This is a genomic window from Variovorax sp. PAMC26660, from assembly GCF_014302995.1.
Taxonomy (GTDB): Bacteria; Pseudomonadota; Gammaproteobacteria; order Burkholderiales; family Burkholderiaceae_C; genus Variovorax.
Genome location: NZ_CP060295.1, coordinates 3,511,405 through 3,567,887, shown reverse-complemented (window position 1 = coordinate 3,567,887; position 56,483 = coordinate 3,511,405). Strand labels below are relative to the sequence as shown.

The window sequence follows — 56,483 nt, the reverse complement described above, 5'->3', positions numbered from 1 at the left end:
GGGCAGCACGTTGATGTCCTTGATGCGTTCGTCGTCGGTCTTGCTGGTTTTTTCGACGCTCGCATACCAGCTGTCGCTGGCGGGGGCAGTGTTCGTGCTCATGGGTGCTTCCTTGTTGGAGTGGATATCGTCAGGGCATAAAAAAACCGCCGGGGCTGGATGCGCCGGCGGTTCTGGGAGGGTGTTCGTTTGCTTTACGCGCTCGCCTCTCGTCCGCCGGAAACCGGGAACCAAAAGTAGGCAAAGAAATAAGCGCGGAGGGCGGACATGTGGGCGGAATGTAGCACGGAAAACAAAAGCCCAGTCAAGCGACCAGGCTCTGCGTTGCTTATCGGTAGCCCGACTCGTTGGCGTTGTGGATGATCCAGATCAGGTTGCCGCTGGAGAAATCACCCATGCCGCCACCCGCGAAAATCAGCCGCCCCTGGCCCTTGTAGGTCATCTCGAAACGGTGGCGGTCGCTGCCGAAGTAGAACGGAATGAAGGCCTTGCCGGTGATGTAGGCCCCCTGGTCGGTCGGCTGGCCGGCAAGGTCGGTGACCTGCCTGGCGCTCATGCCGATCTGCAGGCGCGTGAACTTGCTGTTGCGCGCGGGGTTGCCGGTGATCTCGCCTTCGTAGCCGTTCAGGCCCTTGACGGTGCGGCCGCTGCCGGCTTCGACCTTGGAGGAATCGGTCACGTTGCCTCGGCCATCCATGCCGGCGCCGGAACCGCTGCGCGCGGGCGCCGCTGGAGCGGCCGCCGCGGGCGCAGGCGCGGCCTGGGGTTGGCTGCCCGAACCGCCGCGGGACGCACAACCGGCGGTGGCCAGCGCCACCACGGCGGTCACGGCCCACAGCACGGCGGGCGAATTGATCCTGTTCCCCATTGAAATGCTCCTTGAATTCGTCATTCGCAAAAGGAGCGCAGCTTAGCAACCGAAGGAAACAATCGGCAAGTGACGAAAGTCCTAAGCCGTTCCACCTACTGTCAAGCCGTCGATGCGCAGGGTCGGCTGGCCGACGCCCACAGGCACGCTCTGGCCTTCCTTGCCGCAGGTGCCGACGCCCGAATCGAGCGCCATGTCGTTGCCGATCATGGTCACGCGGGTCAGCGCATCGGGACCGTTGCCCACGATGGTCGCGCCCTTGACCGGGTACTGGATCTTGCCGTTCTCGACCCAATAGGCCTCGCTCGCCGAGAACACGAACTTGCCGCTCGTGATGTCGACCTGCCCGCCGCCGAAGTTGGTGGCGTACAGCCCCTTCTTGATGCTGGCCACGATTTCCTTCGGGTCCTTGTCGCCGCCCAGCATGTAGGTGTTGGTCATGCGCGGCATCGGCACGTGGGCGTAGCTCTCGCGGCGGCCATTGCCCGTGGGCTTGACCTTCATGAGGCGCGCATTGAGCGAATCCTGGATGTAGCCCTTAAGGATGCCGTCCTCGATCAGCACGTTGCGCTGGCTGGCGTTGCCCTCGTCGTCGACATTGAGCGAGCCCCGGCGGTCGGCGATCGTGCCGTCGTCGAGCACCGTCACGCCCTTGGCCGCCACGCGCTGGCCGATGCGGCCGGCGAAGGCGCTCGAGCCCTTGCGGTTGAAGTCGCCTTCGAGCCCGTGGCCGATGGCTTCGTGCAGCAGGATGCCGGGCCAGCCGGAACCGAGCACCACGGTCATCTCGCCGGCCGGCGCCGGGCGGGCGTCGAGGTTGGTGAGCGCCGCTTTCACGGCATGGTCGACATACTCGGCGATCTGCTCGTCAGTGAAATAGGCCAGGCCGAAGCGCCCGCCGCCACCGCCCGAACCGATCTCGCGGCGGCCGTTCTGCTCGGCAATGACAGTGACCGACAGGCGCACCAGCGGCCGCACGTCGGCGGCCAGCGTGCCGTCGGCGCGCGCCACGAGCACCACGTCGTACTCGCTCGCCAGGCCCGCCATGACCTGCGCCACGCGCGGATCGCGCGAGCGGGCCAGCTTCTCGACCTTTTCGAGCAGCTTCACCTTGGTGGTGCTGTCGAGCGTGGAAATGGGGTCGATGCCGTCGTACAGCGAGCGGCTCGATGCGATCTTGCGGGTCGGCGTCTTCACGCGGCCGGTGCGGCCTGCGGAGGAAATGGAGCGCACCGTGCGCGCCGCGTCGAGCAGCGAAGCCTCGGAAATATCGTCCGAATAGGCGAAAGCGGTTTTCTCGCCGCTGACCGCGCGCACCCCGACGCCCTGGTCGATGCTGAAGCTGCCGGTCTTGACGATGCCCTCTTCGAGGCTCCAGCCTTCGCTGCGCGTGTACTGGAAGTACAGATCGGCGTCGTCCACCCGGTGCGAGGTGATCTCGGCCAGGGCTTTGCTCAAGTGCGATTCGTCAAGGCCGAACGGCGTGAGCAGGAGCTGTTGCGCCGTGGCGAGGCGCTCGATGGTGGGTTCGCGAGAGATCATCTCGCCATTCTAGGCAGCCGCCCTCTCCCGTGCCGCCCCGAGGGCACTCGGCGCCAGTTCTAGTTCTGGGCCAGCTTCCTGGCCCGGGCGATCGACATCAGGATGCCCAGCCCCAGCCCCAGCGTCACCATGGCCGTTCCGCCATAGCTGATGAACGGCAACGGCACCCCCACCACCGGCAGGATGCCGCTCACCATGCCCATGTTGACGAAGGCATAGGTGAAGAAAATCATCGTGACCGCCCCCGCCAGCAGGCGCGAGAACAGGGTCGGCGCGTTGGTGGCGATGGCCAGCCCGCGGAAGATCAGCAGGATGAAGGCCGCGATCAGCGCCAGGTTGCCCATCAGCCCGAATTCCTCGGAATAGGCGGCAAAGATGAAGTCGGTGGTGCGCTCGGGAATGAATTCAAGGTGCGTCTGCGTGCCCTGCATGAAGCCCTTGCCGCCCACCCCGCCAGAGCCGATGGCGATCATCCCCTGGATGATGTGGAAGCCCTTGCCCAGCGGGTCCTTGCTCGGGTCCAGCAGCGTGCACACGCGCTGCTTCTGGTAGTCGTGCAGCACCTTCCAGTCGACGCCGTCGGCGCACAGCTTCGACTCGAAGCCCACGATCAGCGTCACGGCCACCGCGCCGATCAGCACCGGCGGCACGATCAGCTTCCAGGGCAGGCCAGCAAAGAAGATCACCGCCATGCCCGCCGCCAGCACCAGCAGCGACGTGCCCAGGTCGGGCTGCTTCATGATGAGCCCGACCGGCACCGCCAGCAGCACCGTGGCCACCACGAAGTCGAGCGGCCGCAACTGGCCTTCGCGCCGCTGGAACCACCAGGCCAGCATCAGCGGCATCGCGATCTTGAGAATTTCGCTGGGCTGGATCACAACGCCCACGTTGATCCAGCGCTGGGCACCCTTCTTGGTGATACCGAAGAGCGCCACTGCAACCAGCAGTGCCACGCCCGCCGCATAGAGCGGCACCGCGAACATCATCAGCCGCTGCGGCGGCACCTGCGCCACCACGAACATGATGAAGCCCGCCAGCAGCATGTTGCGGCCATGGTCGATGAAGCGCGAACCGTGGTCGTAGCCCGAGGAATACATGGTCGCCAGCCCCGCAAAGGCCAGCAGGAGCACGGCGAAGGCCAGAAAGCCGTCGAAGCCCTGGAAGATGGGCGCGACACGACGCGCCAGGGAGGGCTGATTGAACACGGCAGACATGGGGGCGAATTATCCGGCTTTCTGTATACGAATTCCGTGTGTTTGGCTCTCCGTGGAATTCCTCCTGCCGACCGTCGCGGATCCGTCGTCACCTCCTTTTACATTTGCCGGGTTCATAAATAAAAGGGAGGATTTGAATGAGGTCTCAACTTCTGCGCCTGTCGCTCGTGGCAGGTCTTTGCATTTCGGTCGCCGCATGCGGTGGTGGCGGCGGTGGCGGCGGCGGCCTCCCCCTCGGCTTGGGCGGCTCGCCCACCCCGACCTCTCCCGCTTCGACGTCGCTCAGCGGCACGGCCGCCACCGGCGCGGCTTTCGGCGGCGCCACCGTCACGGTCCAGGATCAAAGCGGAGCAACGGTCTGCACCACCCAGACCGACGGCCAGGGCACCTACAACTGCGTGCTGTCCCCGGCAACCAAGCCTCCCCTCGCCGTCACCGCAGTGCGCGATGACCAGTCGCTCTACAGCACCGTCGCCAGCAGTGGCGGCACGGCCAACATCACGCCGCTGACCACGGTCATCGTGTCCCGACTGTCGCCGGATGGCCGGCCAGCCAATCTGGCAGCGGCCATCCAGGCCGACGCGGGCACCGTGACCGACGCGCGCCTGCAGCAGCAGACGGCCGCCCTCGCCGCCGCGCTCAAGTCGGTGCTGGACGCTCTCGGGCAAGCCAGCTTCGACCCGATCTCCGGCAAGTTCAGCGCCGATGGCACCGGGCACGACAAGGTGCTCGACGCGCTGCTGGTCAGCGTGCGCCCCGACAGCAGCGCTGCCAACATCGAGATCACCGTGAAGGGCCTTCCGTCGGGCGACGGCGCCTCTCCGACCTCCGTCATCTTCCGCAGCAGCGATGCCTCCGTTCCCGCGCTGCCGACGAGCATCACCGCGGACCAACTGGCCAGCCTTCCCCCACCGACCTTGCTGGCCGATCTGTTCAACCGCCTGAACGCGTGCTACCGGCTGCCGCTGTCGCAACGCGTCACCGCGCCGAACGACGCCACAGCCGTGACCGGCGGCCCGGCCGACGTGACCGCGCCTGCCTGCCGCGAACTCTTCGTCGGCAACGATCCTGCCGGCTACATCAACAGCGGCTTCGGAGTGGGCCGCGATGCCAACAACCAGGGCGGCTTCAGCACCCTGTTTCGTCCCGAAAACACGGGCCGCACCTGGGACCGTGCGAACTTCGAATTCTTCAGGCCGAACGGCGACCTGACGCTGAGCTACCGCGCGACCGACGTGGGGGACAACGTCGTCTTCGGCACCCTCACCGCGCGCAAGGTCGGCGGCACGCTCAAGATCTCGGGGGACGGCCACGTCTACGCCTCCAACGTGCGCCCCGTGTTCGCCTACCGCGACATGATCAACTCGCCCGCATTCAACTCGTACACCACGGGCTACGGCATCCCGATCCGGAACCGGCAGGAAAACGGCGCGGCGCTCTTCAGCAAAGTCATCGTGACCTCGCCGCTGAACAAGGTCCTGACCTTCATACCGCAACCCGGTCTGTCGTTCCTCGTGGTGACCAGGCCCGACGGCACGCCGGAGCTCAACAACGGCATCAACCTGCGCGGCATCTACGAGAACCCGTCCACGCCCGGCAGCCTGGCGAGCCGTGAATCCGGCATCGGCCTGCTCGACCCCCAGTACACCGACCAACAGATCAGCCAGTTGCAGGACCAGAGTGTGTGGAAGTTCGAGTTCGTGCACGCGACATCGGGTGTTCCCAACGTGATCCAGTACGAACGCACGCTCTCGCGCGCTGCAACGATCGGGGAAATCCGCCAGCAGCCACTGTTCGACCTGACACCGGCGATGCGCACCCAGTTGGTCGCCCGCACCAGCGCCGACTCCGGTTTGGTCTACCCCGCGAACAGCGTGAACCAGCCAAACATCCTGGACATCAGCGCCACCGGCAACCAGGACGCATGGGTTGTGCCGCGCGGTGCGCTGGCGCCCTCGGTGCTGACGGCCTACGGCTTCGCCAAGTCGAGCACTCGTTTCAACGACAGCGTCGCTCTGTCGACCACGGCGCGCAAGGCAATGATCGACTGCTCGGCCGAGACGCTTGGCGACACGCATTGCGACAGCAATGCAGGCAAGCAGTACGCAGAAGGAACCCGGGTGCATTACCTGGCGTTCGAGGCCTACAACGCACGCAGCCTCGGCATCACGCGCTACGTGTTGTTCTACAAACAGTTCTGAGAAAGCGTCCGGGCCCCTCGGACTCAAGCAAATTCGAGCTGAACCACGGTGCGCCCCGGTCGGCTTTCCAGCCCCAGCCGGGCGCCGATGGCCCCGGCGCGCTCCGCCAGTGACCGGGGCGCATGCGCTGCATCGAAGCCCCGACCGTTGTCGATCACGCGCAACTGCACCGTCGTGCCCTGCATGCCTGCCTCGATCCGCAGCACGCTGGCGTGGGCGTGCTGCAGCACGTTCGAGATGGCCTCGAACAGCAAAAACTGCAGTTGTCGCATGGCCTGCGCGTCGAGCCGCGCCACCGGCGCGACCTCGTCCACCGCCCACTCGAACTCGATGCCCGCCGCCGCCAACCGGGGCTCCAGCCGGTAGCGCAGCGCCGCGAGCAAGGCGCCGATGTCGCCCGGCGGCAGGTGGATCGAGTCGATAGACAGCTTGAGCTGGTCGAGCGAGTCGCGCAGCGTGCGCAGCAGGTCGCCCGAGCTGGTCTGGCCCGACTGCAACTGCCGGATTGCCGAACTGATGTGCGAGCCCACGCCGTCGTGCATGTCGCGCAGGATGCGCTCGCGCTCGTGGGTGCGCGCCTGGTCGCGCGCCGCCGCTTCCAGCTCTGCATAGGTGGCCGCCAGTTCGCGCTCTCGCTGCGCCACCCGCTCGGCCAGCGCCGCCACCGATCCCCGTGCCTGGACGCTCGCGGCATGAAAGCGCCGCAGCACGATCAGCAGCAGCGCCACGCCGAAGAACACCGAGGAATAGCGAACCCAGGTGGTTTCACCGTAGGCATCGCTGAGCCGGATCACCAGCCAGTCGCGTGCGCCGAACGCCACCGTCACCAGCGCGGCGCCGGCCACCAGCAGTTGCTCGGCGTTCGGCTTGCGAACGGTGGCCACAGCGAAGGCGGCGACGAACAGGAAGATGAGCACGATCTCGACAGCAAGCCAGCCGGTGAGCCACAACGGCTCGTCGCGGTGCAGCGACAGCGCGCTGAACACCACGGTGCCGACCACGATCGCGCCCATCGGCCAGCGCACCCACTGGTAGCGAGGGTTTCGCCCCCATCCTGCGATGTGGAAACCGAACATCATGACGGAGACCGCCCAGCCCGCGTAGCAGGCAGCCATCAGCACGCCCCAAGGCCCCCACGACAACGGCGGCTCGGGAATCACCCCGTCGGCCACGCGGATCGCCCAGCAGAACTCGGCCAGCGCGGCCCAGAAATAGAGGCCCTCGCGCCGCGTCCGCCCTTTGGCATCGACCTCGACCTGCGTCAGCCAGAGCGCCAGCGCGATGCCGCCGACGATCAGGCTGAAGGCGGTCAGCAGTACGGAGCCGGTGAAGCGCCAGGCGTAGGCGCTCTCGAAGAACTCGGTGCGCACCGGCGTGGCCGGTCCGATGACCACGCGCGACAAGCCGGCACGCCTTGCGCTGTCGGCACGCAGGTGGATCTGCAGATGGTTGTCGCCCTTCTTCAGCAGGTGCCCCGGCACCGGTACGTAGATTGGTGCCTTGGCATAGTCGGCCTGGTTGCCGCTGCCCAGGTCACCGTAGACCTGCAGCAGCGCATCGTTGAGCTGCACCTCGAACACGCTGCCGGCGCGCGGAATGAAGATGCCCCAGGGCGCCTCGGGCGTGGCCTCGAGCGTGAACGGCAGGTCGAAGTTCGCGAAGCCGGGCCGGCCCTGGTGCATGCGGTCCCAGTGGTAGGAAAGCTCGACCGGCGCTGTGCGCGTGACACCGTCGATGGTGGTCGTCACGGTGCCCTGGCGCAGTTCGATCGGGCTGTCGGGCGCAGCCGCATTCGCAGCCCCGGCGATGCCCGCAAGGAGCAGCACCGGCCATAGCAAAAGCAGCAACAACCGCCTCGGCAGCATCCGCGCTCAGCCCGGATGAGACAGCAGGCCGAGACGCGTCGCTTCGAAAACCGCCTCGCTCTTGGAATGCACCGCGAGCTTTCCGTAAAGGTTCTTGATGTGGGTCTGCACCGTGTGCACGCTCAAGCCCTTGAGCCGCGCAATCTCCGCATACGAGAAGCCCCGGGCGATCAGCGTCAGCACCTCGTGCTCGCGTGCCGACAGCAGGCCGCGATCGGTCTCCCCTGCGGCCACCTCGGGCGCAACACCTGGCGCGGCGGCGCCCCCCGGCATCGCCGCCGACTGCAGGCTGCGGTACTTCGCCAGCACCCGCCGCGCGATCATGGGCGAGATCGGCGAGGCGCCGGCCTTCATCTCGACGATGGTCTGCGCGATGTCCTCGGGCGCGGCGTCCTTGTGGATGTAGCCCACGGCGCCGGCCTCGATGCTGGCGAGCACGTTCTCTTCGTCGCCGAAGACCGACACCACCAGCGGTTCGCAGCCGGGGAAACGGGCGACGGCATCGCGGATCACGTCCAGGCCGGTGCCGTCGGGCATGCCCAGGTCGACCAGCAGCACATCGGGAATCGTGACGGTGTGGGCCAGCCAGGCCAGCGCCTCCTGCACGGTGCCCGCGCTGCCGAGCCAGAAGAGGCGCGGACTGCGCTGCACGCTGGCCTCGAAAAAGGCGCGTGCGCGACTGTCGTCTTCGACGACCAGCACGCCCCATCGGCGTGGCATTGCGTCGTCGTGAGCCTCTGTATTCATGGTCACGAGCATAAGCCGCGGCGCACAGCGGAAACCCCCAAGCGCATCCCTAGTTCATGGGATGCGCCCATCGCGACCCGCCACGACACTTGCGCCGCCTTTTTGAACATGGATTCGCGCCGGGCGGAACACAACGCGTCGACCTTCACTTCGACCCGCGTCCCGCAAGGTGCCAGCGCCGACGTGGGCTTCAGTAACCCGAACGTAGGCTTTTTAAATCGCGAAGGTCATGCTTTGAATACTTTCGATCACTAGGCGCCCAGCCTGTGCCGGACGGAGGTAAACAAGGTGCCTGCGCCCCCTAAGTCTCGGTAAGCTTGCGGCTTCCCGAGAGACCCCGCAATGCGGGGTTTTCTACGTTGGAAACAGCCTCGCGCGCACAGACCTCATGCAAAATTACCCGGTCCCGGCAAGCGGGGTGCAACGTCGGCACCTCCAGTTTCCTTCCCGCATGGATCCGCAAACCACCCACCTGTTGTACCTGCACGGCTTTCGCTCCTCGCCCCGTTCGACCAAGGCACGGCTGGTCGCGGAACGCGTGGCGCAACGCCACCCCAACCTGCAGTGGTGGTGCCCGCAACTGCCGCCTTCGCCGCACGATGCCATCGACATGGTGATGAAGGGCATCGCGGACTGGCCGCGCAAATCGATGGCCGTGGTCGGTTCGTCGCTGGGCGGTTTCTACGCCACCTACGTGGCCGGCATGACACGCTGCCGCGCCGTGCTGCTCAACCCGGCCGTGCACCCGGCACGCGACCTCACGCGCTACATCGGCGACCAGACCGTGTGGCACGACCCGGCCGAGCATTTCTATTTCCGCCCCGAATACATCCATGAGCTGCGCGCCATGGAGGTCGGCCAGCTCACGCGGCCCGAGCGTGTCTTCGCCATCATCGCCAAGGGCGACGAAGCACTCGACTGGCACGAGATGTCGGCGCGCTATCCCGACAGCAACATCAAGCTGCTCGAAGGCAGCGACCACGCGCTGTCCGACTTCGAAAAAGCCCATCTCGATGACGTGATGGCCTTCATCAACCCCGTCTGAGCACCGCCGGGCCGGACAGCCCTGGCCTGCGTGGGACAATCCGCGCCATGTTTGTATTGTTTGAAGAAGCCGGCAAGTACCTCGGTGGCCGCGTGCTGTCGGAGGCCGAAGCATCGGCACAAGTCGAGCTCGAAACCGGCAAGCGCGTCAAGGTCAAGGGCGCCAACATTGTTCTGCGTTTCGAGAAACCGTCACCCACCGAGTTGATCGCGCAGGCGCGCACGCTCGCCGCCGCGATGGACCTGGACCTTGCCTGGGAATTTGCGGCCGAGGGCGAGTTCGGCTTTGCCGATCTCGCGGCCGACTATTACAGCGACAAGCCGTCGCTCGCCCAGCAGGCCGCCGCACTGTTCGCGCTGTTCGAGGCGCCGCACTACTTCCGCCGCGCGGGCAAGGGGCGCTTCAAGAAGGCGCCCGCCGAAATCGTGCAGCAGGCGCTGGCCGCCATCGAGAAGAAGAAAGCCGTTCAGGCGCAGATCGTCGAATGGGCCGGGCAACTGGCCGAGGGCGTGTGCCCGCCGCCGATCCGCGAGCAGCTCTACAAGATCCTGTTCAAGCCCGACAAGAACGCCCCCGAATACAAGGCTGTGGTCGACGCCTCGCGCGCCACACAGCGCCCGCCGCTCGATCTGCTGGAGCGCGCAGGCGCCATCGATTCGCCCTACCAGTTCCACTGGCGGCGCTTCCTGTTCGAGAACTTCCCCAAGGGCACCGGCTTCCCGGCGCTCGCGGCACCGGCCATCGTGGACGACCTGCCCGTGGCCGTTGGCGTGCAGGCCTTCTCGATCGACGATTCGCAGACCACTGAAATCGACGATGCGCTCTCGGTACAAGGCCTGGGCAGCGGCACCGTCACCGTCGGCATCCACATCGCCGCGCCGGCCCTGGCGCTGACACCCGGCAGCGCCATCGACAACGTGGCGCGTGCGCGCATGTCGACGGTCTACATGCCGGGCTACAAGATCACGATGCTGCCGGACGAGGTGGTCAACACCTACACGCTGCTCGAAGGCGGCGACCGCCCGGCCGTGTCGCTCTACGCGCGCTTCGACGAAGCCACGCTGGAGCTGCAAGGCACAGAGACCAAGCTCGAACGCGTGCCGATCGTCGCCAACCTGCGGCACGACCAGCTCGATGCCGTCGTCACGCAGCCCTGGCTCGAAGACGCCGCGTTCACGAACGACAACACGCCTGAAGCCGCAGCCAACCTGCGCGCCCCGCTCTCCTTCCTGTTCCGCCTCGCGAAGCAGTTGAAGGCGCAGCGCGAAGTGGTGCGCGGCAAGCCGGAGAACTTCAACCGGCCCGACTACAACTTCCGCCTCGTCGGCAACGACGGCAACGAACCCACCGGCAACGAGCAGGTGCAGATCAGCACCCGCCAGCGCGGCGCGCCGCTCGACCTGATCGTGTCCGAAGCGATGATCCTGGCCAACAGCACCTGGGGCAGTTGGCTCGGCGAACTCGGCGTGCCCGGGCTCTACCGCAGCCAGGCCAGCCTGGCGCCCGGCATCAAGGTGCGCATGGGCACGCGCGCGCTGCCGCATGCGGGCCTGGGCGTGAAAAGCTATGCGTGGAGCACCTCGCCGCTGCGCCGCTACACCGACCTCGTGAACCAGTGGCAGATCATCGCGGCCGCGCGCCACGGCAAGACCGCCGCGCTGGCCGCGCCCTTCAAGCCGAAGGACGCCGACCTGTTCTCGATCCTCTCGGGTTTCGACGCGGCCTATGCGACCTACAACGGCTACCAGGGCGGCATGGAACGCTTCTGGACGCTCAAGTACCTGCAGCAGCAGGGCATCACCGAGCTGGAAGCCACGGTCATCAAGGACATTCCCAACGGCGCGCTGGTGCGTGCCGATGCGCTGCCGCTGGTGTTCCCGGTGGCCGGCCAGCAGGAGCGCGGTGCGCGCCTGCGCGTGAAGCTCGGCGAGATCGACGAGATTGCGCTCGACGTGAACGGCACCGTGCTGGAACGCCTCGACACGCCGAAGACCGATGCGGACGGCGCCGCCGACGACGACAGCGGTGAAGACGAAGAAGTGGTGGCAGGCCCTATCGCCATTGCCGTCGACCTGAGCGACAACGAGGCCGCGCCGGAAAACACGCCGGCATGAGCCGCCGGGCCGTTCCCAAGGCGAATACCGAAGCGCGCAGCGCGGAGGTTTGTTCAATGCTCGCCGGCGGATCGTCCGCAGAAACGCGGCCCCTGGAGGACTTTCGAGAATGAATTTCAAGGACTTCAGCACGCTGCAGATTGCACTGGGCGTGTCGGTCATTGCGCACGCCGCGCTGCTCGCGGTGCGCTTCGTCGACCCCGAGTCGTTCAACCGGGTCTTCAGCGAAACGCCGCTCGAAGTGATCCTGGTCAACAGCAAGACCAAGGACAAGCCGGACCCGGGCGCCAAGGTGATGGCGCAGACCTCGCTCGCAGGCGGCGGCGACCTCGAAAAAGGCCGCGCAACCAGCCCGCTGCCGCCATCGAGCTTCACCTCCGTCGGCGATTCGTTCGAGGATTCGCGGCGCCAGGTCGAGGCCATGCAGGCCCAGCAGATGCAGATGCTCGCGCAGCTCAAGCGCGACCTGGCTGCAATGCCCGTGCCCGATCCGCGTGCCGCCGGCGACCCGACCGAAGCCGTCGCGCGCGAGGAAAAGCGCCGCCAGATGGTCGAGCTGCTCGCCGAGATCGAGCGCCGCGTGAACGAGGAAAACGCACGCCCCAAGAAGCGCTACCTGAGCCCTTCGACGCGCGAGGCCGCCTACGCCATTTACGTCGACACGCTGCGCCGCCGCATCGAAGTGCGCGGCACTGAAAACTTCCCCACGGCGGCCGGCAAGAAGCTCTATGGCGAGCTGAAGATGACCGTCACCATCAACAACGACGGCAAGGTGCTCGACACCGCGGTCGATGAAAGCTCGGGCGACCTGACGCTCGACCGCCGCGCGCAGGCCATCGTTCGCAGCATCGGCAATTTCGGCAAGTTCACCGACGCGATGCGCAAGCAGACCGACCAGATCGTGCTGCAGTCGCGCTTCAAGTTCACGCGCGACGAGACCATCGAACTCTCATCGCAGTAGCCCTCAAGAAAGCAAGGCGCCATGGACCTGTACTGTGTAATGGGCAACCCCGTCGAGCACAGCCGCTCGCCTCGCATCCATGCCCGTTTTGCCGAACTCTGCAGCCAGCAGATGGACTATGGCCGGCGCCTGATTCCACTCGGCGCCTTTGCCGAAGGCATTGCCGCTTTCCGGCGCGAAGCCGCTGAACGCGGCGACACCGCGCGCGGCTGCAACATCACCGTGCCCTTCAAGTTCGAAGCCGCCGCGCTGGCGCAGCACACCAGCGAGCGCGCATTGCTCGCGCAGGCCGTCAACACGCTGCGCTTCGACGCCGACGGCGGCATTCACGCGGACAACACAGACGGTATCGGCCTGGTCAACGACATCGTGCGCAACGCGGGTGTGCCGCTGGCCGGCAAGGAACTGCTGCTGATCGGTGCAGGCGGCGCTGCCGCAGGCGTGCTCGGCCCGTTGCTCGACGCGGGCGCCGCGCGCATCGTGGTGGCCAACCGCACCGTCGACAAGGCCGTGGCCGTGGTCCGCCGCCATGCCGCGATCGCACTGCGCCACGGTGCCACGCTCGAAGCCTGGGCCCTGGACGACGTGCCGGGCGCCTTCGACGTGGTGGTCAACGCCACGGCTTCCAGCCTCGCGGGCGATGCGGTGCCGGTGAGCGCATCCGTGCTGCGCGCCGGCGGGCTCGCGGTCGACATGATGTACGGCCCCGCCGCCGCCGGCTTCATGGCCTGGGCCGAGGCGCACGGCGCGGTGGCGCGCGACGGGCTCGGCATGCTGGTCGAGCAGGCAGCCGAGTCGTTCGAGATCTGGCGCGGCGTGCGTCCGCCCTCCGCTCAGGTGTTGGCCGAACTGCGCGCCGAACTGAAATGAAAGCCGTGCTGCGCCTGATCGCCTGCCTCGTGGTGGCGGGCGTGGCACTCCAATTGTTCTTCGTGGTCCGCATCGCGACGATGGCGGTGATCGATCCGACGAGCACGGCCTTCCAGCGCTCCGAGGCCTGGCAGATCGCCATTCACCAAGGCACGGGCGGTGGCTGGCGGCAGCAGTGGGTGCCGTACACGCAGATCAACGACACGCTCAAGCGCGCAGTCATCGCGAGCGAGGATGCCGGCTTCGTCGACCACAATGGCGTGGAGTGGGAAGCCATCGAACGCGCGCGCCAGCGCAACGCCAAGGCCGAGGAACTGGCGGCCAAGCGCACCGCGCGCGCGGTGGCGCGCGGCAAGCCGGTGCAGCCCGTGCGGCTGCGCGGCGGCTCGACCATCACGCAGCAACTGGCCAAGAACCTGCTGCTGTCCGGCGAGCGCACCATGCTGCGCAAAGGCCAGGAGCTGGTGCTCGCCACGTTGCTCGAAGTGCTGCTCGACAAGCGGCGCATCCTCGAGCTGTACCTGAACAATGTCGAATGGGGCGAAGGCGTGTTCGGCGCCGAGGCGGCGGCGCAGTACTACTTCAAGAAGCCGGCATCGCGCCTGAGCGCCAACGAGGCCGCGCGCCTCGCGGTGATGCTGCCGAGCCCCAAGTTCTTCGAGCGCCGGCCCGGCTCGCCCTACCTCAGCAACCGGGCGTCGACGGTCATGGCGCGGATGTCTGCGGCCGAGCTGCCCTGAAAGCGCAGAGCAGGCCTTCGATGGCCAGCACGCCGGCGAAGCCGATCACGTAGGCCAGCACGTCCCACCAGTCGGCCGTGCTGCCGAGCACGATGCGCAAGGCGCGGTTCGGAATGTGCAGGTGCCATGCCGACGCCAGGTACTGCCCCAGCTCGACCGCAACACCCACGCCCAGTGCGGCCAGCGCCAGCGGCAACACGCGCGTGCCGATGACCGTCTTGAAGACGAAGTACACCCACACCACGGCCAGCACGTCGCCGAAGAAGCTGCGCACCCAGCCCCAGCGTGCGCCGACGGTGGCCAGCAGCACGAGCACTAAAAACAGGGCCACCGCCCACACCAGTGAAAGAGGATCGAAACGCCATCGCATGGCCCGTATCATCGCGCCCATATGCTGGCAAAGCTCACAGGTTGGTTGTTGTTGGGAATCGTCCGGTTGCTGACAGGCGCCCAGGCGCGCTGGTACGGTTGTCCGCCGAAGGCCGAGCAGCGCATCTATTTCGCCAATCACCAGAGCCACGCCGACCTCGTGATGATCTGGGCGGCCTTGCCCGAGGAGCTGCGCAGCATCACGCGGCCGATTGCGGCGCGCGACTACTGGGCCAACACGCCTTTCAAGCGCTGGATCACGACCGAGGTGTTCAACGCGGTGTATGTGGAGCGTGCAGCGACGACGCCACCGGCACCTGCCGCATCGGTTATGGCCGAAGCCCCTCCATCTTCGGCTGTACCGCGCGCTGTCGTGGCGCCGCCCGCCGAGCGCATCGAGCCTTCGATGGAGCCGCTGCTGCCGATGTCGCTGCCCTTCGCCGATACGTCCGTCGAAGTCATGAACGAAGTGCAGAGGCAGCTCGACCTTCCTGCGCCGCCGCCTCCACCACCGCCCGCGCCTGAGCCACCGCCTGTGGCAGTGGAGCCTGAGCCGCCTGTGGCAGACGTACCGCCCGCCGTCGACCCATTGGCGCCGCTCATCGAAGCCCTGCGCAGCGGCGACTCGATCATCATCTTTCCCGAAGGCACGCGCGGCCACACCGGCGAGCCGCAAAAGTTCAAGTCGGGCCTGTACGCGCTGGCGACGATGTTCCCCGAGGTCGTGCTGGTGCCGGCGTGGATCGACAACGTGCAGCGTGTCATGCCCAAGGGCGAGATCGTGCCCGTGCCCATCCTCTGCTCCGTGACCTTCGGCGCGCCTGTTCGTGTCGAAGAAGGCGAAGAGCGCCGGCCTTTTCTTGATCGCGCACGCGCTGCGGTGATTGCCTTGCGTGACGTCTGAAATGAAATCCTGTTTTTCTGTTCTTCGCGTTGTGCGGTTTGAGCGCTGCTGCTGTTCAGGGCGACGCTCGCGCCGACACGGGGCTCTTTTTCGCGAATGTCCCCCGCTTCGCTCCTCCTTTATTTCGCGAAAAAGAGCCCCGTATCGGCGCGAGCGTTGGACAGAGCAGTCGTTGACCGGCTGCACACCAGCCGCGTGCCCCTGTGCGAATGACACCAGGTGCTCCCCGCAGCGAAATAAAGGAGGAGCGAAGCGGGGGACATTCGCGGAGGGGAGCACCTGGGGTCATTCGCACTCGCCCCGAATGTGCCCTCTACGAACACAAGCCGCCCACACAACGCGCGAAGAAAACTGACATGAACCAGTTCCTGCGCAGCCTCACCCCGACCCAGCAGGTCGCCGCCCTCTTCCTCATCGTCTTCGGCCTGCTCGTGATCGTGAGCACCACCGCTTTCTTCCTGAGCTTCAGGGAAAAGCGCAACCCCGTGCACGACGCCACCTGGCAGGCCGAGCTGGCGCACTTCCGCGCGCTGCTCGGCACCACGTGGTTCATGGTGATCATCTTCTGGATCGGCTGGGCACTCGGCGAGACAGTCGCCACCGTGCTGTTCGCGCTGATCTCCTTCTTCGCGCTGCGCGAGTTCATCACCCTCTCGCCCACGCGGCGCGGCGACCACCGCAGCCTGATCCTCGCCTTCTTCGTGGTGCTGCCGATCCAGTTCTGGCTGGTGGCCACGGCGCGCTTCGACCTGTTCACCGTGTTCATTCCGGTCTACGTGTTCCTTGCGATGCCGGTGGCGAGCGCGCTGGCCAATGATCCGAGCCAGTTTCTGGAGCGCAACGCCAAGCTGCAGTGGGGCATCATGGTCTGCGTCTACGGCATGAGCCACGTGCCGGCGCTGCTGCTGCTGAGCTTTCCGGGCTACGAAGGCAAGAGTGCGTTCCTCGTGTTCTTCCTGGTGTTCGTGGTGCAGACCTCGGTGCTCGTGCAGCACCTGATCTCGCGCCGCACGCAGCGCCCACCCTTTGCGCCCAACGTGAGCCGCAGCTTCAACTGGACCAGTTGGGGCATCGGCATCGTGGTGGCCAGCCTGGTGGGCGCGCTGTTCTCGTTCATCACGCCTTTCAAGTTCGGACAGGCGCTCGCGGTGTCGGTCATTGCCTGCATCGCCGGTTCGATGGGCCACCTGGTGATGAAGGCGCTCAAGCGCGACCGCGGCATTCCCAACTGGGGCAAGAAGGGCGTGGGCGTGACCGGCGCCAATGGCCTGCTCGATCGCGTCGATGCGCTGTGCTTTGCTGCGCCCATCTTCTTCCATTCGATCCGCTGGTACTTCAACGCCTGACATGCGAATTCTCGGCATCGACCCCGGCTTGACGACCACCGGCTTCGGCGTGGTCGATGCGGACGGCCACGCACTGCGCTACGTCGCCAGCGGCACCATCAGCACGCGGCACCTGGGCACTGGCAACCTGCCGGCGCGGCTGAAGGTGCTGTTCGACGGCATCGCGGAAGTCAATGCGCGCTACCAACCGGATGCGTCGGCGGTTGAAATCATCTTCGTCAACGTCAACCCGCAATCGACACTGCTGCTGGGCCAGGCGCGCGGCGCCTGCGTGACCTCGCTGGTCAACTGCAATCTCTCGGTGGCCGAATACACCGCGCTGCAGATGAAGAAGGCGGTGGCGGGCCACGGCCAGGCCGCCAAGGCGCAGGTGCAGGAGATGGTCAAGCGCCTGCTCGATCTGCCCGGCCTGCCGGGCGCCGACGCGGCGGACGCGCTGGGCATTGCCATCACGCACGCACAGGTCGGCCGCTCGATGGCCCGGCTGGCGGAAGCGGCCGAGTTGTCGAAGACCCACGCCGGCACCTACCGGCAAGGTCGTTCGCGCTGACAGTGGCCTATCGCCTGAAGTCCAGCCGCCCGTGGGTCCAGCGACCATCGATCCGGCGGTTGTCGACGATCAGGCCTACCCATGGCTGCGTGATGGCCGGGTTGCTCAGGTTGATGTAACGACCTACGAGCTGCTGGAGGCCGACCTGGCGAACGTCCAGCAACGCCCGGCGCGCACCGTCGCTCCAGTCGAACAGCATGTAGATGCGGCCGACTGCGATCTTCACGCTGGCCTCGCCTTGCTTCCAGGCTGCGGCGGTGTCGCCGGGGATTGTCGGGTCCGCGCCGCCGTTCCAGCGGCTGGACCAGGCACCACCGATCGACGAAACCTGTGCCGCGTTGAAGGACTGGCCCCAGGCCACGGCATTGACGTCGCTGGCCGCCCCATCGAGGCGAACGCCGGCGGCGAACCGGTTGATGTCTTCACCGTTCGGATCGGGTGCGTCCTGCACGCCGAACGGATTGCGGGGCACTTGAATGGAGGTGTTCATGGCGCCATCGTGCGCCGCTCGATTTTGTTCGGCATGCCGTTTCCGGACATGCGAACGAAAGCCGGAAAGCTGCTACGCCACGCGCTCGGCGATCAGCACCGCGAAGAAGCCGAAGGCGGCCAGCAGCGTCCACTTGAGCACGATCCAGCCGAAGCGCCGGAACTTGACCTGACCCGTGCCGGCGTAGAACGCGAAAGACACGCCGGCCACCAGCAAAAGCAACAGGATGGCCCAGCGAAAGAGAAGCATGAGGAAGTGATGTGGAAGAAGCAGCGGCCTACCAGGCCCGCGCCACTTCGCTGAAACCGCGCGGCGCGCGCTTTTCGTCCTCGAAGGTCACGACTTCGTAGGCATCGCTGTTCGCCAGCAGTTCGCGCAGCAGCTTGTTGTTGAGCGCATGGCCCGAGCGGAACGCCGTGTAGGCGGCCAGCAGCGGCTTGCCGATGATGTACAGGTCGCCCATGGCATCGAGGATCTTGTGCTTCACGAACTCGTCGTCGTAGCGCAGGCCGCCCGCATTGAGCACCTTGGTGTCGTCCATCACGATGGCGTTGTCCAGTCCGCCGCCGAGCGCCAGGCCCTTGCTGCGCATGTACTCGACTTCTTTGGTGAAGCCGAAGGTGCGGGCGCGTGCGATGTCGCGGCTGTACGAATCGGAGCCCAGGTCGAACTCCACGCGCTGGCCGGTGGAGTTGACGACGCGGTGATCGAAGTCGATCTCGAAGCTCAGCTTGAAGCCGTGGTACGGCTCCAGGCTCGCCCACTTCTCGTTGGCGCCCTGGCCTTCGCGCACCTCGACCTTGCGGAGCACACGGATGAAGCGACGCGGTGCCTTCTGCAGTTCGATGCCCGCGCTTTGCAGCAGGAACACGAAGGACGAGGCCGATCCGTCGAGGATCGGCACTTCGTCGGCCGTGATGTCGATGTAGAGGTTGTCGATGCCCAGGCCCGCGCAGGCGGACATGATGTGTTCGACGGTCTGCACCTTGGCGCCGCCGGTGGAGACCGTGGATGCCAGGCGCGTGTCGGTGACCGATTCAGCGGTCATGCGGATCTCGACCGGCTCGGGCAGGTCGACGCGGCGGAACACGATGCCCGTGTCGGCCGGGGCTGGTCGCAGGGTCAGCTCCACGCGTTGCCCGCTGTGAAGCCCCACGCCCACGGCGCGGCTGATCGACTTGAGGGTTCGTTGTTGCAGCACGCCGGGGATTTTAGGCGCGTGACGGGCGTGACGCCCCATTCCCCTCGCTATGGCACCGATAGACATACGTTCAATGGAAGCGCCCGACGATGGACGCAAGGGGCACGAAGCGTTCGCAGTGCGTAGAGCCGGCGCCAGTCCCTTTCAGGTCTTTGCCGTACCCCTTGCGAACCTTCGTGCCCTCTGCGTCCGGTCGAGTCCGCTGTCGGTGATTTCTGAAGAAACCACCGGCAGCGTCTCCTTGATCAGTCAGCCTGGCGGCGCAGGAAAGCGGGAATCTCGAAGTCGTCCATGCCACCCGACGACAGCGCATCGACCTTGGCCGCAGCCATCGTGCGGTTGGTACGCCACACGCTGGGAACCGCCATGCCGTCGTAGTTCGGCTGGCTGCCACCGCTGCTGTGCGCATGGCCGGTACCGCCGAGCGTGGGCACTGTGAAGCCGATGTTGTCGGTGCCGGTGCGGATCACTTCCAGCGTCGGAGCCTGGCGGCGGGCATCGGCACGCGACAGGCCCGTGGCCACCACGGTCACGCGCATTTCGTCGCCCAGGGCTTCGTCGTAGGCCGCGCCGTAGATCACGTGGGCATCGGGCGAGGCGTAGGCGCGGATGGTGTTCATCGCGAGCTTCGATTCGTTCAGCTTCAGCGAACCCTTCGATGCCGTCACCAGCACCAGCACGCCCTTGGCGCCCGACAGGTCGATGCCTTCGAGCAGCGGGCAGGCCACGGCTTGTTCGGCGGCGATGCGCGCGCGGTCCGGACCTGCGGCCGCGGCCGTGCCCATCATGGCCTTGCCGGGCTCACCCATCACGGTGCGCACGTCTTCGAAGTCGACGTTCACGCCACCGTACTCGTTGATGATTTCCGAGATGCCGCCCACGGCGTTCTTCAGCACGTCGTTGGCGTGCGCGAAGGCTTCGTCCTGGGTGATGTCGTCGCCCAGCACGTCGAGCAGCTTTTCGTTGAGCACCACGATCAGCGAATCGACATTGGCTTCGAGCTCGGCCAGGCCGTCGTCCGCATTCTTCATGCGGCGACCGCCTTCCCAGTCGAAGGGCTTGGTCACCACACCCACGGTGAGGATGCCCATTTCCTTGGCGATGCGCGCGATCACCGGTGCGGCACCGGTGCCCGTGCCGCCGCCCATGCCGGCGGTGATGAACAGCATGTGTGCGCCGTCGATGGCCGCGCGGATTTCATCCACCGCGAGTTCGGCCGCTTCACGGCCCTTGTCGGGCTTGCTGCCCGCGCCCAGTCCGCTGGTGCCGAGCTGGATGATCTTGTTCGCATTGCTCCGCGTGAGCGCTTGTGCGTCGGTGTTCGCGCAGACGAATTGAACGCCCTGCACACCGCGCTCCATCATGTGGGCGACCGCATTGCCGCCGCCACCGCCCACACCGATCACCTTGATCTGCGTGCCCTGATTGAACTCTTCGACTTCGATCATTTCGATGGTCATTTTTAACTCCTTGAATCTTGCAGTTGCCGTTATGTATCTATGAATATTTCTTGTGCTGTGACGAGATCAACGATGGGGTCGTCGTCGCGGTGGACCTGTGCGTCGCCATCGCTCGTTGAAATGCAAAGGGGGGCTGCTGCGCGCGAGCCAAAGTGGGGACTGGGTCATGGTCAGAAGTTCCCCACGATGAAGTCCTTGAAGCGTCCGAACGCGGTCTTCACCGACCCGTTCTTCTGCGCGACCTTGAAGCCGCGCATGCGTGCGAAGCGGGCCTCTTCGAGCAGGCCCATGACTGTAGCGGCGCGAGGCTGTGCAACCATGTCGGACAACGCGCTCGAATACTTCGGAATGCCACGGCGCACGGGCTTCAGGAAGATGTCTTCACCCAGCTCGACCATGCCCGGCATCACCGCGCTGCCACCCGTAAGCACCACGCCCGACGACAGCACTTCTTCGTAGCCCGACTCGCGCACCACCTGTTGCACCAGCGAGAAGATCTCTTCGATGCGCGGCTCGATCACGCCGGCCAGTGCCTGCTTGCTCAGCATGCGCGGGCCGCGATCGCCCAGGCCCGGCACCTCGACCTGCGATTCAGGGTCGGCCAGCAGTTGCTTGGCGTAGCCATGCTCGACCTTGATGTCTTCCGCGTCCTTGGTGGGCGTGCGCAGCGCCATCGCGATGTCGCTGGTGATCAGGTCGCCCGCGATCGGAATCACGGCCGTGTGGCGGATCGCGCCGTTGGTGAAGATCGCCACGTCGGTCGTGCCGGCGCCGATGTCGACCAGCACCACGCCCAGCTCACGTTCGTCTTCCGTCAGCACCGCCTGGCTCGATGCCAGCGGGTTCAGCATCAACTGGTCGACTTCGAGGCCGCAGCGGCGCACGCACTTGATGATGTTCTCGGCCGCGCTCTGCGCGCCGGTCACGATGTGCACCTTGGCTTCGAGCCGCATGCCGCTCATGCCGATCGGCTCCTTCACGTCCTGCCCGTCGATCACGAACTCCTGCGGCTCGACCAGCAGCAGGCGCTGGTCGCTGGAGATGTTGATGGCGCGCGCCGTCTCGACCACGCGGGCCACGTCGGCCGGAGTGACTTCCTTGTCCTTCACCGCCACCATGCCGCTCGAATTGATGCCGCGGATGTGGCTGCCGGTGATGCCGGTGTAGACGCGGCTGATCTTGCAGTCAGCCATCAGCTCGGCCTCCTTCAAGGCCTGCTGGATGCTCTGCACCGTGGCGTCGATGTTCACCACCACGCCACGCTTGAGCCCGTTGCTCGGCGCAATCCCGAGGCCGGCCAGCTTGAGTTCGCCGCCGGGCAGCACTTCGGCCACCACCACCATCACTTTGGCGGTGCCGATGTCGAGTCCTACGACCAGGTCTTTGTATTCTTTAGGCATTGAGATATGTCCTCGATTTCTCGATGAGCGCTACTTGATTCTTCTTGGGGCCTCGGGCGAGACCGTGGTGACGCCGCGCAGCCGCAGTGCATACGCGTCGTTGTGGCGCAGATCGGCGCCTTCGACGTCGGCCACCGTTCGGTGGTACTGGCCCGCAACCTGGGTCACGGTCTTCAGGAAGCGCTGCAGGCGGGCCGTCACCTCCTCGCTCTGGCCTCGGCCCAGCTCGATCTCTGCACCGCTGTCGAGCACCACCTTCCAGCTGCCCCGGCTCGACAGCGACAGCTCGTCGATGCTGAAGTCGTAAGGCTGGAACTGCGGCTGCAGCACGCGGTACATGCCGAGCACCTGCCCGGCCTGCTCGATCGGGCCATCGAGGCGCGGCAGGTTGTCGTCCACCTCGGCCACGTTGGCCTCGAACACGTCGCCGAAGCCGTTGATCAGCTTGGAGCCCGCTTCGTCGCCCCAGTTGGCCACCGGCACCTGCTCGGTCAGCGTCACACGCAGCTTGTTCGGGAACTCGCGCCGCACCACCGCGCTGCGCACCCACGGCACCGACTCGAAGGCGGTGCGCGCACGCGCCAGGTCGATGGTGAAGAAGTTGCCGTTGAGCTGCGGCGCCACGTTGGCACGCAGCGTGACCGCGTTGTTGTGCGTGACCTCGCCGTCCACCTTGATGCCGCCGATGGGAAAGAAAGGTTGGCGCAGCACCCACCATGCGCCCGCCGCCAGCAGCATGAGCGCCACCGCCGCGAATGCAAGATTCGCAACGATGTTCATGAGCTTGACGTCGAAGGGCGCGGGGATGCTGTCGGCCATGGCTATTGCGAACCTCCCGTGGCGTCGAGCGTGGCCGAGGCCAGCACTCGCAGGCAAAGTTCTTCGTAGGGAATGCCTGCCGCGCGCGCCGAAATCGGCACCAGCGAATGGCCGGTCATGCCCGGCGAGGTGTTCATCTCGAGCAGGAAGGGCTTGCGGTCGCTGGCGCGGATCATCACGTCGGCACGGCCCCAGCCCCGGCAGCCGAGCGTGCGGTAGGCGGCCAGCGTGATGCTCTGGATCTCGCGTTCCTCGGCTTCGGGCAAGCCGCTCGGGCAGTGGTACTTCACGTCGTCGGTGAAGTACTTGTTCTGGTAGTCGTAGGCGCCTTCGGGCGCGGCAATGCGCACCACCGGCAGCGCGCGCGCATCGAGCCCGTGGCCGAGCACGGCGCAGGTCACTTCCTCGCCTTCGATGAATTCCTCGCACAGCACGTCGGCGTCGTACTTCGCCGACAGCGTGACGGCGTCTTGCATCTGCGAGTAGCCCTCGACCTTGGTCACGCCGATGGACGAGCCCTCGCGCGGCGGCTTCACGATCACGGGCAGGCCGAGCACGTCGGGCACGGCCATGATCTGTTCGCGGCTTTGCTGGTCGAAGGCCAGGCGCACGTACTTGGGCGTCGGCAGGCCATCGGCTTGCCAGATGCGCTTGGTCATGACCTTGTCCATGGCCACGCTCGAAGCCATGACGCCCGAGCCGGTGTACGGAATGCCCAGCAGTTCGAGCGCGCCCTGCACGGTGCCGTCTTCGCCATGGCGGCCATGCAGCGCGACGAAGCAACGCGCGAAGCCGTCGCGCTTGAGCTCGAACAGCTCACGCTCGGACGGGTCGAACGCATGCGCATCGACGCCGCGCGAACGCAGGGCTTCGAGCACACCGTTGCCGGACATCAATGAAATCTCGCGCTCGGCGGAGCTTCCGCCGAACAGCACGGCCACCTTGCCGAAGAGTTTTGGATCCTGAAGGCTCATGCAGCCCTCCCCTTGCGCGCACTGCGCTCCGATGTTGATGAGGACGGCGCCACAGCGGCGGCCGCACCGAGTTCGACCACCCTGGCCGGCACCGCGCCGATGGACCCCGCGCCCATGCAGAGCACCACGTCGCCGGGCAGGGCGTTGTCGAGAATGGCTTGAGGCATGGCGCCGATGTCGTCGACGAACACCGGCTCCACCTTGCCCGCCACGCGCAATGCGCGCGCCAGCGTGCGGCCGTCGGCTGCCACGATGGGTGCTTCACCGGCGGCATAGACCTCGCCCAGCAGCACCGAATCGGCCGTGCCGATGACCTTGACGAAATCCTCGAAGCAGTCGCGCGTGCGGGTGTAGCGGTGCGGCTGGAAGGCCAGCACCAGCCGGCGACCCGGGAAGGCGCCGCGCGCCGCAGCAATGGTGGCCGCCATCTCGACCGGGTGATGGCCGTAGTCGTCGATCACGGTGAAGTGGCCCGCGGCGGCATCGCCCGGCACGCTCACTTCGCCATAGCTCTGGAAGCGGCGGCCCACGCCCTTGAATCCTTCGAGGCCGCGCTGCACGGCTTCGTCGGGAATGCCAAGCTCGACCGCCACGGCGATCACCGACAGCGCATTGCGCACGTTGTGCTCGCCCGGCAGGTTCAGCACGATGGGCAGGTCGGGCAGCGTCACGCCGTTGCGGCGCTGGGCGGTGAAATGCATCTGGGCGCCCACGGCGCGCACGTTGATGGCGCGCACCTGGGCGTCCTCGCCGAAGCCGTAGCTGGTGACCGGGCAGGTGACGTCGGCCACGATGTCGCGCACGGCCGGATCGTCGGTGCACAGGATGGCCACGCCATAGAACGGCATGCGGTGCAGGAAATCGACGAAGGCTTTCTTGAGCTTCGCGAAGTCGTGCCCATAGGTCTCCATGTGGTCGGCGTCTATGTTCGTGACCACCGCCATGATGGGCAGCAGGTTCAGGAACGAGGCGTCGGACTCGTCGGCCTCGACCACGATGTAGTCGCCGCTGCCCAGTTGCGCATTGGCGCCGGCGCTGTTCAGGCGGCCACCGATCACGAAGGTCGGATCGAGCCCCGCGGCGTCGAGCACGCTGGCCACCAGGCTGGTGGTGGTGGTCTTGCCGTGCGTGCCGGCAATCGCGATGCCCTGCTTCAGGCGCATCAGCTCGGCCAGCATCAGCGCGCGCGGCACGACCGGAATGCGCTTCTCGCGTGCGGCCAGCACCTCGGGGTTGTCCGACTGCACCGCGGTGGACGTGACGACTGCATCCGCGCCGTCGATGTGCGCTGCCGCGTGGCCGACGAAGGTGCCGATGCCCAGGCCCGCGAGCCGGCGCAGCGTGACGCTGTCGGACAGGTCGGAACCGGTGATCTTGTAGCCCAGGTTCAGCAGCACTTCGGCGATGCCGCTCATGCCCGAGCCGCCGACGCCGACGAAATGGATGTGACGAATCGCGTGCTTCATTTGGCAAGCTCCTCGCAGGCGCGGACAACGGCTTGCACAGCCTCTGTCTTCTGCATGGTTTTGGCCTTGGTGGCCTTCTCGATCAGCGTCGTGCGCTCGGTGTTCTGTAGCAAATCAGCCAGCAATTCAGGTGTGAGGTCGGCCTGCTGCACGAGCCAGCCGCCGCCCGCATCCACGAGGAAGCGCGCGTTGGTGGTCTGGTGGTCGTCGACCGCTGAAGGGAAAGGCACGAACAGCGCTGCTGCGCCGACGGCCGCGATTTCTGTGACGGTGCTGGCACCGGCGCGCGCGACGATGACGTCGGCGTCCGCATAGGCCTGCGCCGTGTCTTCGATGAAGGGCGTGAGTTCGCCCTCGACGCCGGCGGCCGTGTAGTTGGCGCGCAGCTCATCGATCTGCTTGGCGCCGCTCTGGTGCAGCACCTGCGGGCGCACGGCCGCATCGATGCGTGCCAGCGCCTGCGGCACCACGGTGTTGAGGCCGCGCGCGCCAAGGCTGCCGCCGACCACCAGCAATTTGAGCGGGCCCGTGCGACCCACGAAGCGCGTGGCCGGATCGGGCTGCGAGGTGAATGCCGCGCGCAACGGGTTGCCCACCCACTGCGCCTTCTTGATCACGTTCGGGAAGGCCGTGAACACACGGTCGGCCACGCCCGCCAGCACCTTGTTGGCGAGACCCGCGACCGAGTTCTGCTCATGCAGCACCAGCGGCTTGCCCAGCAGCACGCCCATCATTCCGCCCGGAAAGGTGATGTAGCCACCCAGGCCCACCAGCACGTCGGGCTTGACGCGGCGCACCACGCGAAAGCTCTGCCAGAAGGCGCGCAGCAGCTTCGGCGGCAGCAGCACCAGCGTGAGCGGGCCCTTGCCGCGCACGCCGCCGAACTGCACGGGCTCGAAGGCGAAGCCGCGCGGCGGCACGAGTTTTTCTTCCATGCTGCCGGGCGCGCCCAGCCAGTGCACGCGCCAGCCGCGTTCGCGCAGCGCTTCAGCCACGGCAAGTCCCGGAAAGATGTGGCCGCCGGTTCCGCCAGCCATGACGAGTGCGGTGCGCGTCATACGCGGCCTCCCCGCATGAGCGGCGCATTTGCGCCGCAGCGCTGCGCGCTGACGCGGTTGTGGCGAAACCGCGTTCTCATACGCGGCCTCCGCGCATGAGAACGCGGTTTTCATAGTCGATGCGCAGCACGATGGCCAATGCGACCATGTTCATCAGGATGGCCGAGCCCCCGAAGCTCATCAGCGGCAGGGTCAGCCCCTTGGTCGGCAATGCGCCCAGGTTCACGCCCATGTTGATGAAGGTCTGGAAGCCGATCCACACGCCGACGCCCTGGGCGACGAGGCCCGAGAACACGCGGTCCAGCGCGATCGCCTGGCGGCCGATGTGCATGATGCGGCGCGTGAGCCAGAGGAACAGGCCGATGATCAGCAGCACGCCGATCAGGCCGAACTCTTCACCGATCACGGCGAGCAGAAAGTCGGTGTGCGCCTCGGGCAGCCAGTGCAGCTTCTCGACGCTGCCGCCCAGGCCCACCCCGAAGATCTCGCCGCGCCCGATGGCGATCAGCGAGTGCGACAACTGGTAGCCCTTGCCAAGCGCGTGTTCTTCGCTCCAGGGATCGAGGTAGGCAAAGATGCGCTCGCGGCGCCACGGGCTGCTCGCGACGATGCTGCCGAAGGCCACCACCACCAGCGCGGCAATCACGAAGAACATGCGCGCGTTCACGCCGCCCAGGAACAGGATGCCCATGGCGATCACGGCGATCACCATGAATGCGCCCATGTCGGGCTCGGCCATCACCAGCATGCCGACCACCACCACCGCGATGCCCATCGGCAGCACGGCGCGGAAGAACCGCTCCTTGATCTCCATCTTGCGCACCATGTAGCTGGCGGCGTAGAGCACCATCGCGAGCTTGGCGAGTTCGGAGGGCTGGAAGCGCATGAAGCCCATCGGCAGCCAGCGGCGCGCGCCGTTGACGTTGATGCCGATGTGCGGAATGAGCACGGCCACCAGCAGCAGCAGCGAGGCCACGAAGAGCCAGGGCGCGGCACGCTCCCAGGTCTTCATCGGAATCTGGAAGGCCAGCAGCGCGGCGATGAACGCGATCACCACCGAGGCGGCATGCCGCGTGAGGAAGAACGAAGCACCGTAGCCGGCGCGCGCAAAGCGCGGGTTGTCGGGCAGTGCGATCGAGGCCGAATACACCATGATCAGGCCCCAGGTCAGCAGCGCGACCGTGACCCAGACCAGCGCCTGGTCGAAACCCAGCACACGCATCGGCGTGGCCTTGGTCTGCGAGAAGCCGGCGCCGCCCAGGCGCACCGGCAGGTGCATCGGCAAGGCGTCGATGCCGCTGCGGGCACGCGTGAACCAGCCACCGAAGCGGCTGGTGCGGGTCTCTGGCGTGGCGCCTGAGGCAGCGGAGTTCAAACCTGCTCCTCCATCGATCCCGAAGCGGAAGACGACGGGGCGTCTTGCGTCGGGGTGTGTTCCCCAAGAAGGCCGCGCGGGCTGTCCGCGTAGGCCTGCACGGCCTCGCGGAACACTTCGGCGCGGTGCTCGTAGTCCTTGAACATGTCGAAGCTCGCACAGGCGGGTGACAGCAGCACGGCATCGCCGGGGTTGGCACGGGCGGCGCAGAGCCTGACGGCCTCCTCCATCGAGCCGGCATGCATCAGCGAAACACCGGTCGTGGCCAGCGCGGCTTCGATGATCGGCGCGTCGCGTCCGATCAGCACCACGGCGCGCGCGTACTTGCGCACGGGTTCTGCGAGCGGCTCGAAGTCCTGCCCCTTGCCTTCGCCGCCGAGGATCACGACCACGCGGCGTTCTTCGCCAAGGCCGATCAGTGCGGCGACCGTCGCGCCGACATTGGTGCCCTTGCTGTCGTCGAAGTACTCGACCTCGTCCACGATCGCGATCGGCTCCACGCGGTGCGGCTCACCGCGGTACTCGCGCAGGCCATAGAGCATCGGGCCCAGCGCGCAATCGGCTGCGCTGGCGAGCGCGAGCGCGGCCAGGGCGTTCATGGCGTTGTGGCGACCGCGAATGCGCAGCGCATCGGCGGGCATCAGGCGCTGAAAGAAGATTTCTTCTTCCACCACCGCACCGCGCTTGCGCTTCTGTGTTTCGTCGGCTTCCAGCGCGCGCACCAGCCAGGCGACGCCGTTGATGCGCTCGATGCCGTAGTCGCCGGGGCGCAGCGGCATCGCCGCGCCGAAGGTGACATGGGCGCGAATCTGCGGACGCTGCAGCTTCGCGCGGATGGGCGGCGGCAGCATCGCCATCACGCCGGCGTCGTCGCGGTTCAGCACCAGCAGGCCGCGCGCGCCGAAGATGCGCGCCTTGGCCGCCGCGTAGGCCGGCATGTCGCCGTGCCAGTCGAGGTGGTCCTGCGTGAGGTTGAGCACGGTGGCGGCGGTCGGCTCGAAGTCCTGCACGCCGTCGAGCTGGAAGCTGGAGAGTTCAAGCACCCAGACGTCGGGCAACGTGCCGGCATCGATGTGCGCGGACAGGGTGTCGAGCAGCGTCGGGCCGATGTTGCCGGCCACGGCCACGGTCTTGCCCGCGCGCTCGACCAGTTGGCCGGTGAGCGCGGTCACGGTGGTCTTGCCGTTGGTGCCGGTGATGGCGAGCACCGCGGGCGTGTAGCCCTTTGGCGGTTCGGGTTCGGCCACGGGCGCCAGTTCGAGCTGGGGCGTTTCTTCCTCGGCGGCAGCAGAGGCCGGGTTGGTCGCGGCGAACTCGGCGATCTTGGCAACGAACTCGGCGGCTTCCTTGGCTGCCGTGGGAACGTAGGGCTTGCCGGTTGTCGGCAGGCGGGAGCCGGTGTTGGATGCCGGTGTGGCAGTGGGCGCGTCCGACGCAGCTTCCGGGACTTCCACCGCGGCGTCAGGGGCTTGCGATGCAGCTTCAGGCGCTTCGGCATCCGAGGCTTCTGTCGGCGTCGCGACGGAAACGCTCATCGACGGATCGCGTGGCATGGCTTCGGCCATGGCGGGGGTGACCGGCTCGGGACTGGTTTCAGTGGCTTCGGGCGTTTCGACGGCTTGCGCTGGTTCGGCCGGTTCGCTCGGTTCGGTCGACACAACCGGTTCCGTCACGAGTGCGACGGCATCGGCCGGCGCAGCCTCTTGAACAGCTTCCGGCGTTTCGACGACAGGCAGTGGCTCTTCCAACGGCAGTTGCGCCTGGGCTTCCGTTTCCACGGCCTCCTCGACTGGCACTTCTTCAGCCACCGGCTCGGCCAGCGCTTCAGGCTCGACCGCCACTTCAGGCACGGGCTCGGCTTCCACCACCGGCACTTCGACCGTCCGCAAATCCAGCAGCGCACGTGCGAACAGATCCAGTTCGCCACCGACCGGCAGGCCGACCGCGCGCGCCGCGTCGACCACCGATGCAATGGTCGCGGGCGAAAGGCCCGGCGAGCGGTACACCGCGCGAATCGGCGTGCCTTCGATCAGTGCGGCCGAGAACGGCCCGCCGACAAAGACGACATCGGGCCACTGCGCCTTCAGCGTCGCGAGCAGCGCGGGCGCCTCGCGCGTGTCGGCCACAGTCACGACCGCACCGTGGCGCGCGCACCAGCGCGCCATCGCCAGCCCGGACGCGCCGAGGCCGAGGATGAGAACGGGGAGGTCTTTCAGGTGCCGCATGTGCTTTTTCTTCTCAGCGCAGCTTCAGCGTTGAAAGGCCCACGAGGCACAGCAGCATCGTGATGATCCAGAAGCGCACCACGACCTGCGTCTCGCGCCAGCCGCTCTTCTCGAAGTGGTGGTGCAGCGGCGCCATCTTGAGCACGCGGCGGCCTTCGCCGTAGCGCTTCTTCGTGTACTTGAAGTACATGACCTGCGCCATCACCGAGAGCGCCTCGACCACGAAGATGCCGCCCATGATGAAGAACACGATCTCCTGGCGCACGATGACCGCGATGGTGCCCAGCGCGCCGCCCAGCGCGAGCGCGCCCACGTCGCCCATGAAGACCTGCGCCGGATGGGTGTTGAACCAGAGGAAGGCCAGGCCCGCGCCGGCCATGGCCGAGCAGAACACCAGCAGCTCGCCCGAGCCCGGGATATTGGGGAACAGCAGGTACTTGGAATACACCGCGCTGCCCGTGACGTACGCGAACACGCCCAGCGCCGAACCGACCATCACCACCGGCATGATCGCCAGGCCGTCGAGCCCGTCGGTCAGGTTGACCGCATTGCTCGCACCGACGATCACCAGGTAGGTGAGGATCACGAAGCCGATGCCGCCCAGCGGATAGCTCACTTCCTTGAAGAAAGGCACCAGCAGGTTGATCTTGGGCGGGAAGTCCAGATCGAAGCCCGACTGCACCCAGGCGAAGAACAACTGCAGCACGCGCCAGTTGGAGCTTTCGGAGATGCTGAAGAGCAAATAGAAACCGGCCATGAGGCCGACCACCGACTGCCAGAAATACTTCTCGCGCGAGCGCATGCCTTCAGGGTCCTTGCTCACCACCTTGCGCCAGTCGTCCACCCAGCCGATGGCGCCAAAGCCCATCGTGACCCACAGCACGATCCACACGAACCTGTTGGAGATGTCGAACCACAGCAGCGTGGCGAAGGCGATCGAGAACAGCACCAGCACACCGCCCATGGTGGGCGTGCCGCTCTTGGTCAGGTGCGTTTCCATGCCGTAGCCGCGGATCGGCTGGCCGATCTTCAGGGCGGTCAGGCGGCGGATCACGTACGGACCGGCCACGAGGCCGACCACCAGCGCCGTCAGCGCCGCCATCAGCGCGCGGAACGTGAGGTACTGGAAAACGCGCAAGAACCCGAACTCGGGCGACAGCGTTTGCAGCCATTGGGCCAGGCTCATCAGCATGTGGTGTTGCGCGGCTCATGCGTCATGACCGGCCTCCTTTTTGTTGTGGTTGTGCATGGGCAGCAATGGCCTGCACCAGCCGCTCCATCTTCATGGAGCGCGATCCCTTGACGAGCACACTGCCGACCTGCGGCAAGCGGGCGAGCACCGCCGCGCTGAGCGCGTCGAATGCCTCGAAATGGCGGCCGTTGGCGTCGCCCTTGAAAGCTGCAACGGTGTGGGCCGTCGCGGTGCCGATCGTGTAGACGGTCTCGATGCCGCGCTGGCGCGCCCGCTCGCCGACTTCGGCGTGGAACTCGGGCGAGCGGTTGCCCACCTCGGCCATTTCACCGAGCGCCAGCAGGCGCGGGCCCGGCAAGGCGGCGAGCACGTCGATGGCGGCGAGTACGGAATCGGGGTTGGCGTTGTAGCTGTCGTCGACCAGCGTGAGCGCGTGGCCGTTCGGCAGCACGATCTCGCTTGCCTTGGAGCGGCCCTTGACCGGCTCGAAGGCCGAGAGGCCGGCCGCGATGGTCTCGATGGCAACGCCGGCCGCGAGTGCGCAGGCGGTGGCGGCCAGCGCGTTGCCCACGTTGTGGCGGCCCGCGATGTGCAGGCGCGCGTCGAAAGCGCCCAGCGGCGTGCGTACGCGCACGGCCCAGGCGCCCTGCGTCCATTCGGCGCTGCCGAGCGAAATGTCGGCAGCCTCGTCTTCGCCGAAGGTCATGCAGCGACGGCTGCCGCCTTCGCGGGCCATGTCGGTCCACAGCGAGGTGAAGGTATCGCCGTACGGAAACACGGCCGTGCCGTCGTCGGGCAGCACCGCGAACACGGCGGCGTTCTCGACGGCCACCGCTTCGACGGAGGCCATGAATTCCTGGTGCTCGCGTTGGGCGTTGTTGACCAGTGCGATGGTCGGGCGCGAAATGGTGGCCAGCCGCGCAATCTCGCCCGGGTGGTTCATGCCGAGTTCGAGCACGGCGCGCTGGTGCGATGCGCGCAAGCGCAGCAGCGTGAGCGGCACGCCGATCTCGTTGTTGAAGTTGCCGGCCGTCGCCAGCGCGCGTTCGGCGTGGAAGGCAAACAGGATCGCCGCAATCATCTGCGTGACGGTGGTCTTGCCGTTGCTGCCGGTGACGGCGATCAGCGGCAGCTCGAACTGTGCGCGCCAGCCGGCGCCGAGCGCACCGAGCGCGGCCAGCGAGTCCGGCACTTCGAGGCCGGCAAGGCCTGCAGCTTCGAGGCCATGATGGGCAATGGCAGCAACGGCACCCTGCTTCCTGGCATCGGCCAGGAAATCGTTGGCATCGAAGCGTTCGCCCTTGAGCGCGACGAACAGGTCGCCCGCAGCCAGTGTGCGGGTGTCGGTGTGGACGCGGGCGATGACCGTCAAAGGGTCACCCACCAGGCGCGAACCTGGAATCCACTGCTGCGCCTGCGCCAGCGTCATGTTCAGCGGCGTCGTATCGCTCATGCGGCACCTCGCTGGGTCAACGCCTGCAGTGCATGCGCCTTGTCGGAAAACGCGATGCGCTGGCCGGCAATTTCCTGCCATGCCTCGTGGCCCTTGCCGGCGATCAGCACCACGTCTTGCGGTGCGGCTTGCGCGAGCACATCGGCAATGGCAGCGGCGCGGTCGGGCTGCACCTGTGCCACTTCGGGGCGCGAGAAGCCGCGCAGCACCTGGGCAATGATCGCGTCGGGTTTTTCGCTGCGCGGGTTGTCGCTGGTGACGACGACGCGATCGGCCTGGCGCTCGGCCACGGCGGCCATCATCGGGCGCTTGATCGGGTCGCGGTCGCCGCCACAGCCGAACAGGCACCACAACGCACCGCCGCGCTGTTTGGCGAGCGGACGCAAGCCGATCAGGGCCTTGTCGAGCGCATCGGGTGTGTGGGCGTAATCGACCACGGCGAGCGGCGCGCTGGCGCCGTCGCCCAAAGCCACGCGCTCCATGCGGCCCGGCACGCTGGTCAGGTTGGCGCAGGCAGCCACGGATTGCGCGAGCGTCAGGCCCAAGGCGCGCAGGGTGCCGAGCACGCCCAGCAGGTTGGCGACGTTGTACTGGCCGATCAGGCCGGTCGACAGCCGCTCGACCGTCGCGGTGCCGTGCTCGGCCACCGAGAACTGCAGGCCCTGCGCGTCGTAGCCGACGTCGCGCGCCATCAGCCGCGCCGGATGGCCTTCGGCCGACACGGTCCAGACGTCGAGCGCGCCAATGCCGGCATCGACCAGGTTCGCGCACAGGCTGGCGCCGTGCACGTCGTCGATGTTGATGACGGCCGCGCGCAGGCCGGTCCAGCGGAACAACTCCGCCTTGGCCTGCCAGTAGGCGTCCATGCTGCCGTGGTAGTCGAGGTGGTCCTGCGTGAAATTGGTGAACACGGCCACGGCGACGCGCGTGCCGTCGAGCCGGCGTTCGGCAATGCCGATCGACGAGGCCTCGATGGCGCAGGCGCCGAAGCCGCCCGTGACCAGCGCGCGCAGTTCGCGCTGCATCATCACGGGGTCGGGCGTGGTGAGGCCGGTGTAGGTCAGCGCGGGCGGCACGCCGATGCCCAGCGTGCCCATCACGGCACAGGGCGACGGCGCACCGCGCTCCAGCGTGCCGTCGGGCCGCATCGCGCGAACGCCACCGGCCGCGCGCAGCGTACCGAGCGATTCGGCCAGCCACCACGCGGTGGAGGTCTTGCCGTTGGTGCCGGTCACGGCCAGCACGTCGAGCAGGGCCGAGGGGTTGTCGTAGAAGGCCGAGGCGATCGGGCCGGTGGCCATCTTCAGGCCGGGGTAGCTCACGATGCGCTGATCGCCGTCGAAGCCGAAGGCCTCGACGCCCTCGTGCTCGACCAGGCAAGCCACGGCGCCCTGCGCCAGCGCGGCGGCCACATGCTTGCGCCCGTCGGTCGCGGCACCAGGCCAGGCGATGAAGGCATCGCCCGCGCCCACGGCGCGGCTGTCGGCATGCAGCGCACCCTGCACGCGTTCCTTGAGCCAGAACGCTGCCAATTGGGGAGAGGTGAATGTGAGCATGGTCAGAAGCTCTCGTCGACGCCCTGCGTCATCACAAGCGGTTTGACAGCCAGATCGGGCGCAACGTTCATCATGCGCAGGGTCTGCTGCACGACTTCGCTGAACACGGGCGCAGCCGCAAGCCCGCCGAAATACTGACCGTCGGTGGGCTCGTCGATCATCACCGCGACGATGATTCGCGTCTTCTCGATGGGCGCCATGCCGGTGAACCAGGCGCGGTACTTGTTGCTGGCGTAGCCCTTGCCGACCTGCTTGTGGGCCGTGCCCGACTTGCCGCCGACCGAGTAGCCGACCGTCTGGGCGCGCGTGCCGGTGCCGCCGGGGCCGGCGGCCATCTGCAGCATCTTGCGCACCGCCAGTGCGTTGGACGGGGAGAACACCCGCACGCCGACCGGCGTCTCGGTGCTCTTGAGGATGGTGACCGGAATGATCGAACCGTCGTGCGCGAACGAGGTGTACGAGTGCGCCATCTGGAACAGCGACGCCGACAGGCCGTAGCCGTAGGCCATGGTGGCCTGCTCGACCGGCTTCCAGGTCTTCCACGGGCGCAGCCGGCCGGTGACCGCGCCAGGAAACTGGATTTGCGGCTTCTGGCCGTAGCCAAGCGCCGTGTAGGTGTCCCACATCTCGTGCGGGGTCATCTTCTGGGCGATCTTGAGCGCGCCGACGTTGCTCGACTTCTGGATCACGCCTTCGACCGTCAGCGTGCCGTAGTTGTGGGTGTCGCTGATGGTGAAGCCGCCGATCTGGAAGCGGCCGGGGCCGGTTTCGATCAGCGTCGTCGGCTTCACGCGGCCAGCTTCGAGCGCCATGCCGACGGTGATGGGCTTCATGGTCGAGCCGGGCTCGAAGGTGTCTGTCATCGCGCGGTTGCGCAGCTGCTCGCCCGTCAGGTTCTGGCGCTTGTCGGGCACGTAGCTCGGGTAGTTGGCCAGCGCCAGCACTTCGCCGGTGATGGCGTCGAGCACCACCACGCTGCCGGCCTTGGCCTTGCGCGCAGTGACCGCGTCGCGCAGCTTCTGGTAGGCGAAGAACTGCACCTTGCTGTCGACGCTGAGCTGGATGTCCTTGCCGTCGAGCGGCGGCACGGTCTCGCCCACGCCTTCGACCACGCGGCCCAGGCGGTCCTTGATGACGCGGCGCGAGCCGGCCTTGCCGGCCAGGTCCTTGTTGAAGGCCAGCTCGATGCCTTCCTGCCCGTTGTCTTCCACGTTGGTGAAGCCCACCACGTGCGCTGCCGCCTCGCCCTCGGGGTACTGGCGCTTGTATTCCTTGCGCTGGTAGATGCCCTTGAGGTTGAGCGCGGCGATCTGCTTGGCGATGGGTTCGTCGACCTGGCGCTTGATCCAGACGAAGGTCTTGTCCTCGTCTTCGAGCTTCTTGTCGAAGTCCTTTTGCGACATCTCCAGCAGCTTGGCCACCTGCTTGAGCTTGGCGCGCACTTCGGGGTCGTCGCGTTCGATGTCTTCGGGAATGGCCCAGATGCTGGGCGCCACCACGCTGGACGCGAGGATGAGTCCGTTGCGATCGAGGATGCGACCGCGGTTGGCCGGCAGCTCCAGCGTGCGCGCAAAGCGCACTTCGCCCTGCCGCTGGAAGAAGCTGTTGTTGAAGACCTGCACGTACGCGGCCCGCGCCGCCAGCATGACGAAGCCCAGCGCGATGCCGGCCACGATGAACTTGCTGCGCCAGACCGGCGTCTTGCTCGCGAGCAAGGGGCTGGTGGTGTAGCGCACGCTGCGGTTGCCGCGGCTCATCGTGGCGCCCTCCCCGCGGCCGCGGGCTTCGGCGGCGTCACCGGCGGCAGGGGTGCCACGGCCGGAATCACCGAGCCGTCCGGGCGCACGTACTGCGTGATGGCCGGCGTGGTGGTGCGCATCTGCAGCTGCTCCTTGGCGAGCTTCTCGACGCGCAGCGGCGTGGCCTGGGCGCGCTTTTCAACCTGCAGCCGGTCGCGGTCGGTTTCGAGCCGGCGGGCTTCCTGCTGTACGCGGTCAAGCTCTGTGTAGAGCTGGCGCGACTGGTACTGCGTGTGCACAAGGTACAGCGCCGTCGCAATGACGGCCAGCAGCAGGAGCAGGTTGATGCGGGCCATGTCAGTTGGCCTCGGTGCGCTCGGCCACGCGCAGGATGGCGCTGCGCGAGCGCGGGTTGCCGCTCACCTCGGCTTGCGATGGCTTGATGCGCTCGAGCGCATTGAGCTTCATCACCTTCGGGGCGGCAAAGGGTGCACGGCGGTCGTAGACCTCCTTCGAGTGCTTGGCAATGAACTGCTTGACGATGCGGTCTTCCAGCGAGTGGAAGCTGATCACCGCGAGCCGTCCGCCGGGCTGCAGCACGGAAAGGCTTGCCTCTAGCGCCTGTTGCAGCTCTTCAAGCTCGGCGTTGATGAAAATCCGAAAAGCCTGAAATGTGCGCGTTGCAGGGTTCTGGCCCTGCTCGCGGGTTTTGACCGTGCCAGCCACGAGCTCGGCCAGTTCGGTGGTGGTTGAAATTGGGCCCCGTTCTTGTCGGCGAGCAACAATCGCCTTTGCAACCTGAACAGCAAACCGTTCTTCGCCATAGTCACGGATCACCTCTGCAATCTGCTGAAGTTCGGCCGTTGCCAGCCATTCGGCCACGCTCTCGCCGCGCGTGGTGTCCATGCGCATGTCGAGCGGGCCGTCGAATCGAAAACTGAAACCGCGCACCGGGTTGTCGATCTGCGGCGAGCTCACGCCCAGGTCCAGCAGCACGCCCGCCACGCTGGCATCGGGCAATTCGCCCAGCGAGCGGAATCCCTGGTGCCGGATAGAAAAACGCGCATCCGAGATGCGCGCTGCTTCGGCCACTGCTTCCGCATCCTTGTCGAATGCGATCAGCCTGCCTTCCGGTGCCAGCCGCGCGAGGATTGCGCGCGCATGACCTCCCCGGCCGAAAGTTGCATCGACATAGGTGCCGGTTGCCGCCGCGCTGCCGGAAAGAAGGGCTTCCACCGCTTCGTTCAGCAAGACGGTCGTATGGGTCCATGGGGTGTTCACGTGGATCCTCAGAACGCGAAGTCCTGAAACACATCGGGCATCTCGCCCTGGGTGGCCTCGGCCTCCTTGGCCTCGTACGTGGCCTTGTCCCAGAGTTCGAAGTGGTTGCCCATGCCCAGCAGCAGCGTGTCGCGCGCGATGCCGGTGGCGGCGCGCAGTTCGGGCGACACCAGGATGCGGCCGGTGCCGTCCATCTCCACGTCCATGGCGTTGCCAAGGAACACGCGCTTCCACCACTGCGCCGACATCGGCAGCGCAGCGATGCGCTCGCGGAATTTTTCCCATTCGGGACGGGGGAACACCATCAGGCATCCGTGCGGATGCTTGGTGATCGTGAGCTGGCCGCCCGCCGTGGCGCTCAGGACGTCGCGGTGCCGGGTCGGCACGGAGAGCCGCCCCTTGGCATCCAGACTGAGCGATGAAGCGCCTTGAAACACGACCACGAAACCCCTGTGTTGGGAGGTGCTGCAGCACCCGAAGGGGGCACCACCCGCACTATTTCCCACTTAACTGCACTTTTTTGCACTGTAGCAGGAAACACTTGGGACGCAACTGGCCGTTGGTGGTATTTTTTGTAATGGAATCAACGACTTAGCGCTGATTCCCAAACCCGGGAATCAGCGAATTTCGTTGAAAATGAAGTACTTAGCTCACGCAGTGAATGTGATGCGTGAAGGATTCCCCCGTTACAGGGGGAAGAAGAAGCGGCTTCAGAGAATGAAGCGCGAAAGGTCTTCGTCGTGACTTAGTGCCGCAAGGCGCTGGTCGACATAGGCGGCATCGATGCGGATCGATTGGCCTTCAAGGCGGGTCGCGTCGAAGCTTACCTCATCCAGCAAACGCTCCATCACGGTCGACAAACGGCGCGCGCCGATGTTCTCGGTGCGCTCGTTGACCTCGAAGGCAATGCTGGCCAGCCGGGTCACGCCATCCGGCATGAATTCGAGTGTCACGCCTTCGGTGGCAAGCAGCGCCTGGTATTGCTTCACGAGCGAAGCACGCGTCTGCGTGAGGATGCTTTCGAAGTCCGACACCGAGAGCGACTGCAGCTCCACGCGAATCGGAAAGCGCCCCTGCAGCTCGGGAATCAGGTCGCTCGGCTTGCTCAGGTGAAAGGCGCCACTCGCAATGAACAGCATGTGGTCGGTGCGCACCACGCCGTACTTGGTGGTCACGGCCGTGCCCTCGACCAACGGCAGCAGGTCGCGCTGAACGCCCTGGCGCGACACGTCGGAGCCTTGCGCTTCGCTGCGCGTGGCGACCTTGTCGATCTCGTCGATGAAGACGATGCCGTTCTGCTCGGCATTGGTGATGGCCTGCGCGCGAATCTCGTCCTCGTTGACCAGCTTGGCCGCTTCTTCGTCGATCAACAGGCGCAGCGCCTCGGCGATCTTGAGCTTGCGGGTCTTGCGCTTGCCCTGCCCCATCTGGCCGAACATGCCGCGCAATTGCTCGGTCATTTCTTCCATGCCGGCGGGTCCCATGATCTCCAGCGGGGTGCGGGTCTCGGCGAGGTCGAGTTCGATTTCCTTGTCGTCGAGCTGGTGCTCGCGCAGCTTCTTGCGGAAGGCCTGGCGCGTGGGGTTCGGGCCTTCCAGCGCGGCGGCACTGCCATCGGCGCCGCGCGCGGGTGGCAGCAGCACATCGAGGATGCGGTCTTCGGCCGCATCTTCGGCACGCGCGCGCACCTTGATGCTCTCGGCTTCGCGGGTCTGCTTGACGGCGATTTCCGCGAGGTCGCGAATGATCGAATCGACGTCCTTGCCGACGTAGCCCACCTCGGTGAACTTGGTCGCTTCGACCTTGATGAACGGCGCATCCGCCAGGCGCGCAAGGCGGCGGGCGATCTCGGTCTTGCCCACGCCCGTGGGGCCGATCATGAGGATGTTCTTGGGCGTGATCTCGCCGCGCAGCTTTTCTTCGACCTGCTGGCGGCGCCAGCGATTGCGCAGGGCGATGGCCACGGCGCGCTTGGCAGCCGGCTGGCCGACGATGTGGTTGTCGAGCTCGGAGACGATTTCCTGGGGGGTCATGGACATGGTCAGAGCGCTTCCACCGTGTGGTTCATGTTCGTGTAAATGCAGATTTCGCCCGCGATCGCCAGCGATTTCCTGACAATCTGCTCGGCCGAAAGGTCGGTGTTGTCGATCAGCGCCTTGGCCGCCGACTGCGCATAGGCACCACCCGAACCGATGGCAATGACGCCGTCTTCCGGCTCCAGCACGTCGCCGTTGCCGGTGATGATGAGCGAGGTGGTGGCGTCGGCCACGGCCAGCATGGCTTCGAGCTTGCGCAGCACGCGGTCGGTGCGCCAGTCCTTGGTGAGTTCGACGGCTGCGCGGGTCAGATGCCCTTGGTGCTTTTCGAGCTTGGCCTCGAAGCGCTCGAAGAGCGTGAAGGCGTCGGCCGTGGCGCCGGCAAAGCCAGCGAGCACCTTGCCGTGATAGAGCCGTCGCACCTTGCGCGCCGTGCCCTTGATGATGATGGTGCCGAGAGTGACCTGCCCGTCCCCGCCAATGGCGACCTGATCGCCTTGGGGGGTCTTGCGGCGCACGCTCACGATGGTGGTGCCGTGAAACTGTTCCATCGAAGCCATCTGGGGATGCGCCGCGGCAATGCAACCCCCGGGCAAAGCCGGGTTCCAGGCGGTTTCAGTTCTTGCGAATGGCTACGGTTGCGTGGTCCGCAATGCCGATCAGGTTGAACAGCGCGGCCATCAGGCGGTGTGCATCGACGAACTGCACCCGCTCGCCGTTGGCGTCGCGCGCGCGCACCCAGCTCAACAACGTTCCGGCGGCAACGAGATCCATGCGCACCAGCGCCGCACAGGAAATGACGGGCGCCGTGGTGTGGCGCAGATCGTTGTCCAGCCGCTGCCAGCACGAGAGCGAATCGCCCCGCAGGTCGCCCGCCAGCGCCGCAAAAGCGCTGTCGGTGGACGGAAAGCTGTCGGAGTCACCGCCAACGGACAGCAGCGACCACACCGAACTGTGCCGGCTTGCCGGCGGCGCGGCCAGCGAGGTGTATTCGCCCTTGGGGTCTTGCCAGGACGGCGGCGACACCTCGTAGGTGATGCAGTAGTTGAGCGCCACCAGCTCGAAATCGTCGGGCAGATGCATCATGCGCAGCGCGGCAAGGTGCAGTTGCCACCAGATGTCGTTGGTGCCACGGTCGTTGTTGGGCGCCGCCTCGGACAGCACTGCCAGCAACTGGGCGGTGCCCATGAAGCGCAGTTGCACCGGCGAGTCGGCCCAGTGGGCGAACAAGGCGCGCAGCGGCGCGGCCGCATCGGGCTCGATGGCGCTCAGGCCACGCCAGTCGAGCGTCCAGACCGAACCCGCCTGCGAGAGTGCGCGCGTGAGGCCCATGAGACCTTCGCGCGCCAGGCGTGCGGGGCTGGTCCAGTCGGCGCTGCCGCCTTCGGCTGTTGTTACGGCTTCTTCGCTGGCAGTGACCGCCTTCACACTGCGGGCCAGCTCTTCGAGCGACACCCAGTCGGGCCCCATGCGCTTCATGCGCTGCGCATAGCGCATGCGGGCGGCCGCAAACTTGGCGGCATCGCCCGTTGCGCGGTACAGATCGAACAGGGCACGCCAGCGGCTGTCGTCACGCTCGGCTGTGGGGTGATCGCTCTCGCCATCGGAAGCCGTGGGGCTCTCGGAGGCCAGGGCCTGCAGCAGGATGGCTTCGGCGCCGGCATCGTCGCCATGCGCAAAGCGGATCACCGCCTCTTCGAGCGCGCCATCGTGGGCGAGCCGGGACGACATCAGCGGCGCGCTGCTGGCGACGGGCGGACTGCCAGCCGTCACTGGTGCAACGGCAGCGGTGGCTGCCGGGGCAGGCACGCGCTCGGCCTGCTCTTCGAGCGGGTCGCCGGCATGCACGGGCGGCAGCGTCTCGGCGCCGGCATCGGGCGGCGGGTTGACCAGCGTCTCGCCGTTCGGCCCCCGCCCCTTCCACCACTGCTGCGACATCTGCTGCTCGATCTCGTCGATCTTCTTGAGCGTGAGCGCGCGGCCCTCCGGCTTTTCGGAAGAGCTGTTCAGGTTGAACGAAGACGGCGTGACCGTCGCCTCGAAGGCATGGGCGGCGGCTTCGCGCTGGCGCAGCTTGCGAAGCATGTCGAACTCGCGCCGGCGCACGAAATCGTTGCGCTGGCGCCGCTCGATCATCTCCTTGAGCATTTCCCGGCTGTAGGCCTGGTCGGGCAGCGAGGAGTCCGACGAAGAAGGCGCATCCAGCTCCGACCAATCCTTCAGGGGATTGCGGACAAACTTGGCCACCTTGGAAAAAAGGCGGCCCGACTCTTCCTTTGCCATGCGGTGAAAGACTGTCGAACGAGCAGGTTTCTCTCTACCTTCTCGCCGATCAATCCCCGAACATCTTTTGCTTGAGTTCGCGGCGCTGTTGCGCTTCGAGCGACAGCGTGGCGGTCGGGCGGGCCAGCAGGCGGCCGACACCGATGGGTTCGCCGGTTTCGTCGCAGTAGCCGTAGTCGCCGGCGTCGATGCGCTGGATCGATTGCTCGATCTTCTTGAGCAGCTTGCGCTCGCGGTCGCGCGTGCGCAGCTCGAGGGCGTGTTCTTCCTCGATGGTCGCGCGGTCGGCCGGATCGGGCACGACCACGGTGTCTTCACGCAGGTGCTCGGTGGTTTCGCCGGCGTTTTCCAGAATGCCGCGCTTGAGTTCGACCAGCTTCAGGCGGAAGAACGCCATCTGCTTTTCGTTCATGTACTCGTCGTCGGGCATGGCGATGACTTCGGCATCGCTCAGCTCGGCGGCGGTCTTGGCCTTCCAGTTGTTGACCAGCTTCGGGTCTTTCTTGACGGCCAGCGGCGGCGGCGGCACCAGCGCGGTGGAAGGTGCTTGCGAGAAGCTGGATTTGGCAGCGGTCGATGCCACCGACTGCGGCATCGAGGGGACGGTCAGTTGCGACAGCCGGGACACACGGCCACCACGTGCAGCGGGTGCGGGCGTGATGGTTTGAACGGGCATCGAGGGTGTCGCCGGGGCGGAAGAGGAGGCGGCAGCCGTTTTTTTCATGGGGATCGGGGGGACAGAAGGAACGGCAGCAGGGCGGCCGACAGGTTTGGATGACGATGGACCCGCGCCTGCCGCGGTCTTGGTCGCAGGCTTGACGGGCTTCTTCGCAGCGGTCGCGGCTTTGACCGGTGGTGCTGCGGGCTTTTTGGACGGCGCGCTTTTCTCCTTCGCGGCAGGACCATGTGCGGTGGCGGAAACCTTTTTCGCCGCGGGTACAGCCTTCGCAGCCGGCGCCTTCTTTGTGGCGGGCTTGGTTGCTGGCGTGGCCTTTGCGGCGGGTTTCTTCACGGTGACTGGCTCCTTGAACGAACTGGAACGCGCTTTCACTGGGTGTCTCCTCCCATGGGAACCACTGCGGCTTTCAGACCGCGCGGGCTCCACGTTGTCGGGGTGCTCGCGGTTGGCGAACCCCGGGGTTATACCCCCGAAAGCCCACCAAAAACGTGCGGCGCCCCGTGCCGGAAGTCACATCTTGTCCATCGGGACGGACATGGCTGCCGGAACAGGCGCGCGATTGTATAGAGAACTCGAACGCGCGGGCGCGCTGTGGCCGTGCCGATCAACTCCGTTAGCATCGCGCGGCGTTGTCGGAGGAGGCAACGCAGGCCCGCCGATGCCCCTGTGCGGCGCGGGCCCATCCGATCATTCGACAAAAGAAAGCAAGTCTTGAGCAAGAAAGCAGTATTGGGAGTTCTGGCCGCGGCCATCGCCGTCGCCTATGGCGGCAGCACCTGGTGGGCCGCCTCGCAGATCAAATCGCGGTACGACATCGCCTTCGACGAGCTGCCCAAGCAGACGGCGATGGTGCGCGTGGTCGAGCGCAGCTACGACCGCAGCTTCCTGGGTGCCGTCAGCACCGTGACACTGGAAATCGGCTGCGCGCCCGAAGCCGTCGCCGCTGCGCCGGCGCCTGCCGCCAAGCCCGCGGAAGGCGAAGAAGCCGAGGCCGACGAGGACAAGGACGCCGATGCCACGCCGTCCAAGCCCTTGCGCATCACCCTGCGCGACACCATCCACCACGGCCCGCTGGCCGGTGGATCGCTGGCCGCCGCCACCATCGACAGCGAAGTGGTGCTCGACGCCAAGACGCAGGCCGAAGTCGAAAAGCTGTTCGGCAAGGCCAAGCCCCTGACGGTGCACACCAAGGTCGGCTTCAGTGGCGCCTTCACGACCGACATGACGGTCGCGCCCGTCAAGTTGACCGAAGACGGCAAGGGCCAGTTCAACTGGCAAGGCGCGCAGGCCCGCGCGGAAGTGAACGCAGCGCGCACCCAGGTGCGCTACGAGCTGACGATGCCGGGCATGGACTTCAACTCCATCCGCAGTGGCGTGACCATGAAGATGGGCAAGCTCGCCGTCAAGGCCGACATGGACAGCAGCGCCGGCTGGATCCTGGCCACCGGCAAGACCGAAGGCCACCTCGACTCGCTCGAATTCGCGGCGCCCAAGGGCCTGGGCAACGCCCCGGGCGGCGAGCACAAGGCCCTGCCCACCGTGCTGCTGCAAGGCCTCGACCTGCTCGGCGACGCCACCATCAAGGATGGCCTGTACGCATCGGGCGGCACCCTCAAGGGCAGCGGCAAGATCGGCGAAACCAAGATCGACAAGTTCGAGGTGAGCAGCAGCGCCCGCAACATCCACGCCGCCGGCTACAAGAAGCTGGCCGACGCCTGGATGCAGTCCAGCGCCGCCAACGGTTGCGGCAAGGGCGGCAGCAAGGCCTCGCAGGACGCCATCAAGGCGCTGACCGACCAACTGGCACCTGATCTGAAGGCCATGGCCAAGTACAGCCCCGAATTCAGCCTCGACAAGGCGCTGGTCGAAATCGACGGCAAGCGCGGCGAAATCAGCTACACCGTGGGCCTGACCGGTGTGACCGACGAAGACCTGCAAGTCCCCGGCACCGGCCTGCTGATGAAGCGCGGCGTGCTCAAGGCCAACGCGCGGTTGCCGATGAAGTGGCTCGAAAAGCTCGCTGAAACCGGCGCCGGAAGCGGCCAGACGCCGCCGCCTGAAATGGTGGCGGGCCTGGTCGAGCAAGGCGAGCAAAAAGGCTTCGTCAAGCGCGACGGCGATGACGTCACCGCCAAGGTCGAATTCAGCGAAGGCAGCCTGAAGGTCAACGGCAAGCCGCTGGGCGCAGCGGGCAACTGAGCAAGCCCGGTGCTTCTCCCTCCCCCTCTGGGGGAGGGCCGGGGTGGGGGCACATCGGCCTGCGAAAAAGGCAGGGCGTCTGATCGACGGCCTGCCCCCATCCCAACCGCCCCCCAGAGGGGGAAGGAGCAAATCAGAGACTCAGACCAGGCACTGCTCCAGCCCCTGCTCCAGGATCTCGCGCGGCAGCTCGATGCCGATGAACACCATGCGACTCTGGCGCACTTCGTCCTTGCCCCATTCCGGGCCCAGGTCGCTGCCCATCAGCTGGTGCACGCCCTGGAAGATCACCTTGCGCTCGGTGCCCTTCATGTTCAGCACGCCCTTGTAGCGCAGCATGCGCGGGCCGTAGATGTTGACGATCGCACCCAGAAAATCTTCCAGCTTGGCCGGATCGAACGCACGATCGGCCTTGTAGACGAAGCTCTTCACGTCGTCGTCATGGTGATGATGGTGGCCGTGGCCTTCATCCTTGTGCGAGGGATGGTCGCAATGCTCGCCATGCGCGTGGTCATGGTCGTGGTGGTCATGCGCCTCTTCTTCCTTCAGGAAGTCGGGGTCGATGTCCAGCTTGGCGTTCAGGTTGAAGCCGCGCAGGTCGAAGATGTCCTTGAGCGGCACGTCGCCGAAATGCGCCTTCTGCTGCGGCGCGCGCGGGTTCATGTGCTTCAGGCGGTGAATCAGCGCCTCGGTTTCCTCGGCCGACACCAGCTCGCTCTTGCTGATGAAGATCTGGTCGGCAAAGCCCACCTGGCGGCGCGCTTCCTGGCGGTCGTTGAGCTGCTGCGGCGCGTGCTTGGCATCGACCAGCGTGAGGATCGAGTCGAGCAGGTAGCTCTCGGCGATCTCGTCGTCCATGAAGAACGTCTGCGCCACCGGGCCGGGGTCGGCCAGGCCGGTGGTCTCGATCACCACGCGGTCGAAGTCCAGCAGGCCCTGGCGCTTCTTGGCGGCCAGCACCTGCAGCGCTTCGCGCAGGTCTTCGCGGATGGTGCAGCAGACGCAGCCGTTGCTCATCTGGATGATCTGCTCTTTCGACTCGGTGACCAAGATGTCGCTGTCGATGTTCTCCTCGCCGAACTCGTTCTCGATGACCGCGATCTTCTGGCCGTGGGCCTCGGTCAGGATGCGCTTGAGCAAGGTGGTTTTGCCCGAGCCTAGAAAGCCGGTGAGGATGGTCGCGGGAATGAGGGCCATGAAGAAGTGCTCCGGAAGCGGAAAACGGGGGAAAGAGGCAAAAAAGGCGTGGCCGGGCAGTTTAGCCAATGCCACTGAGTTGCGTTGGTGATGGGGTTAAGCGGGGTCAGGCGGGCTTTCTGACCACCACCAGCCCCTTCAGGTACTCCCCTTCGGGGAATTCGATGGTCATGGGATGGTCGGGCGCGGCGCCCAGGCGCTCGGCGATGTAGCCGTCCACGCCGGCATCGAGCCCCGCCGAAGCCACGATCTTGTGGAACAGGTCGGCGCTGATGCCGCCCGAGCACGAAAAGGTCAGCAGCACGCCGCCCGGCTCCAGCAGCTTGAGCGCCAGGCGGTTGATGTCCTTGTAGGCCCGCGCGGCCCGCTCCGCATGCGCCGCCGTGGGCGCGAACTTGGGCGGGTCGAGCACGATGGCGTCGAAGGTACGGCCCTGCTCGATGAACTCGCGCAGCACGGTGTTGACGTTGGCATCGAGAAACTCCGTCTTGATGCCCGAACCCTCGCCGCCGTAGCCATTGAGCGCAAGGTGCCCGCGTGCGCGGTCGAGCGCCGGCTGCGACGAATCGACCGACACCAGCTCCGCCCCTTCGAGCGCGCCCGCAGCCTTGAGGCCCGACAGCGCCGCCACCGTGAAGCCGCCCGTGTAACAGAAGCAATTGAGCACGCGCCGAAAGCGCCGGTGCTTCGCCAGTTCGGCAAAGCGCTGGCGGCTGTCGCGCTGGTCGAGATAAAAGCCGGTCTTGTGGCCGGTCGCGATGTCCAGCGACAGCTTCCAGTCGTGTTCGCGGATCGTGATTTCGGTGGGCCCCTCCCCGCGCAGCCAGCCCGTGACGGGCTTCAGGCCTTCGCGCTCGCGGCCACTGGCGTCGGAGCGCTCGTAGAGCTTGGTCAGGCCCGTGGCCTTGAGCAGCGCGTCGGCCAGCACGTCTTTCCAGCGCTCGACGCCGGCCGACAGGAACTGCGCCACCAGCGTGTCGCCATAGCGGTCGACGATCAAGCCCGGCAGCCCATCGGCCTCGCCGTGCACCACGCGCACGCCATCGCTTTGCAGGTCGAACAGGCCTCGGGCCGCAACGGCGCGGGCGCACACCGCCGCAAAAAACGCCGCATCGATGCGCTGCGTTTCCACGAAGCTCCAGGCCCGCGCGCGGATCTTGGAGATCGGGCTGAAAGCAGCCCATGCCAGGAAAGCGCCGTCGTGGGATTCCACGCGCACCGTCTCGCCGGAATCGGCGGCGCCGCGCGCGATGGCGGATTCGAAGACCCAGGAGTGGCGGCGCTGCATCGAGCGTTCTTTGCCCGGTTTGAGTCGAAGGGTTTTCATTCTTTGCTTGTGGTGTTCTTGCTTGTCGTTTTCGGGCCTGGCCTTGGCGCGCGTGCGGTTTCGGGGCGCGCTTGCGCACGCGGATGTGCCGCGTCGTAGGCCTTGGCCAGATGCTGGAAGTCCAGCCGCGTGTAGACCTGCGTGGTCGCGATGTTGGCGTGGCCCAGCAATTCCTGCACCGCACGCAGGTCGCTGCTCGACTGCAGCACATGGCTGGCGAAGGAATGGCGCAGCATGTGCGGATGCACCGGCGCGGTCAGGCCGGCCTTGAGGCTGCGCTCGCGCAGCAGCTTCCACACCGCCTGCGAGGACATGCGCAGGCCCTTGGCACTGATGAAGAGCGCAGCCGCCGCGTTCGCATCGTGCAGCCGGGCAGTGGTGAGCGCAGCGCAATCGCCGCGCACCGCGAGCCAGTCGCGCACCGCTTCGGCCGCCTTGCCGCCCATCGGCACGATGCGGCGCTTGCTGCCCTTGCCCAGCACATTGGCTTCGAGCGCGTCCAGATCGACCCAGCCGCGCGCGGTGTTGCTCGCCTGCGCATCGAGGCCGGTCAGTTCGCTCACGCGCAGGCCGCAGCCGTACAGCACTTCGACGATGGCGCTGTCGCGCGCCTCGGTCCAGGGGTCGGCTTCAGGGTCGTACAGCTCGGCCAGGCGCACCGCGTCGTCCACGCCCAGCGCCTTCGGCAACGGCCGGCCGGCCTTGGGCGCGTGCACGTCCTGCACCGGGTTGAAGCCGATCAGCCCTTCGTTGCCGAGCCAGCGGTAGAAGCTGCGCCAGCAAGACAGCACCAGCGCAATGCCGCGCGGCTCGCGGCCGGCACCGTGCAATTGCGCCATCCAGCGGCGGATGTGGGCTGTCTGCACGCGGTCGAGCGGCAGGTTGGCATCGGCCGCATGGGCGGTCAGCGACTGCAGATGAAAGGCATACAACTCGACCGTGCGCGCCGCGAGACGGCGCTCGACGCGCACGTGCTCGAGGTACTTGTCGATCCAGCCCGATGAAGCCGGCGCGGCAGGCTCAGAAGAGATAGCCATGGCCGGCATTGTTCACGATGGCGGCCGGCTCGCGCAATGCGCCCTTGAACAGCATGCCCCAGGTGCGCCAGCACGACGTGGGCGCGGCGGCGTATTGCACGTCGAAGGTCTTGTCGAAACCGCTCATGCGCACCAGCCGCTCGATGCGCCACAGGTGATAGGGCTCCGACACCACGATTACGCTGTGCACGCCCGCTGCCTGCAGGATCGGCGTCGACAGCGCCAGGTTCAGCCGCGTGGACGAGGACACCGGCTCCAGCAACGCCGGCCCGGTGTAGCCCACGGCATTCGCATGCTGCTGCATCACCTCGGCCTCGATGCGCCCGTCTTCGGTATCGACGCCGCCCGAGAAAGCGAGCTGCTTGACCAGCCCCGCCTTCACCAGCGCGATGCCCGTGTCCACACGCCCGGTCAGGCAGGGATTCGGCCTGCCGTCGAGGTACGCACGGTTGCCCAGGATCAGCGCCGCGTCGGCCGGCCGCTGCGGCGGGTTGCCCAGCACCGCTTCGGCCCGTTGCCAGACAACCGCCGCAATGGCCGCGTACGCCAACACCCCGGCCAGCAGCCCGCCGAACAGCACGCGCTGCCAGGGCCGGCGCAACCAGCGCGGGCGGCTCAAGGACGCAGCCGCGAGAGTCCGCCCGAGGCCAGCTCGGCGATGCGCTCGAGAAAGTCGGTGCCCATCTCGGCGTTGAAGCGCTGCGCATCGGGCGATGCCAGCACCAGCATGCCGAAGGCCGGCGATTCGGCGTCCGCGCGCAGCGGAATCAGCGCGATCGACATCGCGGCGGTCGGCTCGGGCAGCCATTTGGCCGCCTCGAAGCCCGAATTGAGACCGCAATAAGGCGAAGTCAGCGAAGTGGCCAGCGCTTTCACGTCGTCGCTCACCCACTGGGCGTAAGCCTCGTTGAGGTACTCGCTGCTGCAGTCCCACACCTTGATGGCCGTCTGCGGCACCAGGAACAGCGACTGCAGGTCGACCGCGATGCGGTACGGCAGGCTGCGCGGGTCGCGCGTGGTCAGCAGGCCACTGGTCCAGCGCTGCAGCCGGTCGGCAATGACGACGTTTTCGGTGCCGTGGCGCACCATGTCCATCAGGCGGTGCTCCAGCGCCTTGATCTTCTCGCGCAGCATCTCGGCCTGGCGCTCCTGCAGGCTCACGGCACGGTTGCCGTGCGGGCTGGTGAGCTGCACCTGTGCCAGCAGTTGCGCATGGCGCTCGAAGAAGTCGGGCGTGTTCGCCAGGTAATCGGCGATGTCGTCTTCGGTGATCGGGTTCATGGCGTTGTTGGCGTCGTTGTTGTTCGTGAAGGAAGTCATGGCAGTTCTGGCACCTCGATGTCGCCTTCAAAGACCGTGGTGGCCGGGCCCGTCATCAGCACAGGCTGGCCTTCGCCCTGCCATTCGATCGTGAGAATGCCGCCGTGCGTCTGCACATCGACCCGGCGCTCCAGCAGGCCGAGCCGGATGCCCGCCACCACCGCCGCGCAGGCGCCCGTGCCGCAGGCCAGCGTTTCGCCAGCGCCGCGCTCGAACACCCGCAGCTTGACGTGCGAGCGGTCGACCACCTGCATGAAGCCGGCGTTCACCCGTTGCGGAAAGCGCGGGTGATGCTCGATCTGCGGGCCCTGCTCGGCCACCGGTGCGGTGTCGACGTTGTCGACCACCTGCACCGCGTGCGGATTGCCCATCGACAACACCGCTACCGAAACAATAGCGGTGCCCGCACGTGTACCCAGGGCAAGGTGCCACTTTTGCCACGCGCCATCGGGCTGCGGATCGAGTCCGGCGGTGTCGAAGGGCACGCGCTCTGGTTCAAAGATCGGTGCGCCCATGTCGACCGTCACGCGGCCGTCGGCGCCCATGCGCGGCGCGATCACGCCGGCCAGCGTCTGCACGCGCACTTCGGTCTTGTCGGTCAGCTTGTGTTCGCTGACGAAGCGCATGAAGCAGCGCGCACCGTTGCCGCACTGCTCCACCTCGCCGCCGTCGGCGTTGTGGATCACGTATTGAAAGTCGATGCCTTCGGCCGGCGAGGGCCGCACGGTGAGGATCTGGTCGGCGCCGACGCCGAAATGGCGGTCGGCCAGAAAGCGGTATTGCGCGGCGGTCAGGCCCAGCGTGCCGCGTGTTTCGTCCAGCACGACGAAATCGTTGCCGGCTCCCTGCATCTTGGTAAAGCGGATTCGCATCGGGGGATTATCGCCACCGGCGCCGCCCTTCGCGCCGAAAGGGCCGCAGGGCGCGGCCCTTTCAGCGTGCCTTGCCTCAGCCCTGGATGAACGCCAGCAGGTCGGCATTCACCTGCGCCGCATGCGTGGTGCAGGTGGCATGCGGCGCGCCGGCATACACCTTGAGCTGGCTGCCCTTGATCATCTCGGCCGCCAGCTTGCCCGTGGCCTCGAAGGGCACGACCTGGTCGTCGTCGCCGTGGATCACGAGCGTGGGCACGTCGATCTTCGCCATGTCGGGGCGGAAGTCGGTCTCGGAGAACGCCGTCACGCAGTCGATGGTGGCCTTGATCGAGGCCTGCAGCGCAATCTGCAGCGTCTGCTTGAAGACGCCCTGCGACACCTTGGCGCCCGGGCGGTTGGTGCCGTAGAAAAGCGTGCTGAAGTCGTCGAGGAACTGCGGACGATCCGCGGCCAGCCCGGCGCGGATGCCTGCGAACAGCGAGGCATCGGGGCCCACCGGGTGGTCGGCCGTTTTCATGAACAGCGGCGTCACCGCGCTGATGAGCGCGAGCCTGGCCACCTGCGCGCTGCCCTTGCGCGCGATGTAGCGCGTCACGTCGCCGCCGCCCATCGAGAAGCCCGCAAGGATCACGTCCTTCAGGTCGAGCTTCTCGATCAGCTCGGCGATGTCGTCGGCGAAGGTGTCGTAGTCATAGCCTGTCCACGGCTGGCTCGAGCGGCCGAAGCCGCGGCGGTCGAACGCGATCGTGCGGTAGCCGCGTTCCGCGAAGAACAGCATCTGGGCGTCCCACATGTCGGCGCTCAGCGGCCAACCGTGGCTGAAGAGAATCGGCTGGCCCGAGCCCCAGTCCTTGTAGTAGAGCTCGGTGCCGTCGCGCAGTGTGAGTGTGGTCATGGGTTTCCAGTGAGGTGGAGCAAGAAGAAGAAAGGAAGGGAAGAAAAATCAGATCGCAAGAAAGTGATGCACCTGCGGCTTGTCCGGCCCGATGTGAAAGCGCAGCGCCTCGCCCTGCAGGTCGGCATCGGCCTGCGACACGCGGTGGTGCTGGCGCAGATGCTCCGCCCACGATTCGACGAGAAACCACTCCATCACGCGCTCCGCATCGGTCGTGTGTTCGTGCACGCCCCAGGCGTAGGCGCCATCGCGGCGCCGCTCCAGCGACAGGCGCTTCATCGCCTGCAGGAAGGCCGGGCGGTCATCTTTGCGGATGCGGTATTCGATCTGGACCATCACCGGCCCGCGGTCGTGCGCCACTGGCTCGGCGAGCAAGGGTTCGGGCCAGTGGTTCGACGCCTGCAGGTCGGCTTCGCCGGCCGGCAGCCGCACGCGATGGAAGACCAGCCCGGCCACCACAAGCCCCACGGCGCCCGCCACCAGCGTGGCCGGCACGCCGATCTGCTGCGCCACCAGGCCCCAGCCCAGGCTGCCGGCCGCCATCGCGCCGTTGAACACGGTGAGGTACACGGCCAGCCCGCGCCCGCGCACCCAGTTCGGCAGGATCGACTGGGCCACGCCGTTGAGCGTGGTCAGCGCCACGATCCAGCCCAGGCCCAGCAGCAACAGCAGCAGCACCGCCAGCCACTTCGGCGGCGCGAAGACCAGGCTGCCCATCACAGCCGCCGTGAGCAACGCGGCCAGCAGCAGCATGCCGTCCGCGCCGAGCCGGGCGCGCAGGCGCGGCATCACCAGCGCGCCGCCGATGGCGCCCGCGCCCACGGCGCCGAGCAGCACGCCATAGAAGCCCGCGCTGCCGCCGAGCATCTGGCGCGCCACCAGCGGCAGCAGCGCCCACACCGAGCTGGCGAACAGGAAGAACACCGCCGAGCGCAGCAGCACCACGTGCAGCTCCTTGCTGGCCCGCGTGTAGCGCAGGCCGGCGCGGAAGGCGCCGAAGAAGTTCTCCGACAGCCCGCTGTCCACCGCCGCCGGGCGCTTCCACCACAGCAGCGCCGCGATCACGAACACATAGCTCAGCACGTCGACGCCGTAGGTGGCCGCCGCGCCGAAGCTCGCCAGGATCAGCCCGCCCGCAGCCGGCCCGATGGAGCGCGCGATGTTGATGCCCAGCGAGTTCAGCGCCACCGCGCTCTTGAGGTCCGTGCGCGGCACCAGCTCGGGCACGATCGACTGCCAGGTCGGCCCCATCAGCGCCGCGCCGATGCCGCCCACGAAGGTCAGCGCGATCAAATATTCGACCGTGAGCGCGCCGGTGTGCGAGAGCAGCAGCAACGCGCCGCTCACGGCCGCGAGCACCAGTTGCACGAAGATCAAAAAGCGCCGTCGGTCGAGGATGTCCGAGAGCACCCCCGCAGGAATCGCCAGCAGGAACACCGGCAGCGTGGCCGCCGTCTGGATCAGCGCCACTGCGGTCGGGTTGGCGGACAGGTCCGTCACCAGCCACGAGCTGGCCACGTCGCGCATGAAGCTGCCGACATTGCCGAGCACGGTGGCGGCCCAGAGCACCGCGAAGACCGGCTGGCGCAGCGGCGCGAAGGCGCCGGGTTGCGGTGCCGGCGCAGTTGCGCTGTGTGAGGTGTCAGACATGGGCACGCTCCTTCAGGTCGTGCCAGGCGACCAGCAGGAAGCCGCCGACCAGCCCGAGGTGCTCGAAGAAGGAGTTGGCCGCCATGAAGCGCTCAGGCCCGGTCGGCATCTGCCAGAAGCGCAGCGCCACGAAGGTCGCCATCAGCGTGAAGCCGGCCAGCGCCAGCGCGCCGAGCCAGCGCAGCCGCCCGATGAGGACCAGCGCCGAAGCGCCCAGCTCCAACACGATGACTGCCACGGCCAGCGGGCCGGCGGGCGACATGCCGAAGTGGTTCATTTCGGCCAGGGCCGCGTCGAAGTCCATCGCCTTGTTCAGCCCGCCCTGCAGGTAGGCGGCGCACAGCAGCAGCAGCGCGATCCAGCGCAGCGCGGGTGATGTCATCCAGCGCACGTCACACCGCCCAGCAGGCGCAGCCGAGCGCGCCCCAGAAGCTTTTCAGGTCGGCAATCGGCAACTTGCTGCTCCAGGCCGTCGCATGCTGGTGGCCGTGCACGTTGCAGTTGTTCGCGCACGCGCAGGCTGCGGCAGCATTGCGCAACACCTTCTGCATCGGCGCGCCTTCGGCGGTGTCGGCCCAGCCGGCATAGCCGCCGAAGGTGCGCGCGGGCGACCAGTCGGGCATGGCCGGCGGCGGCGCGCCTTCGTCGTGCGCGGCGAACGCGCCGGCGCCGTAGACCACCTTGCCGCCCACCATCGTGAGCAGTGCCGTCGTGTCGGCAATCTCCGATTCGGCGCAGGCGAAGAAGTCGCGGTCGGGCACCACGAGGTCGGCAAGCTGGCCCACCTCGATGCGCCCCTTCTTGCCCTCTTCGTTCGAGAACCAGGTGACGTTCTCGGTCCACATGCGCAGCGCCTGTTCGCGGTCGATCAGGTTGCGCTGCGGGGTGAGCTGCATGCCGCCCACCGTCTTGCCAGTGATCAGCCACGACAGCGACACCCACGGGTTGTACGAAGCCACGCGCGTCGCGTCGGTGCCGGCCGAGACCTTCACGCCTTTTTCGAGCATGCGCTTCACGGGCGGCGTCGCCTCGGCCGCGCCGTAGCCGTAGCGCTCGACGAAGTACTCGCCCTGGTAGGCCATGCGGTGCTGCACCGCGATGCCGCCGCCCAGCGCCGCGATGCGGTCGATCGACTGGTCGGAGATGGTCTCGGCATGGTCGAAGAACCAGTTCAGGCCCGCCAGCGGCGTGTCCTGGTTGACGCGCTCGAACACGTCGAGCGAGCGGCTGATGGTCTCGTCGTAGGTGGCGTGCATGCGCCAGGGCCAGCGGTTCTGCACCAGCACGCGCACCACCTCTTCCAGCTCGCCTTCCATCTCGGGCGCCATGTCCGGGCGCGGCTGGCGGAAGTCCTCGAAGTCGGCTGCGGAGAACACCAGCATCTCGCCCGCGCCGTTGTGGCGGAAATAGTCGTCGCCCTGCTTGTATTTCGAGGTCGCGGTCCAGTTCAGGAAGTCCTGCTTCTCTTGCTTGGGCTTCTGCGTGAACAGGTTGTAGGCCAGGCGGATCGTCAGTTGTCCGTCGTCGGCCAGCTTCTGGATCACCTGGTAGTCGTCGGGGTAGTTCTGGTTGCCACCGCCCGCGTCGATGGCGCCGGTCACGCCCAGGCGATTGAGTTCGCGCATGAAGTGGCGCGTGGAGTTGAGCTGATAGTCGAAGGGCAGCTTCGGTCCCTTGGCCAGCGTGGCGTAGAGGATGGCCGCGTTCGGCTTGGCCAGCAGCAGGCCGGTCGGGTTGCCGGCGCTGTCGCGCACGATCTCGCCACCGGGCGGCGCGGGCGTGTCCTTGGTGTAGCCCACGGCGCGCATGGCGGCACCGTTGAGCAATGCGCGGTCGTACAGATGCAGGATGAAGACCGGCGTGTCGGGCGCCACAGCGTTCAGCTCCTCGATGGTCGGCAGGCGCTTTTCCGCGAACTGGTGCTCGGTGAAGCCGCCCACCACGCGCACCCATTGCGGCGCCGGCGTGTCGGCCACCTGCCGCTTGAGCATGCCCATGGCATCGGCCAGGCTGCGCACACCGTCCCAGCGCAGCTCCAGGTTGAAGTTGAGCCCGCCGCGAATGATGTGCAGGTGGTTGTCGATCAGCCCCGGCAGCACGCGCTTGCCGTGCAGGTCGATCACGCGGGTGCCGCTGCCCGCCAGCGGCAGGATGTCGTGCGAGCGGCCGACGTGGGTGAAGCGGCCGTCCTTGATGGCCACGGCATCGGCCGTGGGGTTGGAACGGTCGAGGGTGGTGAACAGCCCGCGGTGCAGGATCAGGTCGGGGGTCGTGCTTGTCTCAGCCATTGCGGGGCTCCTTGGACGATGAGGTGGCGTCTGCAGTGGTGGTGCCCGGCAGGCACTTCGGCAGCTCGCCGAACACATGCGGCTTGACCTGGTGCTGCAGCCACGAGGTGGCCGCGGCCTGCGGCCCGACCAGGCTCTTCACCAGCGGCGGAATCTGCTCGCCGAGCAGGATGCCCAGCAACCCCACCAGGGCGATGACCGGCGGCGCCGGCGAGCGCACCTGGAACAGTGCGTAGATCACGCCGACCAGAAGGCCGAGCGCAAGGGAAACGACATAGGACTTCATGGTCGACCTTTCTGCATGCGTGGGCGGGCGGCTCGCATCAGCCTTCGTGCGCGCCGAACATGGTCTGGGCGTAGGTCACGCCCAGGCCGTAGGCGCCGCCGACCTTCTTCGCGATGCCCGTGGTCAGCGCGTAGGTGTCGCCGCGGGCCCAGTCGCGCTGCAACTCCAGCAGGTATTGCAACGAGGTCATCGGCTGCGCGCCGGCCTGCACCATGCGCTCCATCGCTCGGTTGTGCGCCTCGGCCGAGACGTCGCCGCAGGCATCGGCGATCACATACACCTCGAAGCCCTGGTCCAACGCCGACAGGGCTGGCCCGACGATGCACACGCTGGTCCACAGGCCCGCCAGCACGATGCGCGGCTTGCCGATCTGGTTCACGCGCTCGATCACGGCGGCGTCTTCCCAGGTGTTCATCGACGTGCGGTCGAGCATCTTCTGGCCCGGAAAGGCGTCGGTGATCTCGCTGAACATCGGGCCCGAGAAACTCTTCTCGGCCACCGTCGTGAGGATGGTCGACACGCCGAAACCGGCCGCCGCCTGCGCCACCAGCGCGGCGTTGTTGCGCAGGTTCACGGCATCGATGGAGTGCGTGGCAAAGGCCATCTGCGACTGGAAGTCGATCATGACCAGCGTGTGGTCGGAGGGCGTGAGCAGCTTGGCGCCGGCGGTGGGGGTGGCTTTGATGGACATGAAAGGGCTCCTTGGGTTGAATGGAGATTCGATTGGATTCACAATTGCTTTCGGAGGGAATTTCCTAGGCACGGACTGAATCATCGGACCCGGACTCACCGTCATCGACGAAATTTTTCACCACCAATAATCGAAGTTTTCGATCATTCCCTTCCCGCCCTTTTCTTCAAGGACCGCCACGTGCTCAAACTCAGCCTGGAAGCCATCGAGGTCGTCGACGCCATCGCGCGCCACGGCTCCTTCGCCGCCGCCGCCGCGCGCCTGAACAAGGTGCCCTCAACCATCTCGTACGCGGTGGGCAAGCTGGAGGAACAACTGGGCATGCTGCTGTTCGAGCGCAACGGCCCGCGCGTCACCCTCACCGCCGCCGGCGAAGAAATGCTCAAGGAAGGGCGCTGGCTGCTCAGCGCCGCGAGCGACCTCGAATCGCGCATGCGGCAGATTGCCACCGGCTTCGAGTCGGAGCTGCGCCTCGTGCACGACTCGCTGATTCCCACGCAGGCGCTCATCGACGACATCCGTGCCTTCGAAGACCTGCGCTGCGGCACGCGACTGCGCATCGGCTGCGAAGCGCTCACCGGCAGTTGGGAGGCGCTGCGCGAGGGCCGCGCCGACATCGTCATCGCCGCGGGCGAAGGGCCGGCCGGCGGCGGCTACCAGGCCGTGACCGTGGGCAACCTGGAGTTCGCCTTCTG

The 56,483-nt window shown here is 66.7% G+C and carries 52 protein-coding genes (2 of these 52 only partly in view); 11 read left to right on the top strand and 41 right to left on the bottom strand.

Annotation, left to right across the window (positions count from 1 at the left end; genetic code table 11):
- The 4 genes from H7F35_RS16955 to rodA form a co-directional block, all read right to left on the bottom strand.
- Positions 1 to 102: the 5' portion of a 3-deoxy-7-phosphoheptulonate synthase gene (locus H7F35_RS16955; RefSeq protein ID WP_187113968.1), read on the bottom strand. 1,017 nt of this gene lie to the left of the window's left edge; the window shows 102 of its 1,119 coding nt (coding positions 1-102); the start codon lies at positions 100 to 102; the stop codon falls past the left edge of the window.
- A 226-nt stretch (positions 103 to 328) separates the two neighbouring features.
- Positions 329 to 868 (bottom strand): hypothetical protein, encoded by a 540-nt coding sequence (locus H7F35_RS16950; RefSeq protein WP_187113967.1) that lies wholly within the window; start codon positions 866 to 868, stop codon positions 329 to 331.
- A gap of 81 nt (positions 869 to 949) precedes the next feature.
- Positions 950 to 2,410 carry a metalloprotease TldD gene (gene tldD, locus H7F35_RS16945; protein ID WP_187113966.1) on the bottom strand — a complete coding sequence of 487 codons (1,461 nt, stop codon included), beginning with the start codon at positions 2,408 to 2,410 and terminating at the stop codon, positions 950 to 952.
- A 59-nt stretch (positions 2,411 to 2,469) separates the two neighbouring features.
- The gene (rodA, locus tag H7F35_RS16940; protein WP_187113965.1) at positions 2,470 to 3,624 is read right to left on the bottom strand and encodes a rod shape-determining protein RodA; all 1,155 of its coding nucleotides are present in this window, start codon (positions 3,622 to 3,624) and stop codon (positions 2,470 to 2,472) included.
- Between the two features lie 137 nt (positions 3,625 to 3,761).
- On the opposite strand from rodA, the gene H7F35_RS16935 reads away from it, so the two are divergent.
- On the top strand, positions 3,762 to 5,825 hold the full coding sequence (locus H7F35_RS16935) for a carboxypeptidase regulatory-like domain-containing protein (protein ID WP_187113964.1): 2,064 nt from the start codon (positions 3,762 to 3,764) through the stop codon (positions 5,823 to 5,825).
- A 23-nt stretch (positions 5,826 to 5,848) separates the two neighbouring features.
- Here H7F35_RS16935 and H7F35_RS16930 read toward each other — a convergent pair whose 3' ends face one another.
- Together H7F35_RS16930 and H7F35_RS16925 are read right to left on the bottom strand one after the other, a co-directional pair.
- Entirely contained in the window at positions 5,849 to 7,672 is a 1,824-nt protein-coding gene (locus tag H7F35_RS16930) for a histidine kinase (RefSeq protein WP_261803657.1), read from the bottom strand.
- Positions 7,673 to 7,696: 24 nt separating this feature from the next.
- Positions 7,697 to 8,449, bottom strand: coding sequence for a response regulator (locus H7F35_RS16925; RefSeq protein WP_187113962.1), 753 nt, complete (start codon positions 8,447 to 8,449; stop codon positions 7,697 to 7,699).
- Between the two features lie 439 nt (positions 8,450 to 8,888).
- On the opposite strand from H7F35_RS16925, the gene H7F35_RS16920 reads away from it, so the two are divergent.
- From H7F35_RS16920 to mtgA, 5 genes are all read left to right on the top strand, one after another.
- Positions 8,889 to 9,482, top strand: coding sequence for a YqiA/YcfP family alpha/beta fold hydrolase (locus H7F35_RS16920; protein ID WP_187113961.1), 594 nt, complete (start codon positions 8,889 to 8,891; stop codon positions 9,480 to 9,482).
- Between the two features lie 47 nt (positions 9,483 to 9,529).
- Entirely contained in the window at positions 9,530 to 11,596 is a 2,067-nt protein-coding gene (locus H7F35_RS16915; RefSeq protein WP_187113960.1) for a ribonuclease catalytic domain-containing protein, read from the top strand.
- Between the two features lie 109 nt (positions 11,597 to 11,705).
- Entirely contained in the window at positions 11,706 to 12,557 is an 852-nt protein-coding gene (locus H7F35_RS16910; protein WP_187113959.1) for an energy transducer TonB, read from the top strand.
- Between the two features lie 21 nt (positions 12,558 to 12,578).
- Positions 12,579 to 13,427, top strand: coding sequence for a shikimate dehydrogenase (aroE, locus tag H7F35_RS16905; RefSeq protein ID WP_187113958.1), 849 nt, complete (start codon positions 12,579 to 12,581; stop codon positions 13,425 to 13,427).
- Positions 13,424 to 14,167: a monofunctional biosynthetic peptidoglycan transglycosylase gene (mtgA, locus tag H7F35_RS16900; RefSeq protein WP_187113957.1), complete on the top strand. Its 744-nt coding sequence runs from the start codon at positions 13,424 to 13,426 to the stop codon at positions 14,165 to 14,167. Before aroE ends, mtgA begins: the two co-directional genes overlap by 4 nt.
- Here the strand turns inward: mtgA and H7F35_RS16895 are convergent.
- Positions 14,133 to 14,549 carry a DUF2809 domain-containing protein gene (locus tag H7F35_RS16895; RefSeq protein WP_187114306.1) on the bottom strand — a complete coding sequence of 139 codons (417 nt, stop codon included), beginning with the start codon at positions 14,547 to 14,549 and terminating at the stop codon, positions 14,133 to 14,135. The two genes, mtgA and H7F35_RS16895, sit on opposite strands and share 35 nt — an antisense overlap.
- 9 nt (positions 14,550 to 14,558) lie before the next feature.
- Here H7F35_RS16895 and H7F35_RS16890 point away from each other — a divergent pair, with 9 nt between their 5' ends.
- The 3 genes from H7F35_RS16890 (at position 14,559) to ruvC (ending at position 17,336) form a co-directional block, all read left to right on the top strand.
- The gene (locus tag H7F35_RS16890) at positions 14,559 to 15,440 is read left to right on the top strand and encodes a lysophospholipid acyltransferase family protein (protein WP_187113956.1); all 882 of its coding nucleotides are present in this window, start codon (positions 14,559 to 14,561) and stop codon (positions 15,438 to 15,440) included.
- 356 nt (positions 15,441 to 15,796) lie between these two features.
- Positions 15,797 to 16,786: a phosphatidate cytidylyltransferase gene (locus H7F35_RS16885; protein WP_187113955.1), complete on the top strand. Its 990-nt coding sequence runs from the start codon at positions 15,797 to 15,799 to the stop codon at positions 16,784 to 16,786.
- A 1-nt stretch (position 16,787) separates the two neighbouring features.
- A complete protein-coding gene (gene ruvC / locus H7F35_RS16880) occupies positions 16,788 to 17,336 on the top strand; it encodes a crossover junction endodeoxyribonuclease RuvC (RefSeq protein WP_093244927.1) in 549 nt (182 codons plus the stop codon).
- A 7-nt stretch (positions 17,337 to 17,343) separates the two neighbouring features.
- Here ruvC and H7F35_RS16875 read toward each other — a convergent pair whose 3' ends face one another.
- From H7F35_RS16875 to dksA, 22 genes are all read right to left on the bottom strand, one after another.
- On the bottom strand, positions 17,344 to 17,826 hold the full coding sequence (locus tag H7F35_RS16875) for a hypothetical protein (RefSeq protein ID WP_187113954.1): 483 nt from the start codon (positions 17,824 to 17,826) through the stop codon (positions 17,344 to 17,346).
- Between the two features lie 72 nt (positions 17,827 to 17,898).
- The gene (locus H7F35_RS16870; protein ID WP_187113953.1) at positions 17,899 to 18,075 is read right to left on the bottom strand and encodes a hypothetical protein; all 177 of its coding nucleotides are present in this window, start codon (positions 18,073 to 18,075) and stop codon (positions 17,899 to 17,901) included.
- A gap of 28 nt (positions 18,076 to 18,103) precedes the next feature.
- Complete coding sequence (gene lpxC, locus H7F35_RS16865; protein ID WP_187113952.1) at positions 18,104 to 19,027, bottom strand: UDP-3-O-acyl-N-acetylglucosamine deacetylase; 924 nt, start codon at positions 19,025 to 19,027, stop codon at positions 18,104 to 18,106.
- 245 nt (positions 19,028 to 19,272) lie between these two features.
- The gene (gene ftsZ, locus H7F35_RS16860; protein ID WP_187113951.1) at positions 19,273 to 20,487 is read right to left on the bottom strand and encodes a cell division protein FtsZ; all 1,215 of its coding nucleotides are present in this window, start codon (positions 20,485 to 20,487) and stop codon (positions 19,273 to 19,275) included.
- A gap of 170 nt (positions 20,488 to 20,657) precedes the next feature.
- Positions 20,658 to 21,887 carry a cell division protein FtsA gene (gene ftsA / locus H7F35_RS16855; protein WP_093126106.1) on the bottom strand — a complete coding sequence of 410 codons (1,230 nt, stop codon included), beginning with the start codon at positions 21,885 to 21,887 and terminating at the stop codon, positions 20,658 to 20,660.
- A 30-nt stretch (positions 21,888 to 21,917) separates the two neighbouring features.
- Complete coding sequence (locus tag H7F35_RS16850) at positions 21,918 to 22,706, bottom strand: cell division protein FtsQ/DivIB (protein WP_187113950.1); 789 nt, start codon at positions 22,704 to 22,706, stop codon at positions 21,918 to 21,920.
- A 2-nt stretch (positions 22,707 to 22,708) separates the two neighbouring features.
- On the bottom strand, positions 22,709 to 23,680 hold the full coding sequence (locus tag H7F35_RS16845) for a D-alanine--D-alanine ligase (RefSeq protein ID WP_187113949.1): 972 nt from the start codon (positions 23,678 to 23,680) through the stop codon (positions 22,709 to 22,711).
- A complete protein-coding gene (gene murC, locus H7F35_RS16840) occupies positions 23,677 to 25,146 on the bottom strand; it encodes a UDP-N-acetylmuramate--L-alanine ligase (RefSeq protein WP_187113948.1) in 1,470 nt (489 codons plus the stop codon). Before murC ends, H7F35_RS16845 begins: the two co-directional genes overlap by 4 nt.
- Entirely contained in the window at positions 25,143 to 26,204 is a 1,062-nt protein-coding gene (murG, locus tag H7F35_RS16835) for an undecaprenyldiphospho-muramoylpentapeptide beta-N-acetylglucosaminyltransferase (protein WP_187113947.1), read from the bottom strand. The genes murC and murG overlap by 4 nt, the downstream gene beginning before the upstream one ends.
- Positions 26,205 to 26,280: 76 nt before the next feature.
- Positions 26,281 to 27,579: a putative lipid II flippase FtsW gene (gene ftsW / locus H7F35_RS16830; protein WP_187113946.1), complete on the bottom strand. Its 1,299-nt coding sequence runs from the start codon at positions 27,577 to 27,579 to the stop codon at positions 26,281 to 26,283.
- A complete protein-coding gene (gene murD / locus H7F35_RS16825) occupies positions 27,576 to 29,804 on the bottom strand; it encodes a UDP-N-acetylmuramoyl-L-alanine--D-glutamate ligase (RefSeq protein ID WP_187113945.1) in 2,229 nt (742 codons plus the stop codon). The genes ftsW and murD overlap by 4 nt, the downstream gene beginning before the upstream one ends.
- A 13-nt stretch (positions 29,805 to 29,817) precedes the next feature.
- Positions 29,818 to 30,996 (bottom strand): phospho-N-acetylmuramoyl-pentapeptide-transferase, encoded by a 1,179-nt coding sequence (gene mraY, locus H7F35_RS16820; RefSeq protein ID WP_187113944.1) that lies wholly within the window; start codon positions 30,994 to 30,996, stop codon positions 29,818 to 29,820.
- A 22-nt stretch (positions 30,997 to 31,018) separates the two neighbouring features.
- A complete protein-coding gene (gene murF / locus H7F35_RS16815; RefSeq protein ID WP_187113943.1) occupies positions 31,019 to 32,449 on the bottom strand; it encodes a UDP-N-acetylmuramoyl-tripeptide--D-alanyl-D-alanine ligase in 1,431 nt (476 codons plus the stop codon).
- Entirely contained in the window at positions 32,446 to 34,005 is a 1,560-nt protein-coding gene (locus H7F35_RS16810) for a UDP-N-acetylmuramoyl-L-alanyl-D-glutamate--2,6-diaminopimelate ligase (protein ID WP_187113942.1), read from the bottom strand. The genes murF and H7F35_RS16810 overlap by 4 nt, the downstream gene beginning before the upstream one ends.
- A 2-nt stretch (positions 34,006 to 34,007) precedes the next feature.
- Positions 34,008 to 35,762, bottom strand: a complete 1,755-nt coding sequence (locus H7F35_RS16805) for a peptidoglycan D,D-transpeptidase FtsI family protein (protein ID WP_187113941.1) — start codon at positions 35,760 to 35,762, stop codon at positions 34,008 to 34,010.
- The gene (gene ftsL, locus H7F35_RS16800; RefSeq protein WP_187113940.1) at positions 35,759 to 36,100 is read right to left on the bottom strand and encodes a cell division protein FtsL; all 342 of its coding nucleotides are present in this window, start codon (positions 36,098 to 36,100) and stop codon (positions 35,759 to 35,761) included. Before ftsL ends, H7F35_RS16805 begins: the two co-directional genes overlap by 4 nt.
- A 1-nt stretch (position 36,101) precedes the next feature.
- A complete protein-coding gene (gene rsmH, locus H7F35_RS16795) occupies positions 36,102 to 37,025 on the bottom strand; it encodes a 16S rRNA (cytosine(1402)-N(4))-methyltransferase RsmH (RefSeq protein WP_187113939.1) in 924 nt (307 codons plus the stop codon).
- A gap of 8 nt (positions 37,026 to 37,033) precedes the next feature.
- A complete protein-coding gene (gene mraZ, locus H7F35_RS16790) occupies positions 37,034 to 37,462 on the bottom strand; it encodes a division/cell wall cluster transcriptional repressor MraZ (protein ID WP_013539433.1) in 429 nt (142 codons plus the stop codon).
- A gap of 273 nt (positions 37,463 to 37,735) precedes the next feature.
- Positions 37,736 to 39,064, bottom strand: a complete 1,329-nt coding sequence (gene hslU / locus H7F35_RS16785; RefSeq protein WP_187113938.1) for an ATP-dependent protease ATPase subunit HslU — start codon at positions 39,062 to 39,064, stop codon at positions 37,736 to 37,738.
- Between the two features lie 2 nt (positions 39,065 to 39,066).
- Complete coding sequence (hslV, locus tag H7F35_RS16780) at positions 39,067 to 39,612, bottom strand: ATP-dependent protease subunit HslV (protein ID WP_187113937.1); 546 nt, start codon at positions 39,610 to 39,612, stop codon at positions 39,067 to 39,069.
- Between the two features lie 64 nt (positions 39,613 to 39,676).
- Positions 39,677 to 41,344, bottom strand: coding sequence for an STAS domain-containing protein (locus H7F35_RS16775; RefSeq protein WP_187113936.1), 1,668 nt, complete (start codon positions 41,342 to 41,344; stop codon positions 39,677 to 39,679).
- Between the two features lie 49 nt (positions 41,345 to 41,393).
- Positions 41,394 to 42,356, bottom strand: a complete 963-nt coding sequence (gene dksA / locus H7F35_RS16770; RefSeq protein ID WP_261803690.1) for an RNA polymerase-binding protein DksA — start codon at positions 42,354 to 42,356, stop codon at positions 41,394 to 41,396.
- A 378-nt stretch (positions 42,357 to 42,734) separates the two neighbouring features.
- Between dksA and H7F35_RS16765 the strand changes: the two genes are divergently transcribed.
- Positions 42,735 to 44,222, top strand: a complete 1,488-nt coding sequence (locus H7F35_RS16765; protein ID WP_261803655.1) for a YdgA family protein — start codon at positions 42,735 to 42,737, stop codon at positions 44,220 to 44,222.
- 141 nt (positions 44,223 to 44,363) lie between these two features.
- Here H7F35_RS16765 and H7F35_RS16760 read toward each other — a convergent pair whose 3' ends face one another.
- From H7F35_RS16760 to H7F35_RS16705, 12 genes are all read right to left on the bottom strand, one after another.
- The gene (locus H7F35_RS16760) at positions 44,364 to 45,419 is read right to left on the bottom strand and encodes a CobW family GTP-binding protein (RefSeq protein ID WP_187113933.1); all 1,056 of its coding nucleotides are present in this window, start codon (positions 45,417 to 45,419) and stop codon (positions 44,364 to 44,366) included.
- 106 nt (positions 45,420 to 45,525) lie between these two features.
- A complete protein-coding gene (locus H7F35_RS16755) occupies positions 45,526 to 46,746 on the bottom strand; it encodes a class I SAM-dependent rRNA methyltransferase (protein WP_187113932.1) in 1,221 nt (406 codons plus the stop codon).
- Positions 46,743 to 47,783, bottom strand: a complete 1,041-nt coding sequence (locus tag H7F35_RS16750) for a tyrosine recombinase XerC (protein ID WP_187113931.1) — start codon at positions 47,781 to 47,783, stop codon at positions 46,743 to 46,745. Before H7F35_RS16750 ends, H7F35_RS16755 begins: the two co-directional genes overlap by 4 nt.
- Positions 47,767 to 48,402 (bottom strand): YdcF family protein, encoded by a 636-nt coding sequence (locus H7F35_RS16745; RefSeq protein WP_187113930.1) that lies wholly within the window; start codon positions 48,400 to 48,402, stop codon positions 47,767 to 47,769. Before H7F35_RS16745 ends, H7F35_RS16750 begins: the two co-directional genes overlap by 17 nt.
- Positions 48,399 to 49,103, bottom strand: a complete 705-nt coding sequence (locus tag H7F35_RS16740) for a DUF484 family protein (RefSeq protein WP_187113929.1) — start codon at positions 49,101 to 49,103, stop codon at positions 48,399 to 48,401. Before H7F35_RS16740 ends, H7F35_RS16745 begins: the two co-directional genes overlap by 4 nt.
- On the bottom strand, positions 49,100 to 49,975 hold the full coding sequence (dapF, locus tag H7F35_RS16735) for a diaminopimelate epimerase (protein ID WP_187113928.1): 876 nt from the start codon (positions 49,973 to 49,975) through the stop codon (positions 49,100 to 49,102). The genes H7F35_RS16740 and dapF overlap by 4 nt, the downstream gene beginning before the upstream one ends.
- Positions 49,976 to 50,051: 76 nt before the next feature.
- Positions 50,052 to 50,873, bottom strand: a complete 822-nt coding sequence (locus tag H7F35_RS16730) for an alpha/beta fold hydrolase (protein WP_187113927.1) — start codon at positions 50,871 to 50,873, stop codon at positions 50,052 to 50,054.
- 48 nt (positions 50,874 to 50,921) lie between these two features.
- Positions 50,922 to 52,523, bottom strand: coding sequence for an MFS transporter (locus tag H7F35_RS16725; protein WP_187113926.1), 1,602 nt, complete (start codon positions 52,521 to 52,523; stop codon positions 50,922 to 50,924).
- Positions 52,516 to 52,905 (bottom strand): DoxX family protein, encoded by a 390-nt coding sequence (locus H7F35_RS16720; RefSeq protein WP_187113925.1) that lies wholly within the window; start codon positions 52,903 to 52,905, stop codon positions 52,516 to 52,518. Before H7F35_RS16720 ends, H7F35_RS16725 begins: the two co-directional genes overlap by 8 nt.
- Positions 52,906 to 52,915: 10 nt before the next feature.
- On the bottom strand, positions 52,916 to 54,811 hold the full coding sequence (locus H7F35_RS16715; RefSeq protein WP_187113924.1) for an amidohydrolase: 1,896 nt from the start codon (positions 54,809 to 54,811) through the stop codon (positions 52,916 to 52,918).
- On the bottom strand, positions 54,804 to 55,097 hold the full coding sequence (locus tag H7F35_RS16710) for a DUF1427 family protein (protein WP_187113923.1): 294 nt from the start codon (positions 55,095 to 55,097) through the stop codon (positions 54,804 to 54,806). Before H7F35_RS16710 ends, H7F35_RS16715 begins: the two co-directional genes overlap by 8 nt.
- Positions 55,098 to 55,134: 37 nt before the next feature.
- Positions 55,135 to 55,788 (bottom strand): hydrolase, encoded by a 654-nt coding sequence (locus H7F35_RS16705; RefSeq protein WP_187113922.1) that lies wholly within the window; start codon positions 55,786 to 55,788, stop codon positions 55,135 to 55,137.
- Between the two features lie 180 nt (positions 55,789 to 55,968).
- On the opposite strand from H7F35_RS16705, the gene H7F35_RS16700 reads away from it, so the two are divergent.
- On the top strand, positions 55,969 to 56,483 hold the 5' portion of the coding sequence (locus H7F35_RS16700) for a LysR family transcriptional regulator (protein ID WP_187113921.1). Its footprint extends 397 nt past the window's final position; 515 of the gene's 912 nt are visible here — the first part of the coding sequence; the start codon lies at positions 55,969 to 55,971; its stop codon lies off the right edge, out of view.

What these genes read in the sequence shown, in the direction of transcription:
- H7F35_RS16910 (WP_187113959.1), top strand. Translation starts at nt 11,706, where the DNA reads ATGAATTTCAAGGACTTCAGCACGCTGCAGATTGCACTGGGCGTGTCG.
- tldD (WP_187113966.1), bottom strand. Translation starts at nt 2,410, where the DNA reads ATGATCTCTCGCGAACCCACCATCGAGCGCCTCGCCACGGCGCAACAG.
- hslU (WP_187113938.1), bottom strand. Translation starts at nt 39,064, where the DNA reads ATGTCCATGACCCCCCAGGAAATCGTCTCCGAGCTCGACAACCACATC.
- mtgA (WP_187113957.1), top strand. Translation starts at nt 13,424, where the DNA reads ATGAAAGCCGTGCTGCGCCTGATCGCCTGCCTCGTGGTGGCGGGCGTG.
- H7F35_RS16725 (WP_187113926.1), bottom strand. Translation starts at nt 52,523, where the DNA reads ATGTCTGACACCTCACACAGCGCAACTGCGCCGGCACCGCAACCCGGC.
- H7F35_RS16760 (WP_187113933.1), bottom strand. Translation starts at nt 45,419, where the DNA reads ATGGCCCTCATTCCCGCGACCATCCTCACCGGCTTTCTAGGCTCGGGC.
- H7F35_RS16875 (WP_187113954.1), bottom strand. Translation starts at nt 17,826, where the DNA reads ATGAACACCTCCATTCAAGTGCCCCGCAATCCGTTCGGCGTGCAGGAC.
- H7F35_RS16895 (WP_187114306.1), bottom strand. Translation starts at nt 14,549, where the DNA reads ATGATACGGGCCATGCGATGGCGTTTCGATCCTCTTTCACTGGTGTGG.
- H7F35_RS16730 (WP_187113927.1), bottom strand. Translation starts at nt 50,873, where the DNA reads ATGACCACACTCACACTGCGCGACGGCACCGAGCTCTACTACAAGGAC.
- H7F35_RS16755 (WP_187113932.1), bottom strand. Translation starts at nt 46,746, where the DNA reads ATGAAAACCCTTCGACTCAAACCGGGCAAAGAACGCTCGATGCAGCGC.
- H7F35_RS16845 (WP_187113949.1), bottom strand. Translation starts at nt 23,680, where the DNA reads ATGAGCCTTCAGGATCCAAAACTCTTCGGCAAGGTGGCCGTGCTGTTC.
- H7F35_RS16885 (WP_187113955.1), top strand. Translation starts at nt 15,797, where the DNA reads ATGAACCAGTTCCTGCGCAGCCTCACCCCGACCCAGCAGGTCGCCGCC.
- hslV (WP_187113937.1), bottom strand. Translation starts at nt 39,612, where the DNA reads ATGGAACAGTTTCACGGCACCACCATCGTGAGCGTGCGCCGCAAGACC.
- H7F35_RS16915 (WP_187113960.1), top strand. Translation starts at nt 9,530, where the DNA reads ATGTTTGTATTGTTTGAAGAAGCCGGCAAGTACCTCGGTGGCCGCGTG.
- H7F35_RS16720 (WP_187113925.1), bottom strand. Translation starts at nt 52,905, where the DNA reads ATGACATCACCCGCGCTGCGCTGGATCGCGCTGCTGCTGCTGTGCGCC.
- ruvC (WP_093244927.1), top strand. Translation starts at nt 16,788, where the DNA reads ATGCGAATTCTCGGCATCGACCCCGGCTTGACGACCACCGGCTTCGGC.
- H7F35_RS16705 (WP_187113922.1), bottom strand. Translation starts at nt 55,788, where the DNA reads ATGTCCATCAAAGCCACCCCCACCGCCGGCGCCAAGCTGCTCACGCCC.
- H7F35_RS16890 (WP_187113956.1), top strand. Translation starts at nt 14,559, where the DNA reads ATGCTGGCAAAGCTCACAGGTTGGTTGTTGTTGGGAATCGTCCGGTTG.
- rodA (WP_187113965.1), bottom strand. Translation starts at nt 3,624, where the DNA reads ATGTCTGCCGTGTTCAATCAGCCCTCCCTGGCGCGTCGTGTCGCGCCC.
- murG (WP_187113947.1), bottom strand. Translation starts at nt 26,204, where the DNA reads ATGACGCGCACCGCACTCGTCATGGCTGGCGGAACCGGCGGCCACATC.
- H7F35_RS16715 (WP_187113924.1), bottom strand. Translation starts at nt 54,811, where the DNA reads ATGGCTGAGACAAGCACGACCCCCGACCTGATCCTGCACCGCGGGCTG.
- ftsA (WP_093126106.1), bottom strand. Translation starts at nt 21,887, where the DNA reads ATGCCTAAAGAATACAAAGACCTGGTCGTAGGACTCGACATCGGCACC.
- H7F35_RS16925 (WP_187113962.1), bottom strand. Translation starts at nt 8,449, where the DNA reads ATGCTCGTGACCATGAATACAGAGGCTCACGACGACGCAATGCCACGC.
- ftsL (WP_187113940.1), bottom strand. Translation starts at nt 36,100, where the DNA reads ATGGCCCGCATCAACCTGCTCCTGCTGCTGGCCGTCATTGCGACGGCG.
- H7F35_RS16710 (WP_187113923.1), bottom strand. Translation starts at nt 55,097, where the DNA reads ATGAAGTCCTATGTCGTTTCCCTTGCGCTCGGCCTTCTGGTCGGCGTG.
- H7F35_RS16850 (WP_187113950.1), bottom strand. Translation starts at nt 22,706, where the DNA reads ATGGCCGACAGCATCCCCGCGCCCTTCGACGTCAAGCTCATGAACATC.
- murD (WP_187113945.1), bottom strand. Translation starts at nt 29,804, where the DNA reads ATGCGGCACCTGAAAGACCTCCCCGTTCTCATCCTCGGCCTCGGCGCG.
- H7F35_RS16805 (WP_187113941.1), bottom strand. Translation starts at nt 35,762, where the DNA reads ATGAGCCGCGGCAACCGCAGCGTGCGCTACACCACCAGCCCCTTGCTC.
- H7F35_RS16750 (WP_187113931.1), bottom strand. Translation starts at nt 47,783, where the DNA reads ATGGCTATCTCTTCTGAGCCTGCCGCGCCGGCTTCATCGGGCTGGATC.
- H7F35_RS16920 (WP_187113961.1), top strand. Translation starts at nt 8,889, where the DNA reads ATGGATCCGCAAACCACCCACCTGTTGTACCTGCACGGCTTTCGCTCC.
- ftsZ (WP_187113951.1), bottom strand. Translation starts at nt 20,487, where the DNA reads ATGACCATCGAAATGATCGAAGTCGAAGAGTTCAATCAGGGCACGCAG.
- aroE (WP_187113958.1), top strand. Translation starts at nt 12,579, where the DNA reads ATGGACCTGTACTGTGTAATGGGCAACCCCGTCGAGCACAGCCGCTCG.
- murC (WP_187113948.1), bottom strand. Translation starts at nt 25,146, where the DNA reads ATGAAGCACGCGATTCGTCACATCCATTTCGTCGGCGTCGGCGGCTCG.
- H7F35_RS16870 (WP_187113953.1), bottom strand. Translation starts at nt 18,075, where the DNA reads ATGCTTCTCTTTCGCTGGGCCATCCTGTTGCTTTTGCTGGTGGCCGGC.
- mraY (WP_187113944.1), bottom strand. Translation starts at nt 30,996, where the DNA reads ATGCTGATGAGCCTGGCCCAATGGCTGCAAACGCTGTCGCCCGAGTTC.
- H7F35_RS16740 (WP_187113929.1), bottom strand. Translation starts at nt 49,103, where the DNA reads ATGACTTCCTTCACGAACAACAACGACGCCAACAACGCCATGAACCCG.
- H7F35_RS16775 (WP_187113936.1), bottom strand. Translation starts at nt 41,344, where the DNA reads ATGGCAAAGGAAGAGTCGGGCCGCCTTTTTTCCAAGGTGGCCAAGTTT.
- H7F35_RS16950 (WP_187113967.1), bottom strand. Translation starts at nt 868, where the DNA reads ATGGGGAACAGGATCAATTCGCCCGCCGTGCTGTGGGCCGTGACCGCC.
- H7F35_RS16810 (WP_187113942.1), bottom strand. Translation starts at nt 34,005, where the DNA reads ATGCTCACATTCACCTCTCCCCAATTGGCAGCGTTCTGGCTCAAGGAA.
- dapF (WP_187113928.1), bottom strand. Translation starts at nt 49,975, where the DNA reads ATGCGAATCCGCTTTACCAAGATGCAGGGAGCCGGCAACGATTTCGTC.
- murF (WP_187113943.1), bottom strand. Translation starts at nt 32,449, where the DNA reads ATGAGCGATACGACGCCGCTGAACATGACGCTGGCGCAGGCGCAGCAG.
- H7F35_RS16935 (WP_187113964.1), top strand. Translation starts at nt 3,762, where the DNA reads ATGAGGTCTCAACTTCTGCGCCTGTCGCTCGTGGCAGGTCTTTGCATT.